General features: G+C 64.2%; 43 protein-coding genes and 1 pseudogene (1 of these 44 cut by a window edge). 14 read left to right on the top strand and 30 right to left on the bottom strand.

Annotation, left to right across the window (positions count from 1 at the left end; translation table 11 throughout):
• Window positions 1–55: 55 nt before the first annotated feature.
• From CPBF1521_RS00680 to CPBF1521_RS00625, 11 genes and pseudogenes are all read right to left on the bottom strand, one after another.
• Window positions 56–256 carry a hypothetical protein gene (locus tag CPBF1521_RS00680; protein WP_057679210.1) on the bottom strand — a complete coding sequence of 67 codons (201 nt, stop codon included), beginning with the start codon at window positions 254–256 and terminating at the stop codon, window positions 56–58.
• A 556-nt stretch (window positions 257–812) separates the two neighbouring features.
• The gene (locus CPBF1521_RS00675; protein WP_115675576.1) at window positions 813–1,139 is read right to left on the bottom strand and encodes a DUF2283 domain-containing protein; all 327 of its coding nucleotides are present in this window, start codon (window positions 1,137–1,139) and stop codon (window positions 813–815) included.
• Window positions 1,140–5,822, bottom strand: coding sequence for an RHS repeat-associated core domain-containing protein (locus CPBF1521_RS00670; RefSeq protein WP_235858372.1), 4,683 nt, complete (start codon window positions 5,820–5,822; stop codon window positions 1,140–1,142).
• A 161-nt stretch (window positions 5,823–5,983) separates the two neighbouring features.
• Window positions 5,984–6,544, bottom strand: coding sequence for an RNA polymerase sigma factor (locus tag CPBF1521_RS00665; protein WP_115676455.1), 561 nt, complete (start codon window positions 6,542–6,544; stop codon window positions 5,984–5,986).
• Window positions 6,545–6,714: 170 nt separating this feature from the next.
• A pseudogene (locus CPBF1521_RS21430) lies at window positions 6,715–6,924 on the bottom strand (SymE family type I addiction module toxin); the annotation flags it as partial.
• A 125-nt stretch (window positions 6,925–7,049) separates the two neighbouring features.
• On the bottom strand, window positions 7,050–7,460 hold the full coding sequence (locus tag CPBF1521_RS00655; protein WP_115675575.1) for a DUF4279 domain-containing protein: 411 nt from the start codon (window positions 7,458–7,460) through the stop codon (window positions 7,050–7,052).
• 743 nt (window positions 7,461–8,203) lie between these two features.
• Window positions 8,204–8,587, bottom strand: a complete 384-nt coding sequence (locus CPBF1521_RS00645; protein WP_115675573.1) for a SymE family type I addiction module toxin — start codon at window positions 8,585–8,587, stop codon at window positions 8,204–8,206.
• 511 nt (window positions 8,588–9,098) lie between these two features.
• Entirely contained in the window at window positions 9,099–9,710 is a 612-nt protein-coding gene (locus CPBF1521_RS00640; protein ID WP_147295403.1) for a hypothetical protein, read from the bottom strand.
• Between the two features lie 65 nt (window positions 9,711–9,775).
• A complete protein-coding gene (locus CPBF1521_RS00635) occupies window positions 9,776–9,976 on the bottom strand; it encodes a hypothetical protein (RefSeq protein ID WP_201798615.1) in 201 nt (66 codons plus the stop codon).
• A 529-nt stretch (window positions 9,977–10,505) separates the two neighbouring features.
• Window positions 10,506–11,321: a hypothetical protein gene (locus tag CPBF1521_RS00630; protein ID WP_115675572.1), complete on the bottom strand. Its 816-nt coding sequence runs from the start codon at window positions 11,319–11,321 to the stop codon at window positions 10,506–10,508.
• A gap of 147 nt (window positions 11,322–11,468) precedes the next feature.
• Entirely contained in the window at window positions 11,469–12,284 is an 816-nt protein-coding gene (locus tag CPBF1521_RS00625; RefSeq protein WP_115676454.1) for a hypothetical protein, read from the bottom strand.
• A gap of 158 nt (window positions 12,285–12,442) precedes the next feature.
• On the opposite strand from CPBF1521_RS00625, the gene CPBF1521_RS00620 reads away from it, so the two are divergent.
• On the top strand, window positions 12,443–12,733 hold the full coding sequence (locus CPBF1521_RS00620) for a hypothetical protein (protein ID WP_147295402.1): 291 nt from the start codon (window positions 12,443–12,445) through the stop codon (window positions 12,731–12,733).
• Here the strand turns inward: CPBF1521_RS00620 and CPBF1521_RS00615 are convergent.
• From CPBF1521_RS00615 to CPBF1521_RS00595, 5 genes are all read right to left on the bottom strand, one after another.
• Window positions 12,723–16,562 carry a LamG-like jellyroll fold domain-containing protein gene (locus tag CPBF1521_RS00615; protein WP_370659368.1) on the bottom strand — a complete coding sequence of 1,280 codons (3,840 nt, stop codon included), beginning with the start codon at window positions 16,560–16,562 and terminating at the stop codon, window positions 12,723–12,725. The two genes, CPBF1521_RS00620 and CPBF1521_RS00615, sit on opposite strands and share 11 nt — an antisense overlap.
• Window positions 16,563–16,650: 88 nt before the next feature.
• Window positions 16,651–17,694, bottom strand: a complete 1,044-nt coding sequence (gene pelA / locus CPBF1521_RS00610) for a pectate lyase (RefSeq protein WP_115675570.1) — start codon at window positions 17,692–17,694, stop codon at window positions 16,651–16,653.
• Window positions 17,694–18,671 (bottom strand): pectinesterase family protein, encoded by a 978-nt coding sequence (locus tag CPBF1521_RS00605; protein WP_115675569.1) that lies wholly within the window; start codon window positions 18,669–18,671, stop codon window positions 17,694–17,696. The genes pelA and CPBF1521_RS00605 overlap by 1 nt, the downstream gene beginning before the upstream one ends.
• 12 nt (window positions 18,672–18,683) lie before the next feature.
• Window positions 18,684–21,881 carry a TonB-dependent receptor gene (locus CPBF1521_RS00600; RefSeq protein WP_115675568.1) on the bottom strand — a complete coding sequence of 1,066 codons (3,198 nt, stop codon included), beginning with the start codon at window positions 21,879–21,881 and terminating at the stop codon, window positions 18,684–18,686.
• Window positions 21,882–22,111: 230 nt separating this feature from the next.
• Window positions 22,112–24,880, bottom strand: a complete 2,769-nt coding sequence (locus tag CPBF1521_RS00595; protein WP_115675567.1) for a TonB-dependent receptor — start codon at window positions 24,878–24,880, stop codon at window positions 22,112–22,114.
• A gap of 285 nt (window positions 24,881–25,165) precedes the next feature.
• Between CPBF1521_RS00595 and CPBF1521_RS00590 the strand changes: the two genes are divergently transcribed.
• Window positions 25,166–26,188, top strand: coding sequence for a sugar kinase (locus tag CPBF1521_RS00590; protein ID WP_115675566.1), 1,023 nt, complete (start codon window positions 25,166–25,168; stop codon window positions 26,186–26,188).
• Window positions 26,189–26,457: 269 nt separating this feature from the next.
• On the opposite strand, the gene fabV is transcribed toward CPBF1521_RS00590, so the two are convergent.
• Window positions 26,458–27,666, bottom strand: coding sequence for an enoyl-ACP reductase FabV (fabV, locus tag CPBF1521_RS00585; RefSeq protein ID WP_115675565.1), 1,209 nt, complete (start codon window positions 27,664–27,666; stop codon window positions 26,458–26,460).
• Between the two features lie 398 nt (window positions 27,667–28,064).
• Between fabV and CPBF1521_RS00580 the strand changes: the two genes are divergently transcribed.
• Window positions 28,065–31,415 (top strand): nSTAND1 domain-containing NTPase, encoded by a 3,351-nt coding sequence (locus CPBF1521_RS00580; RefSeq protein WP_115675564.1) that lies wholly within the window; start codon window positions 28,065–28,067, stop codon window positions 31,413–31,415.
• Window positions 31,412–31,816, top strand: coding sequence for a hypothetical protein (locus tag CPBF1521_RS00575; RefSeq protein WP_115675563.1), 405 nt, complete (start codon window positions 31,412–31,414; stop codon window positions 31,814–31,816). Before CPBF1521_RS00580 ends, CPBF1521_RS00575 begins: the two co-directional genes overlap by 4 nt.
• Window positions 31,817–32,110: 294 nt before the next feature.
• Here the strand turns inward: CPBF1521_RS00575 and CPBF1521_RS00570 are convergent, their stop codons facing one another.
• The 4 genes from CPBF1521_RS00570 to CPBF1521_RS00560 all read right to left on the bottom strand — a co-directional run bounded on the left by CPBF1521_RS00570 (window position 32,111) and on the right by CPBF1521_RS00560 (window position 34,593).
• A complete protein-coding gene (locus tag CPBF1521_RS00570; protein ID WP_235858371.1) occupies window positions 32,111–32,560 on the bottom strand; it encodes a hypothetical protein in 450 nt (149 codons plus the stop codon).
• A gap of 142 nt (window positions 32,561–32,702) precedes the next feature.
• Window positions 32,703–32,807 (bottom strand): hypothetical protein, encoded by a 105-nt coding sequence (locus CPBF1521_RS21810; RefSeq protein ID WP_353961342.1) that lies wholly within the window; start codon window positions 32,805–32,807, stop codon window positions 32,703–32,705.
• Window positions 32,808–32,860: 53 nt separating this feature from the next.
• Window positions 32,861–33,493, bottom strand: a complete 633-nt coding sequence (locus CPBF1521_RS00565; protein WP_115675562.1) for a response regulator transcription factor — start codon at window positions 33,491–33,493, stop codon at window positions 32,861–32,863.
• The gene (locus CPBF1521_RS00560) at window positions 33,490–34,593 is read right to left on the bottom strand and encodes a sensor histidine kinase (RefSeq protein ID WP_235858370.1); all 1,104 of its coding nucleotides are present in this window, start codon (window positions 34,591–34,593) and stop codon (window positions 33,490–33,492) included. Before CPBF1521_RS00560 ends, CPBF1521_RS00565 begins: the two co-directional genes overlap by 4 nt.
• Window positions 34,594–34,837: 244 nt before the next feature.
• Here CPBF1521_RS00560 and lldD point away from each other — a divergent pair, with 244 nt between their 5' ends.
• Window positions 34,838–35,998 (top strand): FMN-dependent L-lactate dehydrogenase LldD, encoded by a 1,161-nt coding sequence (lldD, locus tag CPBF1521_RS00555; protein WP_115675560.1) that lies wholly within the window; start codon window positions 34,838–34,840, stop codon window positions 35,996–35,998.
• Between the two features lie 398 nt (window positions 35,999–36,396).
• Here lldD and ligD read toward each other — a convergent pair whose 3' ends face one another.
• A complete protein-coding gene (ligD, locus tag CPBF1521_RS00550) occupies window positions 36,397–39,171 on the bottom strand; it encodes a DNA ligase D (protein WP_115675559.1) in 2,775 nt (924 codons plus the stop codon).
• A gap of 9 nt (window positions 39,172–39,180) precedes the next feature.
• Entirely contained in the window at window positions 39,181–40,140 is a 960-nt protein-coding gene (ku, locus tag CPBF1521_RS00545) for a non-homologous end joining protein Ku (protein WP_104584473.1), read from the bottom strand.
• 154 nt (window positions 40,141–40,294) lie between these two features.
• On the opposite strand from ku, the gene CPBF1521_RS00540 reads away from it, so the two are divergent.
• A complete protein-coding gene (locus CPBF1521_RS00540) occupies window positions 40,295–40,474 on the top strand; it encodes a hypothetical protein (protein ID WP_104584475.1) in 180 nt (59 codons plus the stop codon).
• A 51-nt stretch (window positions 40,475–40,525) separates the two neighbouring features.
• Here CPBF1521_RS00540 and CPBF1521_RS00535 read toward each other — a convergent pair whose 3' ends face one another.
• From CPBF1521_RS00535 to adh, 3 genes are all read right to left on the bottom strand, one after another.
• Window positions 40,526–40,921, bottom strand: a complete 396-nt coding sequence (locus CPBF1521_RS00535; protein ID WP_104584477.1) for a DUF779 domain-containing protein — start codon at window positions 40,919–40,921, stop codon at window positions 40,526–40,528.
• Window positions 40,922–40,942: 21 nt separating this feature from the next.
• Window positions 40,943–41,971, bottom strand: coding sequence for an alcohol dehydrogenase AdhP (gene adhP / locus CPBF1521_RS00530; protein WP_104584479.1), 1,029 nt, complete (start codon window positions 41,969–41,971; stop codon window positions 40,943–40,945).
• A 135-nt stretch (window positions 41,972–42,106) separates the two neighbouring features.
• Window positions 42,107–43,636 carry an aldehyde dehydrogenase gene (adh, locus tag CPBF1521_RS00525; protein WP_115675558.1) on the bottom strand — a complete coding sequence of 510 codons (1,530 nt, stop codon included), beginning with the start codon at window positions 43,634–43,636 and terminating at the stop codon, window positions 42,107–42,109.
• Window positions 43,637–43,875: 239 nt separating this feature from the next.
• Between adh and CPBF1521_RS00520 the strand changes: the two genes are divergently transcribed.
• Entirely contained in the window at window positions 43,876–45,765 is a 1,890-nt protein-coding gene (locus CPBF1521_RS00520; protein WP_115675557.1) for a sigma-54-dependent Fis family transcriptional regulator, read from the top strand.
• Window positions 45,766–46,127: 362 nt separating this feature from the next.
• Here the strand turns inward: CPBF1521_RS00520 and CPBF1521_RS00515 are convergent, their stop codons facing one another.
• The 3 genes from CPBF1521_RS00515 to CPBF1521_RS00505 all read right to left on the bottom strand — a co-directional run bounded on the left by CPBF1521_RS00515 (window position 46,128) and on the right by CPBF1521_RS00505 (window position 49,681).
• Window positions 46,128–46,622, bottom strand: coding sequence for a hypothetical protein (locus CPBF1521_RS00515; RefSeq protein WP_181901050.1), 495 nt, complete (start codon window positions 46,620–46,622; stop codon window positions 46,128–46,130).
• 197 nt (window positions 46,623–46,819) lie between these two features.
• Window positions 46,820–47,200 carry a cupin domain-containing protein gene (locus tag CPBF1521_RS00510; RefSeq protein WP_115675556.1) on the bottom strand — a complete coding sequence of 127 codons (381 nt, stop codon included), beginning with the start codon at window positions 47,198–47,200 and terminating at the stop codon, window positions 46,820–46,822.
• Between the two features lie 342 nt (window positions 47,201–47,542).
• On the bottom strand, window positions 47,543–49,681 hold the full coding sequence (locus tag CPBF1521_RS00505) for a TonB-dependent receptor family protein (RefSeq protein WP_181901049.1): 2,139 nt from the start codon (window positions 49,679–49,681) through the stop codon (window positions 47,543–47,545).
• A gap of 156 nt (window positions 49,682–49,837) precedes the next feature.
• Here CPBF1521_RS00505 and CPBF1521_RS00500 point away from each other — a divergent pair, with 156 nt between their 5' ends.
• From CPBF1521_RS00500 to CPBF1521_RS00485, 4 genes are all read left to right on the top strand, one after another.
• Complete coding sequence (locus CPBF1521_RS00500) at window positions 49,838–51,040, top strand: amino acid aminotransferase (protein WP_115675554.1); 1,203 nt, start codon at window positions 49,838–49,840, stop codon at window positions 51,038–51,040.
• 291 nt (window positions 51,041–51,331) lie between these two features.
• The gene (locus CPBF1521_RS00495; RefSeq protein WP_104584495.1) at window positions 51,332–52,348 is read left to right on the top strand and encodes a class 1 fructose-bisphosphatase; all 1,017 of its coding nucleotides are present in this window, start codon (window positions 51,332–51,334) and stop codon (window positions 52,346–52,348) included.
• 312 nt (window positions 52,349–52,660) lie between these two features.
• On the top strand, window positions 52,661–53,128 hold the full coding sequence (locus CPBF1521_RS00490; protein WP_115676452.1) for a LuxR family transcriptional regulator: 468 nt from the start codon (window positions 52,661–52,663) through the stop codon (window positions 53,126–53,128).
• A gap of 225 nt (window positions 53,129–53,353) precedes the next feature.
• Window positions 53,354–53,608 carry a DUF2164 domain-containing protein gene (locus tag CPBF1521_RS00485; protein ID WP_115675553.1) on the top strand — a complete coding sequence of 85 codons (255 nt, stop codon included), beginning with the start codon at window positions 53,354–53,356 and terminating at the stop codon, window positions 53,606–53,608.
• 148 nt (window positions 53,609–53,756) lie between these two features.
• Here CPBF1521_RS00485 and CPBF1521_RS00480 read toward each other — a convergent pair whose 3' ends face one another.
• Window positions 53,757–54,398, bottom strand: coding sequence for a TetR/AcrR family transcriptional regulator (locus CPBF1521_RS00480; protein ID WP_115675552.1), 642 nt, complete (start codon window positions 54,396–54,398; stop codon window positions 53,757–53,759).
• A 177-nt stretch (window positions 54,399–54,575) separates the two neighbouring features.
• On the opposite strand from CPBF1521_RS00480, the gene CPBF1521_RS00475 reads away from it, so the two are divergent.
• The 3 genes from CPBF1521_RS00475 to CPBF1521_RS00465 all read left to right on the top strand — a co-directional run.
• Window positions 54,576–55,490 carry an NmrA family NAD(P)-binding protein gene (locus CPBF1521_RS00475; RefSeq protein ID WP_115675551.1) on the top strand — a complete coding sequence of 305 codons (915 nt, stop codon included), beginning with the start codon at window positions 54,576–54,578 and terminating at the stop codon, window positions 55,488–55,490.
• A 1-nt stretch (window position 55,491) separates the two neighbouring features.
• Window positions 55,492–56,646, top strand: a complete 1,155-nt coding sequence (locus CPBF1521_RS00470) for an epoxide hydrolase family protein (RefSeq protein ID WP_115675550.1) — start codon at window positions 55,492–55,494, stop codon at window positions 56,644–56,646.
• A gap of 195 nt (window positions 56,647–56,841) precedes the next feature.
• Window positions 56,842–57,671, top strand: partial view of a TldD/PmbA family protein gene (locus CPBF1521_RS00465; RefSeq protein ID WP_181901048.1) — the 5' portion only. 799 nt of this gene lie beyond the right edge of the window; only the first 830 of its 1,629 coding nucleotides appear in the window; its start codon is at window positions 56,842–56,844; its stop codon lies beyond the right edge, outside the window.

Below are 57,671 nucleotides of genomic sequence, written 5' to 3'. Positions count from 1 at the left end.
CCTGGTAGGCAAACAAGCGGCTTGTAACTTAGGCTCGTGCACAAGCTGTCGGTCATCAGCGAGAAGCCTCGTAGATTGCTGTACTTACGATCATCCCGGCGATGCCGGCGGCCGCCATGAAAAATCCCCTCCGGTCCCAAGTCGAACGAAACGGCCGCTTCTCGGGCGCGACAAGAAACGCGCCCCAGCGTATCAATCCACCGGCGCCGAGCAAGAAACCGGCAATCAGCATGCAAAAAATGTAGACGAATTTCATGGCGAGCAGGCCGAGTGGAGTAATGGATCAGGTTTATAAGCCTGACCCCATTCTTACATGAGCAACGAGCGGGCGTAGCAGGCGGTCGAGGTCGTCTAGCGTGAGATGCGATACGACAGCTGGCTACCCAATCTGTGTGCTCCTCTGCGCGGCGAGAGGTGAGCGAGCCCGGCGTGACAATCGGCGCGTTGGGCTCCGCTGTAGGTTTGTCGGGATATCGATTGCTGGGAAGAGCAGAGCGCTGATATGGATGTGAGAGTGCCGCCGTACCGATGCGTCCCGCGGAAGATACCCTTGAGCCCTTATCTCGAGAAGTAAACCTGACCACGTTTCTACAGCTCCGCTCAGCAGACGTTGGCGGCTGCCACCCTGTGCCGTCACCCCAACCTCGGTCGTCTGGCCTTGCGCGTTGCGGACATAATCGACCGTAGTGCCGTCCGGGTAGACCATTGAGCGCAAGCGGCCACCTACCTACATCACGCCGTAGCACTGCTGTCTTGTAACATCCAAATAATTCTTAACATCTGATTTATTTAATTAAGCTGATTAAATTATTCTAATTGATTGAAATTGCCACCAAATCACCGCGCTCATCAAATCCAAACTTGGCAACCGAAGTCCTTTGCATGCAATTTTCTCCAAATTTCGTTGTTATCGACATGACATCGTCCTCAGGCGAGAAAATAACATCAATCGATTTAGACACCAGCCATTCCATTTCACAATTATTCGGCGGGCGCCCCGCTATATGTGAATATCCGAATATCTCAATACCAATAATTTCACCCCCCTCATTTAGATCCAAAATAACTGACTCATGCTTTTCCGAGCACGCCAGACCTCTAGTGAAATTAAAATTTTCTTTCAAATATGAGCCATTCATTTATTCACCTCGATGGGACGTAATTACACCATTTCTACCCATGATTACCGTGACATCATTAATAGGATCATAATGATTCATTGCCCCACGCTCCGGCCTGCCAGGAACATTATTGGCAATATAATCCACCAAGCTAATTGGAATATTGCGATCCACTCTTTCCGTTGAATAATGACGACTAAGCGGAATCCCGCTCGGAGTAGACCCGTAATTTATTCGCTCTGGACATTGCTGAGATTGCCTTTGTTCGTGCTGCCGCAAGATATCCCTCAAAAAACTCGCATCTTGATTGTTGTACCTGTAACCGACGGGGCCGACCGTTTGATAGCGGAAAGTAGGCTCATAATTCTGTATTTGGCGAACTAAATATGGAACTTCGACACGCGCGAAGATCTCTTGAGTGGTCATGGGGCGAGCTGGGATAGCCCTTCTGCCCTGCAAGCCTTGCGAGTCGGAGACCAGAATTGGCGAGCTGGATGAGTACTCGTATGTAGCTATACCACCACTAAGCCCAATCGGATCACTCTGCCCGTACCGGCCAGTGGCCGCATCGTAATCGCGGAAGTAGTTCTGATTGAACCCGCTCGCTGTATCAAACCGCTGGCCTGGGAAGCGCATGTCGAACACCATCGCGGTGCCGTCTCCATCCGGATCCTGGTTGGGTGCCGTGTTGCCGAAGGCTTCGCCCTTCAGGCTCCAGTTCCACACGGCAACGTCGCGGGCGGCATCCACGACCACACGCGGGCTGCCTAGGTGGTCGGGTTCGATGTAGTGCAGTTGACCGCCGTTGGCCAATAGGCCCACCGGCAGGTCATCCAGCCAGATCGCTTGTTGCTTGGGCGCACCATTGGTGTCGTAGTCGCCGAGCCAATGGCCGGCCTCGTCGTAGAGCGTATAGGTGTTGGTGGTGCCCAGGTAGCGACGTACCTGCTCGCCTCGGCCGTTGTAGCGGTAGTTCATGACTGCGACACCTGCGCGCTTGACCTGGGTCATGCGGCCCGTTGTGTCATAGAGGTACTCGCGTGCCTTGCCGCCGATGGTGAGGGTGTTGCCCATCTTGTCGTAGGTGCGTGCCACGCCTGCGACTGCGCTCAAGCGGTGGTTGGTCGTTGGATAGGTGTAGACCTGCGTGGCGCCGCCGACTTTGGCACTCATGCGGTTACCCGTACCATCGTAGCTATAGCCGTCGATCACGGCACCTGTACTGCCGTCCTTGAGTGCGGTCAGCCGACCAAGCGCGTCGTAGGTCAGCTGAAGCTCTGGCGTCGGGTTACCGGCCGGGGTCAGGTCAGTGAGGTCGCCAACAGGGTCGAAGCCGAAACCAATCTCTAGGCCGCCTGTGCGGCTGTCCTGAATGCTCTGTGGGCGGTAATCCTGATCGTACATGCGTGCCAACAAGCGGCCGTTGCCGTAGGTCCAGCCAGCAGATGGGCCGAACGGATAGTAGGTCGCTCCGCTCAGCAGACGTTGGCGGCTGCCGCCTTGTGCCGTCACCCCAACCTCGGTCGTCTGGCCCTGCGCGTTGCGGACATAATCGACCGTGGTGCCGTCCGGGTAGACCATCGACCGAAGGCGGCCGCCAGACGTGTAGTCGTAGCGCAACACCAACACCTTGCCGTTGACCGTCTGCACCTTGCGCACCACCTCGCCGAAGCGGTTGTAGCAGTATTGGGTGGTACCGCTGCCATCCTGGAGCTTAGCCAGCCGCCCGATGGTGAAGGTCTCACCGCTAGCGCACACGCTCTGCGTGAGGTCATAGGTGTAGCTGACATTGAAGGCGGTGGTTGGGTAGCTGATGCTCAGGACACGGTTGAGCGCGTCGTAGCCATAGGTGGACGTGATGCCGCGTGCATCGGTCTGCGTGGCGCGGTTGCCGGCGCTGTCATAGGTATAGCTAGTGACGCCGGTGTCCGGGCTGGTCAGCTTCAGGGTATCGCCGAAGCCGTTGTACGTGTAACGCGTGTCCAGACGTTTGGGGTCCTTGACCTGCAAGGGGCGATCCTGCGTGTCATAACCCACATTGGTTTCGGCCTTGATGCCATCGACGTCCTGCAAGGTGCGCGCAAGCCGACCGAGCGGATCGTGCTCTTGCAGGGTGCTACGGCCAAATGCGTCGGTGATCAAACGCAGGTTGCCGTTTGCATCGTAGGCGTAGTCGGTGGGATTTGCGGCTGCGTCCGCCTGCGTTTTCAGTTGGCCCAATTGGTTGTAAATACGGCTCAAGCTACGCTTGAGCGTACCTTGCGCATCCTTGGTCTGCTCCTCCAGACGATTGCCGGCATCATCAAGCACGTAATGAAGGGTGTTGCCCAGCGTATCGGTGACATCGGTGAGGCGTTGGGCCTGGTCATAGACAAACGTGGCGTAGCTGCCGTCGGGCTGGGTGATGCGCTTGACCAAGCCGGTGGGCCAATACTCCAACGTGGTGACGCGATTCTGCCCGGAAGTAGCGCCATGCACCGTGGTCGATGCCAACCAACCACGCGGGTGGTAGCTGTAATCGGTCAGCACCCCGTTTTCGTCAACGGCAGAAAGAACGCGGCCTGCCGCGTCATAACTCAGATTCTCGCGGATCTGGCCACGGGCGTTGATGGTCTGCTTGAGGTCACCCTTACGGTACAGGCACGCTCCGGTGCCGGTCTCGCATCCGGCAGCATCGATGGGGTAATAGTTGTAGGTCGTACGGTCGTCGATATCCGTGCGCGGGCCATCGATAGACTTCAAATAGCCAAGGATCGGGCAGCCACCACCACTGGTGGCAATATCAGACGCCTCACAATACGTGTAAGCCAGCTCTCGCTTCTGGCCTTCTTGGCTGGTTATTGTCAAGAGGACAGGCTGAAGCCGAGCGTTGCGCGTGTACGTTGTTTTGCGTCCGTCTAGCTGAATCGACAGAACTTTATTTGAGCCTGTCGCGGTTGCTGTCGTTATGGTGCGTTGCTGAGGATGCCCAAGGGCTTCCTGGACCGTGTGGACACTGACATTTACCCCGTTCTCGGTTGTTTCCGAATAGGTATGCTTTGTCTGTATGCCTCGCCGATCCGTCATTGTGCTCAACCTTCTACGGTAGTCCACAGATTGATCGTAGTAGGTGTAGCTCACGGTTCCCGCGCCATTGGTAATTGCGGAAATCTTCGGTGCCTGACCGCCAGCATTGGTCATAGCGTAGGTAGATTTGCCTCCCAATGCATCAGTCACGATCGTTCCGGCGGAGGAATAAGCGAGAGCTACCCCGTCTGCCCCACCGATGTGCTGACTGGATACCGCCCGCCCTACATCATCGTACGCGTAGGTACTGAAGCGCTGACCATTTTCATTGGTGATTCCTGTCAGATGTCTAGAGAAACGTAAATCCTCGTAGTGATAGACACGCATGCCACCGTCAGCAAACGTAACGCTTTTCAAGCGACCCTGATCGTAGGTGTAGGCAGATAGCAGAACACCTACCGATGAAACGCTAGCTATCAGGTCCTTATTAGCGCCGTCTGCGTAGCGGAGATCGACAGATCTCCCCTGCAACGAAGTGATTTTACTAAGGCGTCCGTCACTGTCATAGGCGTAGAGCAAACCAGCGCCGTCGTCGGTCATGCGCGAGAACAAGCGGCCTTTTGCATCGAACGTGTAGATAGCGTCATCGCGATGCAGCTTCCAGGTGTTGCCATCTGCAGTTATTCTTTCGCCCGAACCATTGGTCGCCTCATAGTTTTCTCCAATCTTCCTAAACGGCACCGCATAGCCGTTCCCCTCTATCAGGCCCAATGAGGAAACTTGAATTGTGAGATATAGACCATGGGAATGTGACCAGCCTGGACCGAAATCGCTGGAAGCAGTTGCAATCCCCGAATGATAATAGCGTGAAAAATCAATCCAACCTAGATCAAAGTCACGCTCGATCTGAAATTTTTCACCCGTCTTTACATCACAAGGATTTCCGACAAGCCCTGAGCTGGAACCAACTTCGGCGTCGCATTGGTTCGCAGCCACTTTAATTGTTGCCATGAAATCTTTGTTGGCGCAGGCCTGCTCGCTTATGAGCCAATCTGTATATTTTTCAGGGCATTGGGTCCTCCTTCTTTTAAGGACCGATGATGAAAATGCGTATGTGCCCTCGCAATTGTCATAAGGCGCGTCCACTCGGTACACCCTTACCTGATGCTCCATTCCTCTATCGTACTCGGGATATGGGCCGGTAGATGCAATCCAGTCTCCCGTTGGCGTTAGAGTTGCCACTGCCCCACACTGTGGCGCCCTTGCATTCACTTGACGAAGTATCTCTTCTATCGCGGCATTCTCTGTAGGTAACCCTGTAACATCCAAAGTGTCGTATGCCCAATCTTCGTCTTTTGCTTTTTCGGCTCCCATCCAATAAGTGACCGCCATCTCGCCACTCTCAGAAACATGCGCTTCTTTGATGGTGTCGACATATTGATAAATATCCTCCGCGCCAACCGGACCAGGAATTGACTTGATTGCAGCCTCAGCCTGGATTTGAGTGGCATAGTCGCCGAAGTATGCCCCTTGTGAGTTATAAACCGAAAATTTAGGCTTGGCCTCTTGAGCCCACGCGCATGCGGAGACAGCAATAAGGACGCATGACAGTGTCAAGCTGTGCCAAAAGGTCAATCGATCAGACTTAGGAGCCACGCCGCCCGGCAGCGAACGGAATCGATGAAGCAGCGCCATATTTTCTTCCTTGAATTAAAGAACCAGATCCTTGGTTTATGCCTGATAACGACGGCTGCGTAGTGGCCGCAGCACTTTCTGTTTTAGGCATCACTATTGCTGAACACACGTTCGCATCCATAGCAGCCTCTGTCAATACGGGGATCGATAGCTGCCTGCTATCAACTGACTATCGCCCGGCACGCAGCCAGTGCGCGGCTGATGTGCTTTTCCACCATCTTGATCGAGATGCCCATGGCTGCGGCCACTTGCGGGTAGGTGAGGCCGTCGATGCGGTTGAGGATGAAGGCCTGGCGGCATCTGGGCGGCAGTGCGGGCAGCGTGTGGGTGTGCAGGTGCTGCAAGATGCGGCTGGCGTCGGCGATCTGGTCGACGTGGGTGCCGTCTGCCGCCAGTGGTGCGATCAGGTCCAGTGCGACGTGGGCGTTGGCGTGGCGGCGGTGGCGCATGCGCCAATGCTCCAGCACCACGTTGTGCGCGATGCGGTACATCAGCAGTGCGTAGTCGCCGATGTCCGGCGCGTCGCGGTAGGCCAGCAGGCGGAGCAGCGTTTCCTGGGTGAGGTCGTTGGCGGTGTCGCGGTCACGCAGGCGCCGGCGCATGTAGGCGAGCAGGTCGGCATGCAACAGGCCGATGGCCTGGTCGAAACGCGCCCTGCCCGCTGCCGGTTCCTCGCGTACGCGCCAACGCGTGGTGTGGCGTACGCGGCTGTAGCCGCGCATAACTGCAACGCGCGGATGTGCAACGTACAGCGTGCGTGTAGTGGCGGTTGTGCCTGAGTCGCTGCGCCGATGCCAGGTAGTGCAGGTATCGGTTGCGCGTTCGACTGGCAGCGGCATCCATGTGTTGCCGAAGCGCGGGGGTATGTCGAAGGTGCCGGCCAGGGTGTCATTCACCATGCGGGTTCTCCAATTGCGGGGGGCACGCGCCGTGCGCAGGATGCGGCGGGTTGGTCACTCTGCAGGTGCCACGCTGACGGCTCGCCGTTGCACATGCGGATGTGGAGTTTACTGCCGTTGGTGAAGCCGAGTTGTTCCGGCCAGCGGCCGCGTAGACGCAGCGCGGGGATGCGTTGGCGGCTGGTGAGGCAATAGCCCTGGCCGACGGTGCAGTGTTACGGGGCACATAAGTGAGTGGGGGCACCCTGGGTCAGATCTGGCGTTTGGAGTTCAGCCGCCCCCAAGGAAGGTTAGCCTTGAAAGAATTTTTTGACGCGGTATTGGATCTCTAGCTGGTTGGGTCATAGATATCCAATTCTAAGGAAATACCTCTTTGTCCAAGCGCCAGCAGGGCTTTAGCGGAAAGTGCTAAACCGTCATTCCTCCCTGCCATGAAAATGCCGCAGAACAGGTCGGGCTCATAGCGATTGCTCAACTGTGCCCACACACTCAAGTCTTGGGTGAGCTGGTCAAGGATTTCGAAGATCTGTGCCTCGAGATCCTCAGGCTCGCGCTGCGTTGAAGTCAGTCTCCAGCTGCCAGTTTTGGCAATGCGCACTGCGCCGTTCTTCAACTTAAGTTCTTGCCCCTTATACCTGGAGGCCGTTGGGCTGCCCAAAAGCAACGCGCTGATCTCGTCGGGCACCAGATCGTCTCCAAAGAATCGGAGTGTTGCTACGGAATACTCTAGTGCTCCCATTGGACTCCAATGTCTGAATTAACCCGCAGCGCGACGCGGCGTCGGCTTGGACGAACTACCAGGCCTACTTCTGCGTTGACGCATGCGCGGCCAGGAACCTGGTGATGCTATCAGGCTCGCGCTTGGATCCAGGCAGCCATTGAGGCTGCCACTCAGTGATCCGTGCGCCGCTTTGGTGCTGATAGACGCCTGGACTAGGTTCATTGATCGATTCCGGCTGCCGCACCAAGACCACGGGTGGCTCGGCACCCTTGTGCGCCTGCGAGAAAGCCAACGCCGACTCGTATTGCGCGAACGCGGCGAAGTAGTCATCGTCTCCAGCCAGTGGCGCCGCTCCCTGCTCGGGATGGAGCCAGACCCTGTACTCAAGGACGTGGTCATGGAAGTAGCCACCGCCAGACTTTGACCGCCCTGAATAAGTTCCGACAAGCGCTGGGTCTGCTGCCAACGGATAGTGACTCTGCTGTGATACAGACTGATCAACGTGCGCAGGTGAGAACGGAGCGACTGGACGAGAGCACGCCGCGACGACAAATGCCAACAATACTGCAATAAAAAAGTTCGCTTGTTTCATCGCTGCTAAAGTAGGATCTAGCCTCTGTGTTAAGCCGAGTCGCGGAGCAACTTTGGCTTGGATAAGTTGTCAGGTGACCCAGTAGTCCAAGCACCACCTCAAGCACAGCGCCACGCATGCTGGTGTGCAGCCGGCATCAGCATGATGCTCGTCGAATCGGTGCCTACCGTCAATTGTTGGCTGCCTTGTCTGCCGCCTTCTCGCCATCATCCGCCACGCTGACGACCAGCTCGCCGTTGCGCATGCGGATATTGAGTTTGCTGCCGATGGTGAAGCCGAGTTGTTCCAGCCAGCGGCCGCGTAGGCGCAGGGTGGGGATGCGTTGGTGGCTGTCGGGGTAGTAGCCGTAGCCGACGGTGCAGTGTTGCGGGGCACGCGGGTGGCCTGGGCGGCGCGGCTTGTTGGGATCGGGGCGGGGCTCGGGGATGGCGGGGCGGTCGAGGTAGGGCCGCGGCGTGATCGTTGGGTCGAGCGAGCGCCAGACGACCTCGGTGGGCGGCGGCTCCGTGGCGCGCTTGCGTGCTGATGTGGGACGGGACGTGGATCGACGCATGGCAAAGCCCTCCTTGACGAACAGGCCCCGCCGCCGGGTGGCGACGGGATGTCGGGAGGTTAGAAACCGCACAGAGCCGGCGGGCGTATTTCCCCGAAGGGTGTTGTATTAGCCGCCCTCCCGACGCAGGCATCGCGTCGGTTGCACCTGCAAGATGCTGCAGGCACAAAAAACCCACCGGTTTGACGGAGGTGGGTACCGCTCTGTGAGGAGTTTCTACGCTCCTTGTGGTAGAGATTGCTGCGGGTTTGTTGGGATGTCAACTGCTTAAGGCTGCAAATTGCTAAATCAAAGCCAACATGATCGTCGCTATTTCCGATCAGGTATGAAGATAGCACTGCCCGCTTATCCTATCCAGATATAACGAATTTTTGGCAACATCCAGTTTGAGACGCATTGCAGTCTGACATCGTATTTTTTATATGGCATGTCGGACATATTCTTTACTATCGCAATTACAATTGTCATATGCGAGCTGATGTTTACCTCACTTTCTCACCAAACTCATACATTAAGTCAGCAAAAGTACATTTGGGGCTGCTCTAAATGCCCAAGAAAAAGCCTCACCCACAGCAAGGAACACAGATCGCGTAACATCTGGCGCAAATGCCGCAGAACCGCACACAGATGTAATAGCACCAGCAAAATACAGTGCCCAGTCTTTGCGCCCCATCCGACGAGCAGCGGACTGTATTTCGTCTAGGCGATGCGAAATTAACTGCAGTTGAGCTTGCGCGAGTCTACCTCCACGCAGAAGTTCTGCTTTTACGCCGGCTATGCTCGCATCAATTCTCCGCAACTCATCTTCATTGAACGGTGAATTCAAAGGATCTTCGTTAACGAACGACGCAGCAAGAACTGGCTGAGCGCCCAACTTGGTGATAAGAAACTCGCCACGGGAGGGTGTAAGCGAAAGTGCCCTGACCTCATAGGTTTCACCTGTCGGAGCTTGGTAGAGAGCGGCATCACCTGTTCGCAACTCGTGCTCCGAATTTGACAAGCCAGGATAGCCGATAACCAAGTCGCACCTACCTGTATACAAGGCACGCGCACTTATGATGATGTTTCCATCATCCGGACTCGCACTTGAGTTGCTGGCCAGGACAAGATTGGTCTGCTGCATAAATTTCCTTAGCGGTTTAATACCTCGTGAAGCTCGCTCCAAGCTGTGTCAGCTTGGACAACCTGTTAGTTGCGAGTGCGACGCTGCACAGAAATTTGTTGTGAGAAGCGACGGTTGATCTTGCGCTTCCACTCGAGCTGCTTATCAGAAAGCTTCCGCTTGAACCGGGTACCAATTAAAAATGCGCACTCAGTATCATAGATATAGCCCATTTTAAAGCCGTTTTCGATGACATCAAGATTAGCGTTAGCATATGAATCTGTCACAATTCGCTTCAACCAAGTACCATTCTGTACTGGCTGCCTCGAAAATTTTCGAATGCTAAAGCGGGAAGATATAATTTTTCAGTTTTTCGAAATTTTGCTCCAAAATACCCCCAAAAAGTTACTAATCAATTTTAAGCCATGCGGGTGTGCGTTACCGAAGCATGAACATCTAGCCGCCTGACTTCGGGCCCACATCTGGCAACGGCTTTATCTCGTGTGCGTCTACCTTCCTGCCGAAAAAAGTGGGGATCAATGACTTTCGAATTTCTTCCTTAACTTTATCCTCCATCAACTCAATGAACGGACCGAGGGAAGCAAGCTCGAGCTCTGTTTGGCGCGCACGATCCGCGTTCGTACGGTGCCTGGCGGACTCACGTGCGGTATAGAAAGCCGGTGCGGCAATCGCTAGTGCATAAAGCAACCGTACGGCAATTGCGAACGTATTAGTGGAGGATACTGGCTCATGATAAAATTTGTAGAAAGTTGCAGCAGCCATACCTAGCCCACACGAAAATAGCCCAACTGTTATCTACCTCCAGAGATTGGCCTGGGTAGATTCCTGAATAGCAATGATGCGGTAATTTCCGGTCACACCTGTGTCACCTACTGCTTGAACTATTCTTTCTGCTTCATGCTTGTTTTTTTCTAGTTGAGCAATGATGCCTCGAGAAATTTCAACAAAACTTTCTTGCGCCTGCTCAAGCTGAATCTTAGCCTCTTTTACCAGGCCCGCGAAAGAGTTATCCCGCTGGAGCTCCGCCTTGTTAAACACCATTTCGAGGTTTGCTAGCGAGGCGGCCATCTCTGCTTTTGACTGCGCTTGCGCCTCCTTTAGCTCTGTTAGACGTGCTTCCTGTTGAAGAAGAGATTGGTTCACTACCGAAACACGCTCTTCGAGTAGCTCGCGCTGGCTGTTCAATTGCTCAATAGTCTGGCGGGAACGTTCTTGAAGAGAATCAATGAGCTCGCCAATATCGGCCTTTGAAAGCTGATTTACCTTTGGCGTGAAGGCCCAGGTATAGTTAAGAACGTTTTGGTCAATCTGCGCGACTGCATTTGCGAGATGCCCTAGGTTGCCATTGGTAACGAAAGCGGTCAGCTCAGAAATTGGCACCTGCAGATTGGCGTCCATTTGATTAAGTGCAGACTCTGACACCAAGGTCGCCGCACTCTGATTAACCAGTGATAGCAGACTCTTCGTAATATTTTGAAGCTTGTCGCGATTGAACTGAGCATTCTCATCTGACGCAATCTCCGGCGACTGTAGCGCCCTATCGTTGAGCAGTTCTTGCAAGCGGATTAGAGAAGCGGTGATTGCGTGGCTTTTGAGTGTCCTGGCTCCCATATATCTCTCCTCTGGCTAACCCCCGTTGAAAATATTTTCAAATTTTATCAACACCTATTTATATTATTGGCCATCACTTCCGCAGCCCAACATATGAGTTGATCATTGTTGCGAGGCGGCGTCAGCTTGGACGGATTTTTCCACGACTTAGAATACCGTCTTCGTCACTTTAGCTACCCCTTCTATAAGATCATTGACTTGGTCTGCCGTTGGTTCCACTTTTTTGTTGTGGTCACACAAATTGCGTATATCACCTAAATGTTGGTGAAAGCGCCACTGAGGAGTCTCTATAACTGCAGAATTTTTCAAAGCGTCGTTGAGATCGGCGATTGTCGGATTTTTCTTCGTCAGCTTAATATTGTGAGCTATACAAACCTCGTGCAAGTGTTTTTCCAGTAATACGCCAGCTATGGCGCCGGCTGCGCGCATGAACTTGTGTTTCAAGAGTTCTTTCGCAGCATCGAGCTCGGAGTCTAGAAGGTCTGCCTGAACGAGCTGGCGGATGTCGTAAAGCGAACTATCGAACCTTCCTTTAATTGAATTGAGAATGGCTACTTGCTGTTCCAAATGGGTTATCGCAGACCTTCGATCTGCAATAACTTCGTCCCCGTAACGAGTAATTCGCAGGCCTTGAAGTGCGTCTTCGATTCTGTAATTTTCGAACCCAATATCCCTACGGCCCTTGGGCTTTTCGTAAAGCCGGATAAAATCATTTAGCCGGTCTGGCAAAAGCTGTTTGATCAGCACTAGAGATTCTGAATACCAGGATTGGTATGCTTTCTTAAAATCAGGAAGCGCATCCATGTACTTCTTTACAGCTTGCTTGTCATTCTCACGCGATATTAGAACCGCGGCCTCGTATTCTTTCCCATAGCAAAGATGAGAAAATGATTGCTGTATTAGAACCGCATCGCGCAATAGGCGTTCGAAGTCCCTCTTGTATCTGTCGATATTTGACGCCATCCGGCCTTCCCCCATCACTGTCTAACGCTTGAGTTAAAGCGAAACACTAGGCAATCTCAGCTTGAAGTAATTAGCAGAAAAGAACTAGTTTGAACTTGAGTGGTGCCTTTACGTCAGCAATCCTTTTTTTCAGCCATCCTCGCCTGTGCAGATTCTTCTTGCACGATCTGCACAAGATGTTTGCGATGCGCTTGATTGGTCTCCAAAATTACCTTACTCAACTCTGGGATGCTACAGGCCTTGCTCAACATTGTTCCTTCCCCCTGAAGAAATGTGTAGCTTTGCGGCTGCATTACATACCGCGTGTTTTGATCCTCGCCGAGTTTTCGGATTGCGTCAATGCGCTTGCGCGATTGATTGTTAGGTTTATCGGGTTTGCCCTCATCCGCCCTACGGGCACCTTCTCCCGCGGGCGGGAGAAGGGATTGGTGTGTTGGATTATTGGCTGATTTTTGCGGTTGCCGGCTTGGCTGGGGTGGGTAGAGCGAGATTATTGTTGAGGTCGGTAATCTCTTCGGCGTTGCCTTCGGTAAGCACACGCAATTGCGCGGCTTTTAGATTTGCCGCGTTGGTTAGTGGCAGGCGTACCTGGGTGGTGATTGGCTGCAGATTGCGTGGTGCGGCAAGCGCCGGGAACGCGGCCCGCGCCAACTCCTTCCCACGCCCATCCTCCAGCACCACAAACCCGGCCGGTGCATCGGCGTGGCCGAGGCTGTGCACGGTCACTTCAATAGCGTCTGCGGTCACGCGTGCGTCGCCATAGCCGATGCCCAGGTCCGGGCGTAGTTCGACAGGGGTGGTGGCTGCGATGCGTTCGAGCTGCAGGACGGTGGTGCGGCCTGCGGGGAAGTCGATGTCGATGGCCGCGCTTTTTTCGAAAGCGTGCTCTTGCGTCTTGGCATTGCTGTCGAGCTTGCCGTCATTGCCTTTGCTCACGCCTTGGGTGATGCGCCATTGGCCCGGGGCGACGTTCCAGCCGGTCATGCTGGCGCGCTGAGTCTTGTTGGAGGTGTTGTAGGCGATGACGGTGAAGCGGTCTTGCTGGGGTGCGGGGATGGCGATGGCCACTTGGGTTGCGGCCTCTGGATCGGCGAAGCGCCAGCTGACGGTGTGGCCGGGGTAGGTCTGGTTGCGCTTGAGGGCCACGCCCCCTAAGCGTGCGCGTTGCAGGTTGACCGTGGGGGATTCCACGCGGTCGCTCCACCAGTGGCCTTCGGTGTTCATGTAGAAGTTCTGCAGTTTCTCGCGCGCCTCGCTGCGGTAAATGGCGGCGAGATACTCAAGGTTGCCGGTCTGCTCCCAGGCCACGTGATGCGGGAAGTCCGGGGCGCTGCCGTCGTCTTTATTTGCGGCATCGATGAGCTTGCCGCTCCAGTCGCTGCGCTTGCCCATGACATCGAGGAAGTTTTCGTTGAGCAGGGACAGGCCGTTGGGGCCGCTGTTGGCGACGCGGTAGTCGATCGGCTTGAGATAGCGCTGCTCACCGGTGAAGCGATAAGCGGCCCAGAAGGTGTGCAAGGTGTCGGCGCCGCCGCTGCCTTCGAACAGTTCGCCGCCGCGGGTTTTGCCGGTTTGCCAGTTGATCTCGTTGGGCAGCGCCCAGTTGCCCTTGGCGTTGGTATAGGCGTGGGCGAGATAGCCATCCGCTAACCCGGTGACGATGCGGCGGCTGTTGGGGTCGGCGTTATAGCCGCCCAGCAGGATGGCTGGGTGCACGATGGGGAAGGAGTACGGCTTTTGCCATTGCCAGTTGGGCTCGCGGTAGACCTTGCGGCCGCCGAACCAGTTGCTGGCAAACAGCAGGTGGCCTTGCGGGTTGACCTGGATGACATTGTCGAACGCCTTGACGGTTGCCATCAGGCGCTCGACGGTGCGCGGGTCGCCCCAGTTGAGGTACAGCAGGGCGCTGTTGAGGTTGATGCCCTCCTCATAGGAATGCAGCTCGTCGGTTTCGATGGTGGACAGGCCGTTGGTGAACATGCCGTTGCGGTAGTTGGCATCGGACAGCGCCAGCATGGAGGCGTTGAGCATGTCCGGGTCCACGCCCATCAGTGCGACGCCGGGCCACTGCTGCACCAGGTCCGAGTCGTCGGAGATGCCGCCGCCGAAATCGCCGTAGGCCACCTGGCGCTGCTCGATCCACCAGCGGATATAGCGGCGGGTGGCGCTGAGGTCTTGCAGCTGCCAGAACGCCCAGGCGGGCACGCCCTTGGGCACGCTGGGCATCTCGACCGGCAACGCGCCCTGGTTGGCGTAGCTGATGTCGTTCCAGTACTGGCGGCCGAGCGCGTGGTCCGGGTCGACGCGCAGCAGGTCGGTGATGTCGGCATCCAGGCGCTTGTAGAGCAGCTGGCGCTTGGAGGTGGTGTGCTCTTCCACCAGAAAGCCCCAGTTGTCCTTGACCTGGTTGAAGCGGTCGGCGACGTGCTCTTTGATGGCCTCGGCGCGCGGCTTGAACACCAGCTGCAGCTGGGTGCCGTCGAGCGCGTTGGCATCGAAGCCGGGTGCGGCGGCGGCGATGCTGAGCATCAGGCTGTCGTTGCTGAGGATTCTGTCGCGCAGGTCCAGCCATAGCGTGCGCGGCTGGCCGGGGGCGACGGCGACCGAGACATCGATCATGTCGCGCGCGGGCCAGATGGGGTCCTTGATGCGGATGTTGAGCGGGATGCTGCCGTTGTGGGTGGCCGGCAGGTTGAGCGCCGGCAGGGTGATGGCGATGCCGTCCAGGCCGTCGTGCATGTTCTCCCAGCCGTAGGACCAGCTGCGCATCAGCGCCTGGTCCGGCGGCGGGTTGCCCAGGCTGGACGGCACCAGGATGTGCACGATGGGCTGCTGCGCGCTTGCTGCGGCCTTGTCACTGGGGCGCTTGCGCGCCGGCGCCTTGGTGGGCAGCGCGATCACGGTCTGGCGCTCGCCCGGCGGGTAGCGGCCGGCGATGACATCGCGCAGCGGGGCGAGGTTGTCGTAGTCGGGCTGGATGTCGCTACGCACGGTGTAGCTGAGTTGCGCGCTGCCTTTGGGCACGGCGCCCGGCTGCACGTTGTAGGCCCAGATTTCCTGGATGGGGGTTTCCTGCGCGGTGTTGGCAAAGCGCAGGGTCCCGCCGCGGCGCTCGGGGAACTGGTCCACGCTGCGCACCACGCCCTGGCTGCGCGCGAACAGCGGCTGCGCCTGTGCATTGGGCGCGGCGTAAGTGGCCTGGCCGTACGCAGCACCGCGCAGCTCGATGCGATTGACCGGCTCGTCCGGCAGGGTGAGGTCCAGCGCCTTGCCGCCTTCGACATAGGTGTTCCAGTCCGGCAGCTGGAAGTAATCGTCGCGCCCGGGCAGGCGCGAGCGGTTGTAGACGCCGGGCCAGGTGGTTTCGGCGATGCCGTCGGTGGCCTTCCACATCCATTGCTTGAGGTCGCGTGCATCGGCGAACTCCACCTTGCGGATGCGGGTGACCGGTGCGGTGAGTGCGGGCGGTGCGTGGCCGTTGTCCCAACCGAAGCGGTGCAGGAAGGCGGCGTGCTGCGCGTTGCCGGTGGGTGCTTCAGCGCTGGCGGGCTCCTGCAGGCGTGCGAGCGCGGCGGCGCCGCTGGCGTCGAGCATGCGGTCGTAGATGCGGATCTCGTCGAAGTCGCTGCCGCGCAGGAAGTTGTAGCGGCTCTGCACCTGGTGCGGCGACATCACGCGGCCGGCCAGGCCGAACTGGTCGAGCGCGGCGTCGAAGTCGAGCGCGCCGCCGTTGGTACAGGGCGCACCGCAGTCCACGCGTGCGGCTTCCTTGCCATCGACATACAGGCGCACGCCGCGGGTTTCGTCCCAGGCAAACGCAATGTGGGTCCAGTCGCTGGCGGACGGAGCCTTGTCGAGCTTGAAGGAGACACGGGTGCGCGCGAGATTGGCGTCGGTGACGAAGGCATCGAAGCCGTGGCCGTTCCAGTCGATGCGCAGCCAGGCCATGTCCCAACTGGTGTGGTCGGCGTAGCCGACGCGGAAGATCACGAACGGCGCTTCGCCCACGGGATAACGCGCGCGCCAGAAGAAGCCGAGCGTGCCGCGCTGGGTGTAGAGGTTGCCGGGCGCATTCCACGACAGCACGCCGTCGTCGGCCCATTCGATGGCGTTGCCGCGTTTGCCGGTGGGCACCAGCGTGATCTTGTCGCGGAAGTTGGGCACGCCGTCACCGCGGGCCACATCGGCCTGCAGGTCGCGGTCGGCCGACACCCGGAACAACAGCTCCGGCGCAGTGGTGGTGGCCGCGCTCACCGGCAGCGCGATCAGGCACAGCATTCCCAACAAGAACTTCGACACGCTCACCTCGTCAATTCCAAAACGTAAAACAGCCACCGCGTGCTTGCACGCGGTGGCGACGACGCACTTACAGACCGTTGGCGGTGCGCCACTTGGGAATGTCGTCCTTCAACAGCTTGTCCGGCCAGGTGCCGTGCCAGGCATACCCGACGCGGCGCTCGTTGGGCACCTGCATGTACTCGGTCAAGGCCTTGCCGTCGCGGTTGGCATACAGCGGGCGTTGATTCTGCAGGTCGTAGAAGCGTGCCCATAGTGACGCACCCGGTTGCGCGATGAGGATCACGTCCTGGCCGGTTTCCTGGGTGGGGTCGTCGATCTTCTTGGTGGCCAGGTCGCGCATGCGGTGGGTGTCGAACCAGCGCGCAGCGGCCTCGACCGCGGTCTTGATCTGCGCGGACGGGGTGGGCTGGCGCATCAGAAAGCGCACGATGCTCACCGACTCGCTGGAGGCCAGCGAGGCCAGCTCATACGCACGCGCCTTGGCCGGCTTGAGCGTGACCTCGTCGTACTGCGCGCCCCAGATGGTGAGCGTGCCGCCGATCTTGACCTGGGTGGCGAGCACGCATTCCAGCCCCTTGGTCACCGCCTGGCGCGCGCGTGCACCATGGCTGGCACGCAGCAGCGCGCCGGTGTCGCCCTTGCCCTCGCTGATGTCCTGCAGCAGGTTGAGCACGCGCACCATGGCGTCGTCGTTGTAGGTGATCTGGTGATGGTAGGACGACAGGTCCGGGTAGAACTGCGGCCAGCCGCCGTTGGCGTATTGCGCGGTGAGCAGATAGTCCACGCCGCGCTTGGCGGCGGCCACGTACTTGGCGTTCTTCTCGGTCTTGTAAATGGTGGAGAGGTAGCCGATCTCGTAGGTGGTGGCCTTGTTGTCGATGGTGGCGTCGTCCTTGCGCCCGGGTTGCTGCAGCTCGGCGATTTCCGCAGCGGTGAAGGTGCGGTTGTAGTCGACGGCAACGCCCTTGTACTGCTTGGACCAGCCGCCGGAGGCAGTCTGCAGCAGCAACATGTTGTCGGCGATCTTGTCGGCCAGTGCGGACAGCGGGGCCAGCAGCAAGGCGCCAGCGAAGGCGAGCGTGTGGAAACGGAGCAGGTGCGAACGGATCATCAGAACGGCCTCCAGGTGCCGAGGATGGTGTTGCGATCCAGCGCGGCGGCCTGCGCGGCGCTGAGCTGACGCGACCACTTCACGCGGCGCGACGGGTTGGCGCCGGCGCCGCTGCTCTGGTATTCGCTGTAGCGGGCGGTGGCCTCGTTGGCAGTGTTGCCCCAGTTGTTCCAGCCCTCGGGCACGATGTGCGCGCCGAGCTGGCTGCTGATGAAGCTGACGCTGGCATACGGCCGCCATGGGCGCCCCAGGTGCACGCGCGAGACACCGCTGGCAGCGGTGACGCGTGCATTGCGGAACACGAAGCCGCGCGCACTTTCCTGCGGGGTGGAGGCGGCGGTGAGATAGCCATCGCCCAGCGAATGCAGCTGTGCGTTTTCGAACAGTGCAGTGCCGCCGCCGAAGATGAAATCGACGGTGCCTTCCATATAGCAATCCAGAAAGTAGGACAGCTTGGGATTGCGCAGATATAGCGTGTCTTGATAGCCGAGAAAGCGCACGTTGCGGAACGCGGCGCGATCGCCATCCACGCGCACTGCCACCGCCTGCCCGACGGGGCCGGCGTGATTGCCGAAGGCGAGTTTTTCCGCAGTGAAGTCGTTGCCGGCGATGATGACGCTGGACGAGCCGGAGGTGCCGTATTCGGTGCCGGTGGCCGGATTGATGCGCGAGGCGTAATTGTCGTAGGTGATGATGGTCTGGGTGGCGCCGGCGCCGATGAGCCTGAGTGCCGGGGCGTTGGCCGGCACCACGATCAGTTCCTGGTAGGTGCCGGCGCCGATGTTGATCTGCGCGCGTTTGCCGCCCTGCACGGCCGCGTCGATAGCCGCCTGCACGGTGCGGTAGCCGGCGCTGCCCTGCTTGGCCACGGTGTAGACCGGGTCGGCGGCGATGGCAGCGGTGCTGCCGAGCGACAGCCCGGCCAGCAAGGCGGTGGCGGCGAGAGTACGTAACACGATCCTGCGATGCAGTTGCATGCGTTGCTCCTGTCAGAACTTGTAGCGCGCGCCGATGTAGTACTGGCGCCCGGTGACGGTGTACTTGTCGGGCAGCTCCAGCGTGGAATCGACGTAGCGGCGGTCGGGTGTGTCGAGCAGGTTGATGGCCTCAAACGTCAGCGACAGCTGGTCGTTGAGCTTGTAGGACATGTTGAAATCCACGTTTTCCACGCTGTATTTGCCGGTCACGTCGGCGGTGACCAGGCGCTTGCCATCCAGGTCGTAGACGTCTTCCTGGGCCAGGATGTTGTTGATGTAGCCATCGCGATAACTGGTGGACACGCGCGCACTGAAGCGGCCGTCGTCGTAGTAGACGGTAGCGTTGTAGGACTGCGGCGAGAGGTTGAGCAGGTCGCGCTCGGTGGCGGTGGTGGTGATGCTGGTATTGCTGCTGCCGGCGGTACTGAACAGGTAATTGATCTTGGAATCGACCTGGGTGTAGTTGAGCTGGATGCCGAAGTTGCGCCAGAAGCCGGGCAAGAAGTCGAAGGCCTGCTGGTAGGTCAGCTCGAAGCCCTTGAGCGGGCCGCCGGGCGTGTTGAAGTAGCTCTGCACGTTGAAGATGGTGTCCGGCGTGAAGCCTGCGGGGAGCAGGTCCAGCGAGTAGCCCATCGCTTCCCAGGTGCTGAGCACGCGGGTGCGCTGCACGTAGCTGTCGATGTCCTTGTAGAACACCGCTGCCGACAGCAGCGAACCCTCGCGGAAATACCACTCGGCGCTGAGGTCGTAGTTGGTGGAACGGAACGGGTCGAGCTTGGGGTTGCCCAGGTTGATCGAGAAAAACCGCCCGTCGTCGAAATACTGCGTAGGGCCGCCGCTGACGCTGGGCGACAGATACGCCAGCGTGGGGCGCGCCATGGTCTTGGCCGCGCCGAAGCGCAGCACCACCTCGTCGCTGACATCCCACGAGAGATTCAACGAGGGCAGGATGTCGCGGTAGTTGTGGTTGACCGTGGTGGGCACCAGCAGGCGCTCGCCGGCCGCGGCGGTGGCGCTGGCCACACCGAAGAACGATTCGCAGTTGGGCGAGATGGCGCCGGCCGCGGTGGCCGTGCACGGCGCATAGCCGCTGGCGGCGATCTGCGTCTGCACATAGCGCACGCCCAGGTTGCCACGCAGCGCGCGGCCCCACAGGTCGGTGTTGAAGTCCAGCTGCAGGTAGGTGCCCAGGCTCTTTTCGTTGACGGCGAAGTTGTTGTTGGACGAGCCGAAGTGGCCGACATCGGCCAGGCGGTAGTCGCCGCCGGGCACGCCGGTGTCGCAGTCGCAATTGATGTTGAGCAGGTCGGCGACCTTCTGGAAATCCGGAATCACCCAGGTGGTGGGGAAGCTGCCGTTCAAGCTGCGGCCGAAGCCGTCCAGGTTGGTGCTCAAATCGCCCACGCCCACGCCGGCCGGCAAGGCCTGCGCCAGGCGCCCGTAGGAGATGTTGCGCGACTCCGACGTGTCCATGTCGTAGTTCTTGTAGGCCAGCCCGGTGCGGAAGGTGAAGGTGGGGCTGATGTTGAATTCCAGATCCACCTTGGCGGTATCGAAGGTGTTGTTCACCGACTGCGGGTTGAGCCGCACCTCGCTGATGTTGGTGCCGCGCGCGGTGCCGTTGCTGTTGACCGGCACTGCGCCATAGCCCAGCCACTGCCAGTTGTTGGGGTTACCCGCATCGAACGGGAAGCTCATGCTCGGGTAATCGCCACCATTGCGACGATCGAGCACAAAGCCATCGAGATTGGTGTTGTCGAAGCTCACCATCGAAAACTCGGGGCGTTCGTAGTCCGAGGTCGAGTGGCCGACCAATGCATTGACGCGCACCTGGTCGTTGAAGCGGTGCTGCAGGTCCAGGCTGAATTGCTTGAACTCGGTGGATTCTTCGATGTTGCTGGATTCGGTGCGGAAGTCGACGTTGTCGAACACGCCGTAGGTGAGGCGGTTCTGGTCGTCCACCTGCGCTTCGCGCACCGCGATCTGGGTCTTGCCGCCGAAGTTGGCGGTGCGGTGCAGGTTGGCACCGACCGAGTCTTCGCGCTGGTCCTTGTCCAGCTTGGAATACAGCATGTCGAAGTTCAGCAGGGTGTCGTCGCTGACCTTGAATTGCAGCGCGCCGGTGACGCCCAGGCGCTTGATCTCGTGATCGGTGCGGATGTAGCGCGGGTAGCGCGGAATCCAGGCGTTGGTGGCGGTTTCGTAGGCCTGGATGTTCTCCGGCGTGTTGGCCGGGCGCGGGATGCCGGTGCCGCAGTTGGTGGCGCTGATGCCGTAGCTGCCCCAGCCGTTGTTGCGGTCCTGGTTGGCCTGCGAGCCGACCCCGGCAGGGGTTTCGTTGGCCAGCGGGTTGCGCGGGGTCTGCGGGTTGTAGCCCACCGGCGAACAGAAGCCATAGGTGCCGTTGTTGGTGGCGGTGCTCTGGTTGGAGTTGCGGTAGTTGCCGTGCTCCCAGCGCACCGGGTTGTAGCCTTCCTCGCGCAGGTGGCGCTCGCTGTAGGACACCGACATCAGCGCGCCGACGCGGCCATCGGCCCAGATGTTGCTGATCAGGCCGGAGAAACGCGGGTCCTTTTCGCGCGAGAGGTCGTTGTAGCCGTATTGCGTGGAGGCGGCCGCTTCGAAGCCGTCGAAGTCGAACGGGCGCGAGCCGCGCAGGTCGACGGTGGCGCCCAGTGAGCCTTCGTCCATCTGCGCCGACTGGGTCTTGCTGATGGTGACGCGGCTGAACAGCTCGGAAGCGAAGGTGTTGAAGTCGAAACCGCGGCTGCGGTTGACGCCATCGCTGCCGCTGCCGGCAGTGGCCAGCGCTTCCAGCCCGTTGATGCGCACGCGGGTGAAGTCCGAGCCCAGGCCGCGCACGGAGATCTGCTTGCCCTCGCCGCCTTCGCGGTCGATGGAGACGCCGGCGATGCGCTGCATCGATTCGGCCAGGTTCAGATCGGGAAACTTGCCGATGTCTTCGGCATAGATGGCATCCACCTGCTCCACGCTGTAGCGCTTGGCATCGAGCGATTGCTGCAGACTTTCGCGGTAGGTGGCCTTGACCTGCACGCGGTCCAGGTCCACCGCATCGGTGGGCGGTGTGGCCGGTGTGGTCTGCGCGACGGCAGCGGCCGCATGCAGTGCCAGGACGATGGCCACCGACAGACGCGCGGTGGGCAGGCGAGCGGCCGCCACGGAGGCGGAACGACGCGAACGGACATGCATGATGCGGCTCTCTCCATGGCACTGGCTGCAATGACGCGCTCAGCCCCCCAAGGCCATGGCGTCGCAATGGGCGACCAGCAACACCGCTGCGCAAGCGCGCTGCGTTCTTGCTGGACGTTTCGAACATCACGCCCACCGCGTTGCATGCGTGCGCCAGGGCACCGCATCCACGACGATCAAGCGTTGGAATAAGGGCCCGCTGCGCGTGTGCGCAGCGGGGAGGCAGCGGGTCAGAACTTGTAGCGCAGGCCCAGCAGGTACTGGCGGCCGGTTTCGGCGTACTGCAGCGGCAGCTGGCCGGTGCGTGGCGAGGACACCCACTCGTCGGAGGCCTCGTTGGTGAGGTTGATGCCTTCCAGGCTCAGCTCCAGCTGCTTGCTGATCTTGTAGCGCAGCGAGGCGTCGAGGATGGTGGTGCCGGTCATGCCGTGCACGCCGTCGACGTTGAAGCCGGTTTCCGCACCCGGTGCCTGGGTGAGGTAGTCGTCGCGGTTGGTGGCCGACACGCGCCCGGCGAAGGACTCACCTTCGTAGAACAACGTGGCATTCCACGACGAGCGCGACAGCCCGAGCAGGTCGTTCTTCATCACCGGCGCGCCGCTGCTGGCCAGGTACTGGATCTTCGAATCGACCCAGGTGTAGTTGAGCTGCACGCCCAGGTTGGCCCACTTGCCCGGCAGGAAGGTGAAGGGCTGGGTGTAGTTGGCTTCCACGCCCTTCAATTCGCCGCCCGGGGTGTTGAGCGGGATGCTGAAGGCGAAGTCGTCGTTGACGGTGGCACCGGTGCCTTCCAGCAGGGAAGCCGGCAGGCCGCTGCTGGAATACGGGCGCACTTCGCGCGCGGTCTGGATGAAGCTCTCGATGTCCTTGTAGAACAGGCCGACACCGAGCATGGCGCCTTCGTTGAAGTACCACTCCAGGCCGAGGTCGACGTTGGTGGCCTCGATCGGGTCCAGGTCCGGATTGCCGCCGGCCACGGTACGCGCACCGCCGGCCACCGCCACGGTCACGCCGGGGGTGAGGCTGCCCAGGCCGGGACGGCTCATGACCTTGGCCGCGCCAAGACGCAGCAGCAGGTCAGGCGCCAGCTCGGCGACCAGGTTGAACGAGGGCAGCGTGTTGCTGTACTTGCGGCCCACGGTGGTCAGCGCCGGTGCGTTGTTGATCAAGGCATAGCCGGTGGATTCCTGCTCGGTCTCCACATAGCGCACGCCGAAGTTACCGGAGAACGGAATCGACCCCAGGTCGGTGGAGAACTCGCCCATCAACCACACGCCGCGGTCCTTTTCCTCGACGCTGCGGCTGTTGTTGACGCGCGGGGCCACGGCGAAGCTGCCGCTGTTGCTGTAGATGCCGAACAGGTCGGCCACCGCATCCAGGTTGGGCACCACCCAGTTGGAGGGGCTGCCGTTGATGCCCTTGAGCCCGGCTTGTTCGGTGAGATCGGCCGGCACGATGCGCGTGCCATTGGCGAAGGTGGGCACGGCCAGTTCGTTGGCGCGGCGCAGCTCCACGGTGCTGAAGGTGTAGTTCTTGGCCAGCACGCCGCCCTTGAGGCGGAAGCCGGGGCTGATGTTCCAGTTGAAGTCGATCTGGCCGGTGTCGAAGTCGTTGTCCACCGTCTGCGGACGCAGGCGGATTTCGGCCAGTTCCCAGCCGGTGGGATCGGTCGGGTTGATGCCGTAGTTCAGCACCGGCGCGCGGCTGTTGCCACGGTAGTCGTAGCTGTAGCCGTCGACGTCGTACTTGTCCATGATGATGGTGGTCTGCACCGGGTTCTCGTGCGCCGAGCGCGAGGTACCGACCCGGGCATTGATGCTGAAGTCGTCGTTGAAACGATGCTCCAGGTCCAGGCTGACCTGCCTGAACTCGGTGTTCCACTCGTCGTGGCGGTTTTCGGTACGGATATCGACATTGTCGAATTCGCCGTACACCAGGGCGTTGTTGCGGACCTCGCCATTACGCACGACCGTGGCCGGCTTGCCGACCAGCACCGGGCGTGCATTGCCGCCGCGGCTGAAGGAGATCGCTTCGATGTAACGCTCGTCGCGCTTGGCGTCGATCTTGGAATACAGCATGTCCAGCGACAGCGTGGTGCGGTCGGTCGGCTTCCACTGCAACGCGCCGGTGACGCCCAGGCGCTGCTGGTCGTGGATCTGCTGGGTATAGCGCGGGAAGCGCGGGTGGTAGACATCGGCCGAGCGCGCCGCGGCGAACGGCGAGGTGGCGCTGAAGCCGCCGTTGCTCGGACCATTGGCCCAGCGGCCGGTGTTGGAGCCCTCTTCCAGCACCTCGCGCTCGGTGTAGGCCACCGACAGCAGGGCGCCGAAGGTGTTGTCGGCCCAGGTGTTGGCGATCAGCGCGGCCACGCGCGGGTTGGCCTTCTCGGCCATGGCGTTGTAGGCGGCCTGGCCGCTGGCGGCGAAGGTGAAGCCGTTGTAATCGAACGGACGCGCGGTGCGCAGGTCGACGGTGGCGCCGAGCGAGCCTTCTTCCACATCGGCCGAGGCCGTCTTGCGGGCGATCAGCTGCGAGAACAGGTCCGAGGCGAACACGTTGAAGTCGAAGCCGCGGCCGCGGTTGGTGCCGCCGCTCTGGTCGCCGGCACCGACGGTGGTGAGCGCTTCCATGCCGTTGATGCGCACGCGGGTGAACTCCGGGCCCAGGCCACGCACCGAGATGGCGCGGCCCTCGCCGGCCTCACGGGTGATCACCACGCCGGGGATGCGCTGCAGCGATTCGGCCAGGTTGAGGTCGGGGAACTTGCCGATGTCCTCGGCGACAATCGCATCGACCACGCCGGCTTCGCCGCGCTTGATGTCCAGGGCCTTTTCCACCGAGGCGCGATAGCCGGTCACCGTGACGGTGTCCAGGTCGACGGCCGGTTCTGCAGGCGCTTGGGTGGTGTCTTGTGCTGCCAGGTGGCCGCTCAGCGCAAGGCCGATCGACAACGCCAGCAAGGTAACCGGTGTCTTCCGGCTGGTGGTCCGAAATTGCATGTCCTCCCCTCCCAAGGGTCCATGAACAACATGAAAGTCTGGTTGTGAGCGGTAATGACACCGCTGGTCAAAACGACGTTACCAGCTGAATCCTCCCGTAACATCTTGCAGCGCAGCAGAAAACGTCACCGAATTTGCCCAAAAGGGGTGCAAGCGGTCACTGCGCGTCGCATCATGGGCCTCGCCCGGCGCGTTTGGCGCCGGCTAGAATGACACCGATGGTCATCCTGACGCGCAGCGGTTCCCCCACACCGTGACGCACCACACAGCCGAGGTAATTGCCGCATGAGTCGTGCCCGTATCCTGTGCTTTGGAGAGTTGTTGCTGCGCCTGGGGGCGCCTGGTCACGAGCTGCTGCTGCAGCAGCCGCGGCTGGACGTGCATTGCGGCGGGGCCGAGGCCAATGTCGGCGTGTCGCTGGCGCATTTCGGCCATGACGTGGCCATGGTCAGCACCGTGGCGGACAACCCGCTGGGCGCGGCGGTGCTGGGGGAACTGCGCCGCCACGACGTGGACACGCGGCATGTGCGGCGGGTGGACGGCCGCATGGGGCTGTACTTCCTGACCACCGGTGCGATCCACCGCCCCAGCGAGGTGGTCTACGACCGCGCCGATTCGGCGTTTGCGCTGGCCCCGGCCGATGCCTACGACTGGCCGGCCCTGCTGGAGGGCGTGCAGTGGCTGCACCTGTCCGGGGTCAGCCCGGCGCTGGGCGCGGACGTGGCGCAGGCCACGCTGGCGGCGGCACGCGCGGCGCGGGCGGCCGGGGTCAAGGTCTCGTTCGACGGCAACTACCGGCCCAAACTATGGCAACGCTGGCAGGGCGATGCGCGCGGCATCCTGCACCAGCTGTTCGCCTGTGCGGATGTGGTGTTTGCCGACTACCGCGACATCGGCGTGGTGCTGGGCGGCGAGTTTCCTCAGGACACGCTGGAAGCGCGGGTGGAAGCGGCGGCGCAGCAGGCGTTTGCCGCATTCCCGCAGCTGCAGTTGATGGCCTGCACCCAGCGCGTGACGCACAACGTGGACCACCACAGCCTGGGCGCGCTGCTGGTGCCGCGCAGTGGTGCGGTGGCGCGCGCGCCGAGTGAGGAACTGAGCCCGATCATCGACCGCATCGGCGGCGGCGATGCGTTCGCCGCCGGCGTGCTGCACGGCCTGATCGCAGGCTGGTCACTGGACGATACGGTGCGCTTCGGCCTGGCAGCAGGCTGCCTGAAGCACTCGATCCCCGGCGATTTCAATCCGCTCTCGGTGGCCGATGTGCAGGCCTGCGTGGGGGATGCACGGTTTGATGTGAGGCGGTGAATCGGGAGTGGGGAATCGGGAATCGTAGGAGCTCAAGAGCGCTGACTTTCCGCGTTACTTTCCGGATTGGTTGCCCACCGAGCGCGGCGCGTCGGGTCTGACGCGCTCACGGGCCGGCGGGCTGGTGCTTGCAGTGGGGATTCGTCACAGCAAGGGTAACCGGCATCGCGTGCCCGTTGCCCTTGCCGTAATCGATCCGGGTGCGCCTAGGATCTCAGCGATGCAGCAACCTGCGGCTTTTCCGATTCCCCAATCCCGATTCCCGCGCCTCACCCCAACTCGATGCAGTCGAACTTCACGTCCGTCTCCACATCGGCGTCGTAATCCACATCGTCACGCTCGAAGCCGAACAGCTTGAGGAACTCGTGCTTGTAGCCGGCGTAGTCGGTGAGCTGGAACAGGTTCTCGGTGGTGACCTGCGGCCAGAGCGCCTTGCAGGCGTCCTGCACGTCGTCGCGCAGTTCCCAGTCGTCCAGGCGCAGGCGGTTTTCGTCGTCCACCTCGGCGGGCTGGCCGTCGTCGCGGTACAGGCGCTCGCGGAACAGGCGGTCGAGCTGCTCGATGGTGCCTTCGTGCAGGCCCTTTTCCTTCATGATCTTGTAGACCATGGAGATGTACAGCGGCATCACCGGGATCGCGGCGCTGGCCTGGGTCACCACCGACTTGAGCACCGCCACGTTGGCGCTGCCGCCGCGCTTGGCCAGGCGCGCGTTCAAGCGCTGCGCGGTGTGGTCCAGGTCGACCTTGGCCTTGCCCAGCGCGCCGTGCCAGTAGATCGGCCAGGTGATCTCGGTGCCGATATAGCTGAAGGCCACGCTACGTGCGCCATCGGCAAGCACGCCGGCGCCGTCCAGCGCATCGATCCACAGCTCCCAGTCCTGCCCGCCCATCACGGTGACGGTGTCGTCGATCTCCTGCGCGCTGGCCGGCTCGATCGAGGCCTGGATGATGGTGTCCTTGTTGGTGTCGATGGCGGTGGCGGTATAGGTCTGGCCGATCGGCTTGAGCGCCGAGCGCTTCACTTCGCCGCTGCCGGGCAGCTTGCGCACCGGCGAGGCCAGCGAATACACCACCAGGTCGACCTGGCCGCCCATCTCGGTCTTGATCAGTTCGATGACCTTCTCGCGCGCGGCATCGGAAAACGCATCGCCGTTGATCGACTTGCTGTACAGGCCCGCGGCCTTGGCATGCTTGTCGAACGCAGCGGAGTTGTACCAGCCGGCGGTGCCGGCCTTGCTGGCGCTGCCGGGTTTTTCGAAGAACACGCCCAGCGTGTCGGCGCCGAAGCCGAACGCAGCGGTGATGCGCGAGGCCAGGCCGTAACCGCTGGATGCGCCGATCACCAGCACCTTCTTCGGGCCGTCATTGCGCACGCCGCGCGCACGCGTGGCGGCGATCTGCTCGAGCACATTGCGCTCGCAGCCAAGCGGATGCGTGGTGGTGCAGATGAAGCCGCGCACTTTGGGATGGATGATCAACGTGGACTCCTGGTCAGCAAGATGCTGGCGGCATTTTAGTGCGTGTGACGGACTTTGGGGCGAGCGGCGTTGGCCACCGGCGGTGCGGAGCGGGTGCTGCGTGGCACCGGCATGGTGAGGCCAAGGCACCGAACACGCGCACATCGTCGGCTTGCCGGCGAGACAGCCCGCGGCGCGCCACACGCGGCTGCATCGCCATGCGTGAAGACGCCCGTCATCGCCCGGCACGCCGCGTTGCCGCGGCCGGCATCGTCCATACACGGGCGCGAACGAACGCCGATCACCCTCGATTTCCTGCCCGAGCGCCTGTGCTACGTTTGCGCTTGCCGTGCCGTGCCTGGCCGCGCCTGATGGCGATCGTCGAGGCTCCTCCCACCGTGCGACCGGTATCCGAGCGAATGTCTCTTCGAAGCGAGCGCGTCACGCAGCTGGGCTCGGTCCCGCGATTTCGGCTTGGGCCTTTGCTGGTCGAGCCGGAGCGGCTTGCCCTGATCGACGACGGCCAGACCATCGCGCTGGAACCGCGCATGATGGAAGTGCTGATCGCGCTGGCCGAGCGCGCCGGCGAGGTGGTCAGCGCCGAGCAGTTGCTGATCGAGGTCTGGCACGGCAGCTTCTACGGCGACAATCCGGTGCACAAGACCATCGCGCAACTGCGCCGCAAGCTGGGCGACGACAGCCGCCAACCGCGCTACATCGAAACCATCCGCAAGCGCGGATACCGGCTGCTGCCCAAGGTGGTGTTTCCCGACGATTATCGCGGTGCGGTGATGGGCACGCAGGTGTGGGGACACGGCAGCCCTTACGTGGGGCTGCAGGCGTTCGATCCCGCACACGCCGAGGTCTTCTTCGGCCGCAGCCATGCGATTGCGCAGGTGCTGGGCGCGATGCGCGCGCAATTGCACAGCCAGCGCGGGCTGGTGCTGGTGAGCGGTGCCAGCGGCTGCGGCAAGACCTCGTTGCTGCGCGCCGGCGTGGTGCCGTTGCTGGCGCAGCCCGGCGGGCTGGATGGCCTGGAAGCCAGTGCGGTGGCGTACTGCAACCTGGCGCAATGCCGTGGCGGCGATGTGCTCGACACGCTGGCGCGCGCACTCGGCGACTGGGAAGCGGGTGGGCGCGCGGTGTTTTCGCCGGCGCAGATGGCGGCGTTGCCCGAGTGGCTGCAGCGCCCTGCACCGCTGCATGCGGCCATTGGCGAGGCGGTGCGTCAACGCCCACCAGCGCGCGACAGCGCACAGACCCAGCGCCATCTGCTGCTGGTGATCGATCACGCAGAAGCGCTGGTGGCCACGCCGGGAATCACCGATGCCGACCGCGCCGCACTGGCCGCCGCCTTGCAGGCGCTGTGCGACAGCGCGCAGGTGGCGGTGCTGATGCTCACCCGCAGCGATTTCTACCCGCGCCTGATCGACGCCTTGCCGCAGATCGTGGAGCTCAAGCGCGGCGACGGACACGTGGATCTGCTGCCGCCACGCGACGGCGAGATCGGCCAGATCATCCGCGTGCCGGCGGCCATGGCCGGGCTGCGCTTCGAAGAAGAGCGCGACAGCGCCAGCCGGCTGGACGATGTGCTGCGCGATGCCACCGCGCGCCAGCCCGATGCCCTGCCGTTGCTGCAGCATCTGCTGCATGCCTTGCACGCGCAACGCAGCGACGACGGCCTGCTGACCTTCGCCGCCTACCGCGCATTGGGCGGGCTGGAAGGCGCCTTGGCGCACCATGCCGAGCACACCTTCCGTGCCTTGCCGGCTGCCGCGCAGGCGGCATTGGGCAAGGTGCTGACCGTGCTGAGCGTGATCCACCCCGACAGCGATGCGGTGACCGCGCGGCGGGCGCTGTGGTCGGCCCTGCCGGCGCACGGCGCAGCGCGCGTGCTGGTGGAGGCCTTCGTGCATGCGCGCCTGTTCGTCAGCGAGCTGGTGGCGGGCGAGCCCGGCTTTGCGGTGGCGCACGAGGCCTTGCTGCGGCAATGGCCGCGCGCGGCCGAGTGGATCCACGAAAACCGCCGCCTGCTGCAGGCACGCAAGCGGCTGCAACTGGCTGCGCAACGCTGGGCCGCCGAAGGCCGGCGCAGCGATCACCTGCTCAACAGCGGGCGCCCGTTGAGCGAGGCGCGCGAGGCGGCGCGGCGCATGCCGCAGGACCTGGACGCGCTGGATCACGCGTTCCTGCATGCCTGCGAGCGCTCGCAGCGACGCCGCCGCGGCCTGTATGCGGCAGCGGCAAGCTTGCTGGTGGTGCTGGCAAGTGCCTCGCTGCTGCTGGGCTGGCAGGCGCGGCAGGCGCAGCAGGTGGCTGAAGAACGGCGCGACCAGGCCCAGCAACTGGTGAGCTACATGCTGGGCGACCTGGCCGAGCAATTGCGCACGGTGGGCAATCTGAAACTGCTCGACAGCGTGGGCAGCCGCGCGCTGCGCTACCTGGAAGACCTGCCCAACGCGAGCATGCAGCCAGGCGATCTGATCAACCACGCCCGCGCGCTGCGCACCACCGGCGAGGTGCTGATGAACCAGGGCAAGCTGGACCAGGCGCAGGCGGCATTCACGCGTGCGGCCGCCACTGCCGAGCAGGCACGCATGCGAGCGCCAGATACCTTGGAGGCGCGCGCGGAAATGGGCCAGGCGGCGTATTGGCTGGGAAACATGGCCTACCGCAGCAAGCAGTTCCCGTTGGCGCAGACTTACTGGTCGCAGTATCTGACGGCCAGTGAATGGCTGGTGCGCACGGCGCCGGATGACCAACGCTGGCAGCTGGAGCTGTCGTACGCGCTCAACAATCTCGGCACGCTGGCCACCACACGCGGCGATACCACGACGGCGATCGGTTTTTTCGCGCGCGACATCTCGCTCAAGCGCATGCTGATCGCGCGTGCTCCGGACAACCCGTCGTTGCGCTACGAGTTGATCGACAGTTTGTCATGGCTCAGCTTGGCACAGGAGAACCAGGGCCTGCTGGCGCCTGCCGAGCAGGGCTACCGCGATCAAATCGCGATGTTGCGCGTGCTGGTCGAGAACGACCCCGATGCCAATGCCTGGCGACGGCGTCTGGCGGGTTCGTTGATCCGCACCTCCAACCTGGCGGTGGCGCGGGGTCACCTGGCACAGGCGCAGACCGATGCGCAGGACAGCGTGCGGATGTTGCAACCGCTGGTGGCGCTGCAGCCGGACAACAACACATGGCAACGCGATCTGGCGCATGCCTACGCGCAGGCTGGCTGGGTGGCCGCGTTGGATGGGCGCCCCGGTCAGGCCGAACAGCAACTTGGCCAGGCCCGTCAGACCATGGCTGGCCTGCTGCAACAGGCCCAGCCGCTGCCCGAATGGCAATGGCTGGATGCCATCATTGCGCTGCGCCTGCACCGCGTACAGACCGGACGCGCAGGCGCACACGCAGGCGACCTTGATCAGATCGTTGCGCGGCTGGATGCCCTGCATCGCGCCAGACCCGACGATCCGCTTGGCATCTCCGCCTTGTCGCAAGCGCTGGTGTGGCATGGCGAACAACGCGCCGCTGCCGGCGACGACGACGGTGCACGCGCGGCATGGCAGCGCGCGGTGGCGGTGCTGGGCAACGACATCGGCAACAGCCGCGACAAGACCCTGCTGGACCCCTGGATTCGCGCGCAGGTGCATCTGGGCCAGCGCAGTGCCGTTACGCAACAGCTCGGATGGCTGTATCAGGCGGGCTACCGCCACCCGGGGTTCGTCTCCCTCTATGCCCCGCTTTTCAAGGAACAGGACAGCTCATGACAGATTTCAAGATCAAACTCACCGTGGCACGGGTGGGATTCGGCGGCAACACCGGTGCCGGCGAATATTTCTACAGCTTCGCCCCGGACCTGCTGATCGTGGATAAGCACGACAAGGCATCGACCCTGCTGTATTACTTCGATGAAGACGTCGTCCCCAGGCATTTCAAGATCAAGAGCCTGTTGAGTTCCGATGCCTTGAAACAGATCGGAGAACCCAAGATCAGCCCCGACGGCCGCAGCGTGCAGGTCAGCAATGCCAATAGCGTGCCGACACTGATCTTCCTGACCATCATCGTCGAAGACGAAAGCCGCAAGGACAAGAAGACCTGGTTCAGCTGCGATCCCCAGGTTGGCAACGATCCGCAGATCAACCCGCAGGAAACCCCGCCCCTGCAGTAAGCCCTGCTGGCCACCGGCCTGGCGGTTCGCCACCAGGCGGTGTGTTGCCGCAATGCGTGGGCAGGGCACAGCGTGCGCATGCCCAAGGGCTCGGCCGGTGGTGGATACACCACGGCCGCTGGCTCCTGATGTCGACATGCGCACACACCCGTTGCCACGGGAGGAACCTGCTGGCGGTCCCGATGGAGCTCGCTGCGCCCTGGCTGGCGGGCGTGTTGCCGGGTGCTCCGGCCAGCCGTGGATGGCGACAGCTAGCCTGCCGCGTTGAAGCCAACAGCGCCTGGCGAGGCCGTCTCATCCCACGCAGTCCCGCGGGCGCGATTGGGTGCCGGCCGGGACGTCCGCCAGGCGCGCGGCGCAGTGGCTCGCCACCGCCTGCTGCCGGTCATCCCGCTCGGCTCCGTTGCTGAAGGCCACCTTGAGCTGGCCGCGGGTGGACCACGCGCCGGGCATGCCCGCGCGGAGGTCGCCAGCACCACGCCCTGCCCATGGCCGACAGCCCAGCCCCGGGCCGCACCCGTGCGCATCGATGCGGGCGGACCAGCCGTCGCAGGTGCGGGCCACGGCGCCCCGCACCGCCCCGGCGCAGGCCGCCACGCTGACCCGCAGGTCGCGCTCGGTTTGCGGCTGGACATGCAGCGCGGCCTGGGCCCAGGCGACCGGCAAGTCGGCCTGGGTGGGCGCCGCCCAGGCGCTGGTGGACAGCACGACGCTCAACACCCACAGGTACCGGACCAGGCGCATGACGGACTCCGCAGCGGACCGGAGCGCGGCGCGTCCCCGGGCGACCTCGGTGGCCGCCAGACAACCTTCCTGCCCGGCCGCCCACGCGACCTGACGGCAACCTTACGGTTGCTGCCCCATCCTGCCGGAACCCGGAAATTCCCTATAAAACAACGCCATGCAACCTGGCGAGACAGCGTCGTGCGGCGGGTGGCGATGTGCCCGCGCGTCGAGCCAGTTCCCGCGCGCGGCGGCGGCAGCGCTGCAGAGCCCGCTCTTACGATTCCCCAATCCCCATTCCCGATTCCCGATTCCCCGCCCTCAAATCACCCGCAACGTGATCGCCTTCAACACCGCGCGCGTGCGGTCGCGGGTGCCGAGCTTTTCCAGGATGGTGGAGACGTAGTTCTTCACCGTGCCCTCGGCCAGGAACAGGGTGCGGGCGATCTCCTTGTTGGAATAGCCGCCGGCGAGCAGGCGCAGGATCGCCACCTCGCGCTCGCTGAAGGTCTCGCGCGGGGGCTGCTGGTCGCGGAACTGGTAACGCGCGCGCACCGGGTCGGTGCTGACCGGCTGCAGCAGGGTCTCGCCGTTGGCGACCCGCTCGATCGCCTCGCGCAGGTCTTCCGGGGCGGCGTCCTTGAGCAGGAAGCCCTGCGCGCCGGCCTCGGTGGCGCGCAGCAGCAGGTCGCTGTCGTCGAAGGTGGTCAGCAGCAGCACCGGGGTGCGGTCGCCACGGGCGCGCAGTTGCTGCAGCGCCTGGATGCCGTCCACGCCGGGCATGCGGATGTCGCTGAGCACCACGTCCACGGTGGTGCTGACCAGCGCGTCCAGCAGGCCCTGGCCGTCGTCGGCCTCGCAGACCACCTCCACGCCCTGTTGCTGCAACAGGGCGCGCAGGCCGGCGCGGACCAGGACCTGGTCATCTGCCAGCGCGATGCGACGTGGACTCATGCCGGCAGCCTCGCCATCAGGTGCATGCCGCCCTGGGCGGTGCGGCCGAGCTCGAGCCGCCCGTGCAGGGCGGCCAGGCGTTCGCGCATGCCGGTGATGCCGTTGCCTTCGCGGATGCGCTCGGCGCGGCGGCCATCGTCGCGGATGTCCACGTGCAGCTGCGCGCCCTCGCAGTGCAGGTGCACGGCCACCTCGTTGGCGTCGGCATGCCGCACGGCGTTGGTCAGCGCCTCCTGCACCAGCCGCAACAGCAGCTCGGCCACGCGGGCATCGGTGATGCGCACCGCCGGGTCGATCTGCAGGCGCAGCGCCGGGCGCGGGAACGGTGCGGCCAGCGCGCGCAAGGCGGTCTGCAGATCCAGGCCCTGGTCGTCGCGCAGCGACTGCACCACGTTGCGGATGTCCGACAGCAGTTCGGCCGACAACCGCTCCACCACCGCGATCTCCTCGCGCCGTGCCAGTGCCGGGTCGGCGCCGAGCAGGCGCAGATTGATGCGCATGGCGGTGAGCTTGTGCCCGGCCACGTCGTGCAGCTCGCGCGCCAGGCGCAGGCGCTCGGCATCGCGCGCGCTGTCGGCCAGCAGCGCGCGGGTGGCCAGCAGGTCGGCATTGACGTAGGCCAGCGCGTCGCGGGTGCGCTCGGCAGTACGCGCGTAATGCGCGGTCAGCGCGGCGAAGGCCTGGAAACCGGCATAGATGCCGACGATCAACCACGGGCGCTCGAACCCGGCCTGCACCAGCAGCGCATACATGCCCGCGTTCAACGCCAGCGCCAGCAGCAGCACGCGCGCCGGCGGCCAGGTCATGCCCGCCTGCGCCACCAGCATGACCAGCAACACCGGGGCGGTGCCGGCACGCGGCTCCATCCAGACCAGCAGCAGGGCCATGGCCGCCTGCAGCAGCGTGGCGACAGTGCGCAACGCATGCAGCGGCGGCAACACGGTATGCAGCAGAAACAAGGCGGTGAAGCCGGCCAGCACGCCCCAGCGCCAGGCGCCCTGCGGTGAGGCGTCGGGCACGAACGACAAGGCCACCGCGGCAATGGTGAACGCGCCGGCCAGACGCAGCGGTTGCAAGCAATGAAACAGGGACGAGGTCATGCGGCGATGCTGACGGCCGCGCGGCCGCGCGGCAATGGCACGGAGGCAGAAAGTGACTTCCGGCAGGTGGGCGCGCGGCCCTGTCGTCGCTGTCGTCGCTGCGGCGCGGCCGCACCTTGCCACGCCGCCCCATCGTCACGGAAGCACGCCCTGCCCGCTTGCAGCCGGCCGGGCGCGCAGCCGTCCACCCGCCCCACCGATGGTCTTACACTCAGCGGCTACCCGCAGCTGCCGTGCGTCTTCGATGATCATTTCCGCCGCTTCCGACTACCGTGCCGCTGCGCAGGCGCGCCTGCCGCCCTTCCTGTTCCACTACATCGATGGCGGCGCGTATGCCGAGCACACCTTGCGGCGCAATGTCGCGGACCTGGCCGATATCGCGCTGCGCCAGCGGGTGCTGCGCAACATGTCGGACCTGAGCCTGGGCACCGAGTTGTTCGGGGAGACACTGGCGATGCCGGTGGCACTGGCACCAGTCGGGCTGACCGGCATGTACGCGCGCCGTGGCGAAGTGCAGGCCGCACGCGCGGCGGCGGCGCGCGGGATCCCGTTCACGCTGTCCACGGTGTCGGTGTGCCCGATCGAGGAAGTGGCGCCGGCGATTACGCGCCCGATGTGGTTCCAGCTGTACGTGCTCAAGGACCGCGGCTTCATGCGCAACGCGCTGGAGCGCGCCAAGGCCGCCGGGGTGACCACGCTGGTGTTCACCGTGGACATGCCCACGCCCGGCGCGCGCTACCGCGATGCGCACTCGGGCATGAGCGGGCCCAACGCGGGGCTGCGGCGCATGCTGCAGGCCGTCACCCATCCGCGCTGGGCCTGGGACGTGGGCCTGCTCGGCAAGCCGCATGATCTGGGCAACATCTCGGCGTACCGCGGCAGCCCGACCGGCCTGCAGGACTACATCGGCTGGCTGGGCGCCAACTTCGACCCGTCCATCGCATGGAAGGACCTGGAATGGATCCGCGAGTTCTGGACCGGGCCGATGGTGATCAAGGGCATCCTGGACCCGGACGACGCGCGCGATGCGGTGCGCTTCGGCGCCGACGGCATCGTGGTGTCCAATCACGGCGGGCGCCAGCTCGACGGCGTGCTGTCCAGCGCGCGTGCGTTGCCGGCCATTGCCGATGCGGTGAAGGGACAGCTGAAGATCCTGGCCGATTCGGGCATCCGCAGCGGGCTGGACGTGGTGCGCATGCTGGCGCTGGGCGCCGATGCGGTGCTGCTGGGGCGGGCGTTCGTCTACGCGCTGGCCGCTGGCGGGCAGGCCGGCGTGGAGAACCTGCTGAGCCTGATCGAAAAGGAAATGCGCGTGGCGATGACCTTGACCGGCACCCATTCGATTGCCGAGATCAGCAGCGATGCGTTGAGCAGGGTGACGCGGGAGCGTGCGGTTTCGCCTTGACGGGAATTGGGAATCGGGAATTGGGAATCGAGATGCGTAGCAGAGCGGATGATCTGCGGCTTGGCTGCAGGGCCCTTTACCTGGCTGCAGGGCCCTTGCCCGCCCACCATCGCGGGACACGCCGTGAATCCGTCCATGGAGGCTCTTACGCGGCATCCATGCCGCGTAAGGTCCCGCGACGGTGGGCGGGCAAGGACCAATCGAGATGGTCGGTACGCATGGTCAAGCGCTGGGTGTGATGCGCACCTATTGGATAATTCGAATAACGACGCGTTGCAAGCGATCGTCATGCACGCGTGGACGCCGCACTCAGAATCTGAAGCTGCGAGTACTCCATGCCGATTCCGAGCACAGGCCGCGCCCGCCTCGCGGCTAGGCAGCAGGTTTGTTAGACACGCTTAGTTCTCATCGCCGCCGGTGGGCAAGGATTGCCGCAACGCCAGCACCGAGGCCCAGGGATCTGCACGTTGGCGCCTGGCGCGTTCCAGCGCCTTGTCCATCGGGAAGGCGTCCGGGCCGCTGATCTTGCCGAGTTCTTCCCAGCGTAGCGGGACGGCGACGGTGGCTTTTTCGCGCGCGCGCAGCGACCACGAACAAACGCTGGTGTTGCCGCGCCCGTTGCGCAGCCAGTCGACGAAGATCACGCCGTGGCGCTTGGCCTTGCTCATGGTGGCCACGTAGCGGTCAGGCGCATGCGTTGCCAGCGCCTGGGCGAATGCCTCGCAGAAATCGCGCGCCTGCTCCCAGTCCGCTTCCGGCACGATCGGCACCACCACATGCAGGCCCTTGCCGCCGGACAGGCGCACCGCGCTTTCCAGCCCCGCGCTGCGCAGCTTGGCGCGGATATCGCGCGCGGCAGCCACCACGTCGGCCCAGGACACGCCGTCACCGGGGTCCAGGTCGAACACCAGCCGATCCGGATGCTCCGGATCGTCGACCTGCGCGCCCCAGGGATGCAGCTCCAGCGTGTTCATCTGCACCAGCTCGAGCAGGCCGGCGGCATCTTCGACGTAGATGTAATCCTCGGTGCCGCTTTTTTGCTGCAGCGGAATCGCCTTGATGTGCGTGCCCAGGTGGCGGCCTTCGTGCTTCTGGAAGAAGCAATCGCCACCGGCGCCATCGGGGCAGCGCAGCAGCGACAGCGGCCGGCGTGCGATCTCCGCCAGCACCAGCGGCGCCACTGCCCGGTAGTAGTCGGCCACCTCGCCCTTGCTGATGCCCGCTGCGGGGAACACCACCCGCTCGGGATGGGTGATGGTGATGCCGTCTGTCGACGTGGACGTGGACGTAGATTTGGATTTGGATGTTGTGGACTTGGACGCCGCGGATTTGGACGCCGTGGACGTGGCCGCCGCCGCCTTTTTGGATGTCGTGGTCGCGGTCGTCTTCGACGCCGTTGAACGCGTGCGTTTGCTGGTGGTGCTGGTGGATGCGTCGACTGTCGTTCTGGATGTTTTCGTGGTCGCCGTCTTGCGCGCCGGCGCAGCGGCCGTTGCCGCACCACGTTGGCCCGCAGCACGCGCCTTGCCCGGCGCGGCGCGGTCGCCGCCCAACTCGCTCATGGGTTTGTCCTCGCGTAGACGCTTGAACGCGGCCTGCCGCAACAGGCCTTCCTTCGCCCAGCCGCGGAAGGCGACCTCGGCGATCAGCACCGGCCGGACCCAATGCACATCGCGTGGCCGCCCCGGGATGTGCGTGGGCAATTCCAGCGTGGCGGTGTCGCTGTGCAGCGCCTGCAGCAGCGCGGTGATCTTGCCGAGCAAGGCATCGTCGAATCCGGTGCCCACACGCCCGACATAACGCAGCGTCTTGCCGTCGCGCTGCGCCATCAGCAAGGCGCCAAAGCCGCTGCGTGCGCCCTTGGGATCGGTGTACCCCACCACCACGAACTCGTCGCTGTCCTCGTGCTTGGTCTTGGCCCAATCGGCGCTGCGTCCTGCACGGTAGGGCGCATCGGCGAGCTTGCTGACGATGCCTTCCCAGCCGGTGCCGGCGCTGGCCGCGAAGACCTGCGGGCCATGGCCGATCACATGGTCGCTGAACGCCAGCGTGCCCGGCGTATCGCCCAGCAACTCGCGCAGCAACTGCTTGCGTTGCAGCAACGGGGTATCGCGCAGGTCCACTCCGGCCACGCCCAGCAGGTCGAACACGATGTAGCGCAGCGGCTGCACGGCGCTGCCATCGAGCGCACGCTGCAGCGCCGAGAAATCGGTGCGCCCCTTGGCATCCAGCACCACCAGCTCGCCATCCAGGCGCGCATCGCGCACCGGCAGTGCTTGCACTGCGCGCACCACCTCCGGGAAGCGCTGCGTCCAGGCCTGGTCGTTGCGCGAGCGCAGCTGCACCTGGCCATCGACCAGGTCGGCCAGCAGGCGGTAGCCGTCCCACTTGATCTCGTGCAACCAGCGCTCACCATCGGGCGCCTGCTCGCGCAGCAAGGTCAGTTGCGCGCGCAGCTCGGTGGGGCATGGCGCATCGCGGGCGCCGTCCAGCGCCAGGGCACGGGTATGCCATTGCGCGGAACGTGCACGCGCTGGGCGTGCACGTTTGCTGGCCGCAGGCGACGTTGCGGCGCTCGTTTTTGCCGCTGGTGCACGCCGGGCCCGGCTGGCCTTGGCACGCGTCGCCGGGGCGGCCGCTGCCGATGCGCCGGCCGCCTGCTGCGCCACCAGCGCATCGGCATCCAGATCGGCCGCAGACGCATCACTGCGCTTGAACAACAGCCACTGCGGTTTGCCGCCACGCATCTGCGTGCGCACCAAGGCGAAGCCACCGCGCAGCAATGAGCCCTGCAGTTCGAATTCCAGCTTGCCGGCGTCCAGCGCCGCCAACGCGTCGCCCTCGCACTGCCAATGCCCGTGGTCGAACACCTCCACATGCCCGGCGCCGTAATGGCCTTGCGGGATATCGCCCGCGAAGCTGGCGTACGACAGCGGGTGGTCTTCCACCTCCACCGCCAGGCGTTTTTCGCCCACGCGCAACGAGGGCCCCTTGGGCACGGCCCAGCTCTTGAGCACGCCGTCGAGTTCCAGACGGAAGTCGTAATGACGCGAGCTGGCGTGATGCAGCTGCACCACGAAGATCGGCTGCTTGCTGGCGCGTGCGGGCGTGTCGCCGGCCGGCTCCGGGGTCTGGTCGAAGCGGCGTTTGGCGGTGTAGTCGCGCAGTGACATGGACTGGGCCTACCCGGCCTTGCGGCGCGGCGCTGCCTTGCTGGCCGTGGCCTTGGTGGCCTTGCCTGCGGCCTTCTTGGTGGCCTTCTTGGCCACTTTCTTGGCGGCGGTCTTGGCGGTCTTCTTGGCTGGCGCGGTTGCCGGCGCGCTGCTCTTCTTGGCCGGCGTGCGCGTGTTGGCCTGCAGGCTCTTTTGCAGCAGCGACATGAAATCGACCACGTTGGTGGTGGCGTCCTCGTGCTGCGGCGGCTCGACATCCACGGTGGTGGTGCCACCCTTGGCCTGGATGCGCTTGCGCAGGATCTGCTCGAGCTTGCCGCGGAATTCGTCGTGGTAGTCCTCCGGCTGCCAGGTGCCGGACATCGACTCGATCAGCTGTTTGGCCATCTCCTGTTCCTTGGGCGTGATGCGGTACTCGCCCACCGCGCCGGCCGGCAACTTGAAGTCCTGCGGGTCCACCACTTCCTGCTGGTAGCGCAGCAGCAGCAGGATCAAGGCATCGCCCTGCGGCATCACCGCCGCCAGGTATTCGCGCGTGCGGATCACCACCTTGGCAATGCCCACCTTGCCGGTGTCGCGCAGCGTCTCGCGCAGCAGCACATAGCCCTTTTCGGCCTTCTTGCCGGGCACCAGGATGTAGGGCTTCTCGAAATAGCGCGGGTCGATGTCGGCGGCATCGACGAAGGTTTCCACCTCCACCGTCTCGTGGCTCTCCGGGGAGGCCGAGCGGATGTCCTGCTCCTCGACGATGACATAGCTGCCCTTGTCGTACTCGAAGGCCTTGACGATCTCCTTCCACGGCACTTCATCGCCGGTATCGGCGTTGACGCGCTCGAAGCGGATCGGCTTCTTGTCGCGCGAATCGAGCATGCGGAAATGCAGGTCCACCTTGCGCTCGCCCGACATCAACGACACCGGCACATTGAGCAAGCCGAACGACAGGGTTCCGGTCCAGATCGGTCGTGCCATCGGCGTGTGACTCCGGGTGCTGTTTGGGGTAGCCCATAGCTGTAGCGCGGCCACCGTGATCCATGCGTGAGCCATGTGTCTGCCGCTGCCACTGCGCCCCCTTCACCCGGTACGCGGTGAACTGCGCATCCCTCTCGACTTCCAGGAGAACCGCATGTCCCGTGACCCGCTACGCGAGCAACCGGCCCAGCCGGGCGAACAGCACGGCAAGCGCGATGCCGAGCACTACGAAGACCGCGGGGCCGGCGATGCGCCCGACACGCTGATTCCGGCCAATGGCGACACCCCGGCCAAGAAGCCGGGCACCGCGCCGTCGACCGTGGCAGACCGCTGACGACCGCCGGCTGAAACACCCGCCCGGCCGCAGCAGCCGGGCGGGTGCGGCTTACGCCCGCCCTGCCTGCTGCAGCCGGGCAAATTCCTCATCGGCAAACAGGCGCGAGCGCACCAGAAAGCGCACGCCCTCGCCGTTTTCCAGCGAGAACATGCCGCCGCGCCCCGGCACCACGTCGATGATCAGCTGGGTGTGCTTCCAGTAGTCGAACTGTGAGGGGCTGATGTAGAACGGCGCGCCGCCGATCTCGCCCAGCAGCACGTCGCGGTCGCCAACGATGAAATCGCCCACCGGAAAACACATCGGCGAGGAGCCATCGCAGCAGCCGCCGGATTGATGGAACAGCACATCGCCGTGGCGCGCGCGCAGCGTGTCGATCAGCTGCAACGCCGCCAGCGTGGCCATTACCTGCAACGGTGGGTCTGTCTGCGTGGTGGTGCCCTGCATCGTCTGCCTCCTGCGCCGCGGTCAGGCCGCCATGTCGAGCACGATACGCCCTTCGATCGTTCCGGCGTGCATGCGCGCGAACACCTCGTTGATGTTGTCCAGGGTGTCGGTGGCCACGGTCGCCGCGACCTTGCCCTGCTCGGCGAAGGCAAGCGACTCCTGCAGGTCCAGCCGGGTTCCGACGATCGAGCCGCGCACGGTCACGCCATTGAGCACCATGCCGAAGATGTCCAGCGGGAACTGGCCCGGTGGCAGGCCGTTGAGCGACACCGTGCCGCCACGCCGCACCATGCCGATCGCCTGCTCGAACGCCTTGGGCGATACCGCGGTGACCAACGCGCCGTGTGCGCCGCCGATTTCCTTCTTGAGGTACGCCACCGGATCGGTGGTGCGCGCATTGACCGTCACCGTTGCGCCCAGGCGCCTGGCCAGTGCCAGCTTGGTGTCGTCCACATCCACTGCGGCCACGTTCATTCCCATCGCCTTGGCATATTGCACTGCCATGTGGCCGAGCCCGCCGATGCCGGAAATCACGACCCACTGACCCGGCTTGGTCTCGGTGACCTTCAGGCCCTTGTAGACGGTGACGCCCGCGCAAAGGATCGGCGCGACCTCGACGAAGCCGATGCCCTTGGGCAGGAGGCCAACGTAGTCGGCATTGGCCAGCGCGTACTGCGCGAAGCCGCCGTTGACCGAGTAGCCGCTGTTCTGCTGCGCCTCGCACAGGGTTTCCCAGCCACCCAGGCAGTGCTCGCAATGCCCGCAAGCCGAGTACAGCCACGGGATGCCGACGCGGTCGCCTTCCTTGATGTGCTTGACGCCTTCGCCGACCGCCACCACGTTGCCAACACCTTCGTGGCCGGGAATGAAGGGAGGGTTCGGCTTGACCGGCCAGTCGCCTTCGGCGGCGTGCAGGTCAGTGTGGCAGACGCCACAGGCTTCGATCTTGACCAGGATGTCGCCGGCGGCCGGACGCGGCACCTGCACCTCCTCGATCACCAGAGGCTTGCCGAACTCGCGTACCACTGCAGCTTTCATCGTCTTGTCCACATTGCACTCCTGTCGCTGTCGTTGAGGAACCTTAGCCCCGGGCCGCAACCGGGGCCTTGATCGAGGTCAACGCCGCGGTGCGGACGCGCGGCGCCAGCCGATCGTCGCCGCGCACAAGCGCGACCGGCATGGGTGTCAGAAGAAGCCCAGCGCCTTGGGCGAATAGCTCACCAGCAGGTTCTTGGTCTGCTGGTAATGGTCGAGCATCATCTTGTGATTCTCGCGGCCGATGCCCGACTGCTTGTAACCGCCGAACGCAGCATGCGCCGGATAGGCGTGGTAGCAGTTGGTCCACACGCGCCCGGCCTGGATCGCGCGGCCCATGCGGTACAGCCGGGAGGCATCGCGGCTCCATACGCCGGCACCCAGGCCGTACAGCGTGTCGTTGGCGATCGCCAGCGCTTCGGCCTCGTCCTTGAAGGTGGTCACCGACACCACCGGCCCGAAGATCTCTTCCTGGAACACGCGCATCTTGTTGTGGCCCTTGAACACCGTCGGCTTGACGTAGAAGCCGCCGGACAGCTCGCCGTCGAGCGTGTTGCGCTCGCCACCGATCAGCACCTGCGCGCCCTCCTGCTTGCCGATGTCGATGTAGGACAGGATCTTTTCCAGCTGCTCGCTGGAGGCCTGCGCGCCGACCATGGTGTTGGGATCCAGCGGGTTGCCCTGCTTGATCGCGGCCACACGCGCCAGCGCCTTTTCCATGAATTTGTCGTAGATCGATTCCTGGATCAGCGCACGCGAGGGGCAGGTGCACACCTCGCCCTGGTTGAAGGCGAACAGCACGAAGCCTTCCACCGCCTTGTCGAGGAAGTCGTCGTCTTCGGCCATGACATCGGCAAAGAAGATGTTCGGCGATTTGCCGCCCAGCTCCAGCGTCACCGGGATCAGGTTCTGGCTGGCGTACTGCATGATCAGCCGGCCGGTGGTGGTTTCGCCGGTGAAGGCGATCTTGGCGATGCGCGGGTTGCTGGCCAGCGGCTTGCCCGCCTCCAGGCCGAAACCGTTGACCACGTTGAGCACGCCCGGCGGCAGCAGGTCGCCGATGACCTCCATCAGCACCAGGATCGAGGCCGGGGTCTGCTCGGCCGGCTTCATCACCACGCAGTTGCCGGCGGCCAGCGCCGGTGCGAGTTTCCAGCACGCCATCAGCAGCGGAAAGTTCCACGGGATGATCTGCCCGACCACGCCGAGCGGTTCGTGGAAGTGATAGGCGATGGTGTCGCTGTCGATCTCGGAGATGCCGCCTTCCTGCGCGCGGATGGCGCCGGCGAAATAGCGGAAGTGATCCACGCACAACGGCACGTCCGCATTGAGCGTCTCGCGCACCGGCTTGCCGTTGTCCCAGGTCTCGGCATGGGCGAGCAGTTCCAGATTCTGCTCGATGCGATCGGCGATCCTGAGCAGCACGTTGGCGCGGTCGGTGGTGGAGGTCTTGCCCCAGGCGTCCCTGGCCGCATGCGCCGCATCCAGCGCCGCTTCGATGTCCTGCGCGTTGGAGCGCGCGATCGAGGTGAACACCTTGCCGTTGATCGGCGTGGTGTTGTCGAAGTACTGGCCACTGTGCGGCGCCACCCACTTGCCGCCGATGAAGTTGTCGTAGCGCGGCTTGAAGATGGACTGCGGGTCGGTGTTCAGCGGCTTGGCGGATGTGACGGCGTTCATCGGTGTCTCCTGCGGTACATGGGAAGAAGCCCGTGACGGGCGTCCCCGCTGTCACGCAAGGGTGATGCCAGGTTTTTCCTGCTGCATTGCGTCACGCCCGATCGCGCCGCGGGTGCGGCCGATAGTGGAGGTCTTCGCTGCGGCGCATCACGCGCGGCGCTTGCGCTGTGTCCGCAAACATGGTGTTTATCGCGACAGTGATCTTCTGGACTGTCGCAAATTGCGACACGAGGTGGCGGATGGCGATGTCGACGGAGCAGCAGCTGGGCCGCGCGCGGCGCTCGTTCTTCGAGCACGGCGCGATGCCGGCCGGGCAGGTACCGGACGCGATCCTGCAGTCGTGGCGACGCTGCCAGCGCCAGGGCCTGGCCGCCGAGGCGACCCCGGCGATCGAACCGGTCAGCGCCGCACGCCTGCGCGAGATGCGCGAACGCCACGAGACCCTGTGGCGGCGCGCGCGCGCCGAGCTGGAAGGGCTGTCGGCCGACGCAGCGGCCACCGGCAGCGTCGTGCTGCTCACCGACGAGGCTGGCTGGATACTCGATGCCGAGGGCAGCACCGGCTTCCTTGAGCGCGCCGGGCGGGTGGCGCTGATGCCCGGCGCCTGTTGGAGCGAGAGCGTGCTCGGCACCAATGCCATCGGCACCGCGATCGTGGAAAGCCGCTCGATCGAGGTCCGCGGCGGCGAGCACTATCTCGCCCCGCACGGCATCCTCAGCTGTGCCGCGGCGCCGATCTTCGACCCTTACGGGCAGTTGGTGGGCGTGCTCGACATCTCCGGCGACGCGCGTCTGCAGCACATCCACGCGCTGGGACTGGCACGGCGCGCGGTCGCCAGCATCGAGCACCGCTACTTCGACGACGGCATCGCCGATTGCGAACTGCTGCGCGTACACCACGACCCGGCCCTGCTCGGCACCGCGCACGAGGGCCTGCTGGCATTCCGCGGCGGGCGCCTGGTGGCAGCCAACCGCGCCGGCCTGCAGCTGTTCGGGCTGGAGCGCCACGAACTGGGGCGCGCGCGCTACGACGCGCTGTTCGAGGAGCCGCTGACCCGGCTGCGCCACGACGGCGCCCTGTTCGATCGCCAGGGCCGCGCCCTGTACGGGCGCGTGGACGAGCGCGGCGACGCGCGGCCGCGCCGGCGCGCCACGCAGCCACCGATCACGGTCTCGGCCGCCCGCCAGGACGGTGACCGCGACGCACCGCTGTTCGAGGCCGAGATCGAGCGCCTGCTCGGGCGCGCCTGCCGGGTGCTGGATGCCGAGCTCCCAGTGCTGGTGCAGGGCGAGACCGGCACCGGCAAGGAGGTGTTCGCGCGCGAGCTGCACCGCCGCTGCACGCGCGCCGCCCGCCCGTTCGTCGCGGTGAACTGCGCCGCGCTGCCCGAGGGTCTGATCGAGGCCGAGCTGTTCGGCTACGAGGACGGCGCCTTCACCGGAGCGCGCAAGCACGGCAGCCCGGGGCTGCTGCGCCAGGCCGAGGGCGGGGTGCTGTTTCTCGACGAAATCGGCGACATGCCGCTGGCGCTGCAACCGCGGCTGCTGCGCGTGCTGCAGGAGCGCGAACTGTCGCCGCTGGGTGGCGGCAAGCCGGTGCGGCTGGATTTCGCGCTGGTCTGCGCCACCCACCAGGACCTGCAAGCGGCAATTGCCGACGGCCGCTTCCGCGCCGACCTGTACTACCGCATCGCCCATCATGTCGTGGCGCTGCCGGCGCTGCGCGCGCACGCCGACCGCCCGCTGCTGGTGCAAGAGCTGTGGCAGCGCCTGGGCCAGGGCCGCCGGCTCAGCAGCGACGCCCTGCGGGTCCTGGCCGACTACGACTGGCCCGGCAACCTGCGCCAGCTCTCGGCCTGCCTGCGCACGCTGGTGGCGCTGAGCGAACCCGGCGAGCGCATCGACCGCGACGCGCTGCCGGGCTACCTCGCCACCCGGACCGCAGGGTCGGCGGTCGCCGCTGCCGCACCGACACCGGCACCGGCACCGGCCGATAGCCTGGAGCAGCTGGCACAGGCAGCGATGCGGCAGGCGCTGGACGCCTGCGGCGGCAATGTCGCGCAGGCGGCACGCCGGCTCGGCATCAGCCGCAGCACGCTGTATCGCCGGCTCGGCCCGCAACGGGCCTGACACCGGGCGCGCAAATGCATCGCCCGCCGACGCGGCCCGGGAACGCGCGGATGCGCATGCCCACCACCAAGCCCCCCCTCGCGGCCGCCATCAATGCCGGCGTGCGTCATGCTGTATTCCTCGACGCAAACGGCGGCGTGCGGGCAACGGGAAACGCCGACGCGAGCCAGCTCGGCGCATTATCGCCGCTGACCAACGCCCTCTCACGTTGCGCATCAAGGGGGAGTCTGCGGGTACGAAACCTTACCCGCCATGCCTCTCAACGTGCCTGAACTTCCGCCCGCCATCGCGATCGCCGCAGGCCGCGACTACAGTGCCGCCGTGGATCGCCACGGGTGACTTGCACGCCGTGCGCACGCACCTCAACCGCGCGGTGCAGTCGGCTTGAAGACGTCGGGATCGGCCATGGCAGCAGCGCAGTCCTGCACCTTCCTCAGGTGATAGGACTGCAACTGCCAACCCGCCGCTGTGGCCGATGCCGCCGTCCACCGATACGTCCAGTGATAGCGCATCCCCGCGCCACATGCGTCGATGGCGACCGTATCCCCAGGCTGACCATGTTCCGGGAAGGCCACCTCGCTATTGGTCAGGTCTGCACGCCCGCCGGCAGCTGGCGCGTGCGTGCGGTAACTGGTGCGTAGCTGGCCTAGCTCGGCGGCGCTTGCCGGCCGCTGTTGCCTGGACGGCTGCGCCAGCAACCAGCGATGCACCTGCGCCACGGCTGGGCTATCGGCCGGAAAGGTCCGCGTTACCTGCAGCGTGCCTGGTTCCGAGGGTGCAGCGGCACTGGCGATGGTGCCGCTCAACAGACTGGTCGCGCCGAGCGCCGCAACCGACACCACTTGCAGGAATGTCATCCCATGCTCCATGCGCTGTGTGCGGAACACCGAGCCTAGCACGCACCCCACGACCGGCTGGCCGCAGGGGCTGCAGCGATGCTGTGCAGGACCAGGTGCGCCATATGCAGTTCAGCGACTGAAATAACCTGCCACGCAGGGGGTGGCTGCGTGGATGCAAACCGATGCCGCCGGCACCCGCGCACCGAGCGCAGCGATCAGATCCAGACGTCGTTGTCTGCGGTATAGGCGCCGCCCGCATCGCCGGTATTGACCACGCCGCGCGGCTCGACCAGCAGCACGCTGCATTCGTGCTCCGCCGCCGGCCGGTGTTCGACACCCTTGGGCACCACGTGCATCTGCCCGGCCGACAGCGCCACCACGCCATCGCGAAATTCGATGGTCATGCTGCCGTCCAGCACGATGAACACCTCGTCCGTGTCCGCATGCCGGTGCCACACGAACGCACCCTGCAGCTTGACCAGTTTGAACTGGTAGTCGTTCATTTCCGCAACGACACGCGGGGACCAGTGCTGCGACAGCAGGGCGAGCTTGTCGCTGAAATCGATCGGGGCGTAGCGCGTGTTCAACGGAAACATCCTTGTGGCGGGAATGCGCCTGCAAGCTTAGTGCATCGCATTGCGCGCAGTCACTGCTGCAGAAACGCGGCGCCCTGCCGTGACGCCCGGCAAGCAATGCGAGCGGCTTGCCGAACGCAGTGCGCGCTTAGGTACCAGCGGTGCGGGTGTCTGCCGCACGCCACGCTTGCACGGCTGCGCTCACCTGCGCCCCGTGGCTGGCGCTGACATCGCGCGCGGCGAAGGCGTGCGGCCGCCATTGCACCTATGGCAAACCAAGGGTTAGCGGGACGGCTCCGTCGCGCCCGGGTGCGCTCCTACGGTGACGGGCGCGTTGTTGAACGCGCGCCGGCTGCGGGTGGCTCAGCCGCCGAAATCCCACTGCAGGCCGACCGTGTAGGTGCGGTCCGGGCCCGGTTCGTAATAGCGCCCGTTGCCGTCGTTGACGATGACCGAGCCGACGTAGTGCCGGTCCAGCGCATTGTCGATGCGGGCGAAGGTGCGCAGCCCGCCCAGCGTGGTGGTCCAGCGCCGGGAGGCTTCCAGGTTGACCAGCGCGTAGCCGGGCGCGCGCTCGGTCGCCAGGTCGTTGACCACGGTGGCGTCGGAGGCCACCGTTTCGGCGGCGAACTGCCATTGCAATGGCTGCCACTGCCAGCGCGCGAACAGTTGCTGGCGCGGCACGCCCGGCAGGCGCGCGCCGCTGGCCACCGGCGCAGTGGGCGTGGCGCAGCCGCTGCTGGCGCAGGTGAGGTAGCCATCGCGCACGGTGGCATCGACAAAGGTGTAGGCCAGCTGCAGTTGCTGGGTGTCGCCCACCGGTTGATTCCAGCTCAGTTCCGCGCCCTGGCGGCGGGTGGCGCCGATGTTGCGGTAGGTGCTGCGGCCATTGGTGTTGCTGGCCACGGCCAGTTCGTCGTCGGTGTCGGCGCGGAACAGCGCCACTTCCACCGCTGCGCCGCTTTGCGCGCGCCACTTGCTGCCGATCTCGTAATTGCGGCTGGTCGCCGCGCCCAGATCCAGCGCCAGCCCGGCGCCGCCATCGCTGCGATAGCCCAGCTCGTTGAAGGTGGGCGTTTCGAACCCGCGCCCGACCGAGGCGTAGAAACGCAGGTCCTCGGCGGCACGGAACACGATGCCGGCCACCGGCGTGGTTGCCGAATACTCGCGCTGGCCGCTGTCGTCGGGATTGCGCCCGAGGATGTAGTGGTCGTCCGAGTCGAAGCGCACCTGGCTATGCCGCACGCCCAGCAAGGCCGACCAGCGGTCGCTCCACTGCCACCACGCCTGCGCAAACTGGTCCACGTTCTCGACCTGGTCGCGCTGGTTGCGGCGCAGCGCGCCCTGCACGCCCAGCGTGTCGCCGACAAAGTTTTCATAGCCGGTGCGGTGCTGACGCTGGCGATCCACGTTCGCGCCCACGGTCAGCTGCAGGGGCCGGCCCAGGGCCTGCCCCTGCCAGGCCCAACGCGCGTCGGCGCCTTCGTAATTGCTGTCCAGATCGATCACCCCGCCCGAGTGCAGCGGATTGCGCTGCACCGCCACCGGGATCGCCAGGAACTGCTCCACGCTGCGCTGCCCGCCGTAGGCCATCAGCCGCAGCGTCTGGCTGTCCAACTGCTGGGTGAAGATGGCCCCCGCTTGCGACTGCCGCACCGATTTGCGGGTGTTGAACTGGGTGGCCACCGCCGTGGCCTGCGCCGGGTCGGCGTTGAACTGCGCGCGGGTCAGGCCGAGCGGGTCCTGCGCGTCGGGTGCGTCCAGGTAGTTGAGCACCAGGTCCAGCCGGCGGCCCTCGGCCAGATCGAAGCCGAGCTTGGCGTTGACCGACTCGCGCCTGGCGCGGCTATGGGCGCGGAAGCCGTCGGTTTCGAAATGATTGGCGGCCAGGTTGTAGTGCACCGCGCCCTGCTGGCCGAGCAACTGCGCACCCACGTTGACGGTGGCGTTGCTGCCGTAGGTGGCGCGCAGCCGCCAGGGGTCGTTTGGGGCGCCGTCGGCGCTCCACAGCTGCAGCACGCCGCCGGAGGAGTTGCCGTACAGCGCCGAGAACGGCCCGCGCAGCACTTCCACCCGCTGCGCGCCCAGCACGTTGAAGTGCGACAGCTGGCCCTGGCCGTCGGGCATGCTGGCCGGGATGCCGTCCACCAGCAGCCGTACGCCGCGCACGCCGAAGGTGGAGCGCGCACCGAAGCCGCGGATCGACAGCTGGGTGTCCTGCGCGTAGTTCTGGCGATCGCGCGCCACCAGCCCGGGGATGCCGTCCAGCAGCTCGGACACCTGCGCGCCGCGACGGTTGTCGTCGTCGGCCGCCACCACGGTGAACGAGGCCGGCAGGTCGAAGTCGTCCACGCCGTGCACGCGCGCGGCGTCCACCTGCACGGTGGGCAAGCGCTGGATCGGTGGGGAGGCGGGCGGCGCCGGATCGGCAGCCAGGACGGGCGACGCGGCGCCCGTGGCGAACAGGCCGCAGGCGGCGGCCAACAAGGTCAGTCTGGGCATGGGCGTAGTGTCCCTCATCCGTACTGTGGGCGCATCGTTGCGTACGGAACGAAGCATGCTACGCCGGCCATGGGCTGCTACGATGAAGTGGTTTGGCCCAGCCGCGGCCGAGCATCCGGAAGTCCCTCACTCTTTCGTCCTTCAGCGAGTCATGCCGTGTCCTTCTTTGCAAACGTGGAACAGGTTCCAGGCGACCCCATCCTGGGCTTGACCGAGGCCTACAACGCCGACAGCCGCCCCAACAAGGTCAACCTGGGCGTGGGCATCTATTACGACGAGAACGGGCGCATCCCGCTGTTGCGCGCCGTGCACAAGATCGAGCAGCAGCTTGCGCTGGACGCCAAACCGCGCGGCTACCTGCCCATCGACGGCCTGGCCGCCTACGACAAGGCCACCCAGGAGCTGCTGTTCGGCACCGAGTCGGCGCTGCTGGCCTCCGGCCGCGTGGCGACCTCGCAGACCGTCGGCGGCAGCGGCGCCCTGCGCGTGGGCGCGGACCTGCTCAAGAAGCTGCTGCCCACGGCCACCATCGCCATCAGCAACCCGAGCTGGGAAAACCATCGCGCCGTGTTCGGCGCGGCCGGCTTCGAGGTCGTGGACTACACCTATTTCGATGCCGCCAGCCATGGGCTGAACTTCGACGGCATGCTCGCCGACCTGGCAAAGCTGGAGCCGGGCACCGTGGTGCTGCTGCACGCCTGCTGCCACAACCCGACCGGCGCGGACCTGAGCAAGGAGCAGTGGAAGCAGGTTGCCGGGCTGTTGAAGGAACGCAAGCTGTTCCCGTTCGTCGACATCGCCTACCAGGGCTTCGACAAGGGCATCGAGGCCGATGCGTACGCGGTGCGCCTGCTCGCTGCCGAAGGCATCGACAGCTACGTGGTCGCCAGCTCGTACTCCAAGTCGTTCTCGCTGTACGGCGAGCGCGTGGGCGCGTTGTCGGTGGTCTCGGCCACAGCGGCCGAAGCCAAGGCCGTGCAGTCGCAGGTCAAGCGCATCATCCGCACCATCTACTCCAGCCCGTCCACGCACGGCGCCGCCCTGGTGGCCGGCGTGCTGACCAGCCCGGAGCTGCGCGATCTGTGGGAGCAGGAACTGACCGAAATGCGCGAGCGCATCCACGCCCTGCGCGCGGGCCTGGTGGCCAAGCTGGCCACGCTGGGCGCGCCGGAGTTCGACTTCATCCAGCGCCAGGCCGGCATGTTCTCGTACTCGGGCCTGACCCGGACCCAGGTCGACCGCCTGCGCGAGGAGTTCGCGATCTATGCCGTCGGCACCGGCCGCATCTGCGTGGCCGCGCTGAGCCAGCGCAACCTGGACTACGTGGCGCAGGCCGTGGCCACGGTCAGCCGCATGTAAGCGACGCAGCGTGGTCGGCCACAGCGGCCAACGCCTGCACACCGGGAGCGCGCCAGCCTCCCGGTTTTTTTGTGCCCGCAAACGCTCCCCTTCCCAGCCCTCGCCGCGTCCCTCCCCCGCCGGCGGGCGAAGGTGCCCGAAGGGCGGATGGGGGCAATCGCAGCGCGACCATCGCTCCCCCATTCGCGCATGTTCGATCAACAACGCGGCAAAACGCGCATGCAGTGATCGAAATCTAACGGCGCAATGGCGACAATGGCGGACCACTTCCTACACAGGCTGCCCGCCCCCATGTCGCGTCCCTCGCTGACCCGCTTCCTGATCGAAGAGCAACACGCCGGCCGTATCGACCCGGAGTTGCGCCAGCTGATCACCATCGTCTCGCGCGCCTGCAAGCGCATTTCCATCGCCGTGAGCAAGGGCGCCCTGGGTGGCGTGCTCGGCGATGCCGGCACCGGCAACGTGCAGGGCGAGGCGCAGAAGAAGCTCGACGTGCTCAGCAACGACATTCTGCTCGAAGCCAACGCCTGGGGCGGCCACCTGGCCGCGTGCGCGTCGGAAGAAATGGATCACAGCCAGCCGGTGCCCGACCAGTACCCCAGCGGCGATTTCCTGCTGCTGTTCGATCCGCTGGACGGCAGCTCCAACATCGACGTCAACGTCTCGGTCGGCACCATCTTCTCGGTGCTGCGCGCGCCCAAGGGCACCGAAAAGCCCGGCGATGAGCACTTCCTGCAGCCGGGCACGCAACAGGTGGCCGCCGGCTACTGCATCTACGGCCCCAGCACGATGCTGGTGCTCACGCTCGGCCATGGCACCCACGCCTTCACCCTGGAGCGCGAGGAAGGCAGCTTCCTGCTGACCCAGGCCAACATGCGCGTACCCGACGACACCGCCGAGTACGCCATCAACATGTCCAACCAGCGCCACTGGGAGCCGGCCATGCAGTCCTATGTCAGCGACCTGCTGGCCGGCAAGGACGGCAGCCGCGGCAAGGACTTCAACATGCGCTGGATCGCCAGCATGGTCGCCGACGTGCACCGCATCCTCACCCGCGGCGGCATCTTCATCTACCCCTGGGACAAGAAGGACGCGTCCAAGCCGGGCAAGCTGCGCCTGATGTACGAAGCCAACCCGATGAGCATGCTGGTGGAACAGGCCGGCGGCGCGGCCACCACCGGGCGCGAGCGCATCCTGGACCTCCAGCCGACGCAGCTGCATCAGCGCGTGCCGGTGTTCCTGGGTTCGAAGAACGAAGTGAATGAGGCCACGCGCTATCACGTGGAGTTCGACAAGGCGCAGGGCTGAACTTTCGGCGCGAGCCACACGCCGCGCTGACGCCTGCCAGACACCCGCCCCGTGCGGGTGTCTTTGTGTGTGACGACGGCTGATGACGCAGTCAATGATGGTCTGCAGAGCGACGAGAACTGCGCCAGCAGCCACATCCTGCCGTCGGTTGACTCACCACCGGGCAGCGGTGAGTATCGCCCTCGGGCCGGAGTGGGGCGGTCTACGGGAAGTCGATCTCTACGCGCAATGCCTTGCAAGCAGTCGCCTGACTGCCCGCAGGGATCACATAACGATCAGGGAGTTCACATGAAGACCGCATGTGTTGCACTGGTGGCTGCCGTCATGTTGCAGGCCACACCCGCCTTCTCCGCATCAACCGCGCCATCGCCACTGGTCGGCACCTGGCTGCTGGATACCAGCAGCCTCCCGATGCCGGCAGCGGTACGACCCAAACGTGTCGTCCTGGAGTTCAAACAGGTTCCAGGCAACAAGTGGGCAACCAGCGCCGAGATCATCGAACACGACAACAAGACGCTGCAGGCGCAATCCACGCTGTTGCTGGACGGCACGCCGGGCAAGGCCTCGGGCACCTACCTGGTCGATCGCGCCGCAGTCAAAATGCCCGAGCCCGGCGTGCTGGTGATGCAGTTGATGTATCAAGGTGTCCCGGCATCCACGCGCACCTATACGGTCAGTGCCGACGGCAAGGTCATGACCGAGATTGAAGCGTACTTCAAGGACGGCAACCCGGTGATGCGCACGGCGTATTTCAAACGCGCGGCAAGTCAGTCCAGGTGAACCCTGGCAAGCCGACGCCGCATCGCGGCGCGGCTCGATGTATTTGAGGAGCGGCGGCAGCTTGAAGGCAGGGAGCCTGTATGCGACATCTTCTACCGATCGATATTCCAGCCACATTACGGCGCAGCACGTCGGTCGCGTAGTTCTCGGAAAAATATCGCCCCAAGCTGCCTGTGTCGCAACGCACATCGCCCCGATACCGTAGTTGAGCCGACCAGAGCATCCATGACCGCGATCAAATTCACCGAAGGCGAGCGGGCGGCGATCACCCGCAAGATCCAGCTGTATTTCAGCGAGGAACTGAAGCAGCAGATCAGCCGCTTCGATGCGGAGTTTCTGCTGGATTTCTTCGCCGACGAGGTGGGGGCCTATTTCTACAATCGGGGCGTCTACGATGCGCAGGCCATCGTTGCCAGCAAGCTCGATGACCTGGGTGAGGCGATCTATCAGCTGGAACGTCCTACCGACTTCAAAAAGTGATCCGTCACCTCACATGCCGCAGCATTGAGAAGTTCCATTTCTCTGCTGCGAGCAGGGCAACATGCGCGTGCCCGAGGACACCGCCGAATACGCCATCAAGTCGCGTCGTTCCGCCACGTTGTTCAGTGATTCCTGCAACGCAAGGGCGTCACTGCGCCATTCCGGTCTTCAGCTGGCCAGCATCCTTGAGAAGTGCAAGCGCCCACTCCACACGGTCCGATGCGGTGGCGACCAGGCTGCCTGGATCCTCGCCCAGCAGGGCGCGCAGTTGATGCGGGGCAAAAACCAGGTCGACGAAGTGGCTTGCCAGCGCAGCCGGATTGGCCGGTTGATCCGGGCCGTCCTGGATCGCCACCTGCACGCGCCGCAGCCCGCCCTCCCAGCCGATGCGGTTGACTTCAGCGGCAAGCGCGGGCGCGCGAATGGAGGTGCCGACGACCAGGCGCATCATCGCCACCGTCTGGGGCTGCAGCGCATGCGCAAGCATCCCTTGCCCTGCGTGTCTCAGGCGCCCCTCCAGATCCATGGGGACGCTGGCTGCGGCAGGCAGGGGCTGGGTGTCGACATCGCGACGGACCACCGCTTCGAAAATGGCGTCTTTATTGGCGTAGCGCGCGTAAAAGCTTGCCTTGCCTGCACCGGCCAGCCGCGCGATGTCCTCACACGAGGTGTCCTCGAATCCGCGCTCCAGGAAGAGGTGCAGTGCCGCATCGAGTAAGCGCCGTTCCACATCGCCCGCTTTATCGAGTGGCGGCCTTCCGCCTTTTGACTTTTGCTTGACTGCTTTCATCGACGAAAAGTTACACGTCGCTTGCATTCCCATCAACTGAACGATATCGTTCAGTTGTTCGCTGCATGGTCTTCCAGGCCGGCGAATGGCGGAGCTGCTGAGTGACGCAGAGCTTGCTGCGCTGTCGCAGTTCTCATTGCCATTGTTGGCGCAAAAAGACCCAGGCACGAGGCAATTGTGGAGACAGATGCGACATCCCGAATCGTTGTTGCAGGCGCCACCGGCGACCTGGGTGGCCGAATCGCCTTTGCGCTGAAGGACCAGGGAGCCGCTGTCGTTGCCCTTGTTCGCCAAGGTGCCGGGAAGGACCGTGTTGCGGCCCTGCAACGCAGGAACGTCGAGGTCCACTACGTCGAGATGGAAGACGCCAAATCGTTGCGTGAAGCGGTCGGGAATGCGGCCTGTGTCGTGTCCGCGCTCAACGGTTTGGAAGACGTCATGCTGGATCAGCAGGGAAAGCTGTTGCATGCAGCGGTCAGCACCGGCGTGCCTCGATTCATCCCGTCTGATTTCTCGCTGGACTATACGAAGACACGGCCGGGCGACAATCGAAACCTGGATCTGCGGCGCCGGTTCAGAGACCGGCTGGATGCCGCGCCGATCGCGGCCACCTCGGTGTTGTGCGGCGGCTTTCTGGAGCTGCTCGAGGGCAGCGCGCGCCTGGTGGTCCCCGGCCGTCGTGTCATGCATTTTGGCGACGCACACCAGCAGCTCGATTTCACCGCCAAAGATGACGTCGCCAGCTACACGGCCGCGGCCGCACAGGATGCCACTGCACCACGGGACCTGCGCATTGCCGGCAACAGCATTTCGCCCAACGACATCGCGCAACTGCTCACCGAACTCACCGGGCAGCGCTATCGCACGCTCAGGCCCGGCGGGCTCGGCACGATGTCGGCAATCATCCGTGCGGTGCGTGCACTCACACCCGCCAGCGATGATCCCTTCCCTCCCTGGCAGGGCATGCAATATCTGCGCGACATGATGAGCGGGCGCGGCAAGTTGGTCCCGCTGGATAACGATCGCTACGGTGCGCGCTCCTGGCAAACAGCCCGCCAGACACTGGCCAACACCTATGTACGGGAGTCTTGAGATGCGCGATGGCATTGCAGCGTTCCACATCCAGGTTGCACAAGCGGAGCTGGATGATCTTGCACACCGGCTGAGGCAAACACGTTGGCCAAGCAGGGAGACCGTGGAGGACCACAGCCAGGGCCCGCAGAGCGAGCGCATCCGGCGCCTGGTGGACCGCTGGCAGTCCGGTTACGACTGGCGTGCGACAGAGCAGTTGTTGAACGGCTGGAACAGCAGTCGTACGACGATCGATGGACTGGAGATCCAGTTCCTGCATGTACGCTCGCCCGAGCCCGATGCGCTTGCTTTACTGCTGACGCACGGGTGGCCCGGTTCGGTGCTCGAATTCCGCGAGGTGATCGGCCCCTTGAGTGACCCGGTGGCCCATGGCGGGCAGGCGTCGGACGCCTTTCATCTCATCATTCCATCCTTGCCTGGCTTTGGGTTCTCTGCAAAGCCGACCGCCCGTGGCTGGGGAATCGGGCGCACGGCTGCGGCATGGGTCGAACTGATGCGCCGCTTGGGGTATGGCGAGCGCTGGGCCGCACAGGGCGGCGATTGGGGCAGTGCGATCACCACCGCGCTTGGATTCATGCAGCCACCGGGCCTGGTGGGCATCCATCTGAACATGGTGATGTTCGAACCCAGCACGCAGGAAATCGCCGAAGCCACACCGGCCGAGCAGAAGATGCTGGAGGACGCCCAACGCTACTACACAGAATTTTCCGGCTACATGAAGCTGCAAAGCAGCCGGCCGCAATCGGTGGGCTTCAGCTTGGCGGACTCTCCGGTGGGCCTGGCTGCATGGATCTATGCACTCTTCCAGGACGTCTCCCAGAGCGGCTTTGAACCGGAGAAAGTGATCGCGTTGGACCACCTCATCGATGACATCATGCTGTATTGGCTCCCGAACGCAGGGCCCAGCTCGGTGCGTCTGTATTGGGAAGCCGCGCAGGAAGCCAGGGCGCAGATGCCTTCGCATCCAATGCCCACGCCAACTGGCATCAGCATGTTTCCCGGCGAGCAGGTGCGCCTTTCCCGGCGCTGGGCAGAGCGCCGCTTTGCGGATCTCCGCTTTTTTGGGCAAGCGCAGCGGGGTGGACATTTTGCGGCGATGGAGAATCCGCCGGTCTTTGTCGATCATCTGCGAACGACCTTCCAGTCCCTTCGGTGACGGCGACCGCGCCTTGCGTGCCGGCACTGCCTTCGGGCCACGGCCATGCTGACGGCGCCAACGTCTCCGCATTGCAGGTGGAGCTGCCGGGGGCCATGCCGGCATTGCCCCCTTGACCGCCAGCGCCCACACCGGCCAGTCTCGGGGGCTGGCACGGCGGGGAGTCGTGCCGCTGGCCTTCAACGGAGAACCGCCGTGGACCGTCGTACCTTCCTCACCTTGTCCGGCATCGGTGCTGCCGGGCTGCTGCTGCCGCACACGCGCCTGATCGCGGCCGAGCAGTTGCTCGCTCCCAACGATGCCGCGCGCAGCCGTCGCTTGTCCGATACCGCGCTGAGCACGGCCAAGAGGGCCGGTGCCAGTTATTGCGATGTGCGCGTGGGCCGTTATCTGCGCCAGTTCGTGATCACCCGCGAGGCGCAGGTGGAGAACGTGGTCAATGCCGAATCCAGTGGCGTTGGCGTGCGCGTGCTGGCCGATGGCGCCTGGGGGTTTGCGGCCACCAATACGCTGACCAGCGATGGCGTGGCCACCGCCACGCGCCAGGCGGTGGCGATCGCCAAGGCCAACGCGCGGCTGGGCGGTGCGCCGGTGCAGCTGGCGCCGGTGACGCCGGCCGGGCAGGTGCAATGGCGCACGCCGATCAAGAAGAACGCGATGGAAGTGCCGCTGGGCGACAAGGTGGCGCTGCTGATGGACGTCAACGCGGCGGCGTTGAATGCCGGTGCGACCTTCGTGGCCTCGCGCATGTTCGCGATCAACGAGCAAAAGTATTTCGCCAGCAGCGACGGCTCCTACATCGACCAGGACGTGCACCGGTTGTGGCTGCCGTTCACCGTTACCGCGGTGGACAAGGCCAGCGGCAAGTTCCGCACCCGCGACGGGCTGTCGGCGCCGATGGGCATGGGCTACGAATATCTCGACGGCGATGCCAGCCAGAAGCACCAGCTGCCAGGCGGGCTGATCGGCTACGGCCACAGCTACGATGCGCGCGAGGATGCGATCGCCGCCGCCAAGCAGGCGCG

Origin of the sequence: Xanthomonas euroxanthea (assembly GCF_900476395.1) — a bacterium.
GTDB classification, from domain to species: Bacteria; Pseudomonadota; Gammaproteobacteria; order Xanthomonadales; family Xanthomonadaceae; genus Xanthomonas; species Xanthomonas euroxanthea.
Note: the sequence above shows the minus strand (reverse complement) of the source record. Positions and strands in the feature narration are given on the sequence as shown.

Coding starts and splice junctions, on each gene's coding strand:
- CPBF1521_RS00680 (WP_057679210.1), bottom strand. CDS start 256: ATGAAATTCGTCTACATTTTTTGCATGCTGATTGCCGGTTTCTTGCTC.
- CPBF1521_RS00675 (WP_115675576.1), bottom strand. CDS start 1,139: ATGAATGGCTCATATTTGAAAGAAAATTTTAATTTCACTAGAGGTCTG.
- CPBF1521_RS00670 (WP_235858372.1), bottom strand. CDS start 5,822: ATGGCGCTGCTTCATCGATTCCGTTCGCTGCCGGGCGGCGTGGCTCCT.
- CPBF1521_RS00665 (WP_115676455.1), bottom strand. CDS start 6,544: ATGCGCGGCTACAGCCGCGTACGCCACACCACGCGTTGGCGCGTACGC.
- CPBF1521_RS00655 (WP_115675575.1), bottom strand. CDS start 7,460: ATGGGAGCACTAGAGTATTCCGTAGCAACACTCCGATTCTTTGGAGAC.
- CPBF1521_RS00645 (WP_115675573.1), bottom strand. CDS start 8,587: ATGCGTCGATCCACGTCCCGTCCCACATCAGCACGCAAGCGCGCCACG.
- CPBF1521_RS00640 (WP_147295403.1), bottom strand. CDS start 9,710: ATGCAGCAGACCAATCTTGTCCTGGCCAGCAACTCAAGTGCGAGTCCG.
- CPBF1521_RS00630 (WP_115675572.1), bottom strand. CDS start 11,321: ATGGGAGCCAGGACACTCAAAAGCCACGCAATCACCGCTTCTCTAATC.
- CPBF1521_RS00625 (WP_115676454.1), bottom strand. CDS start 12,284: ATGGCGTCAAATATCGACAGATACAAGAGGGACTTCGAACGCCTATTG.
- CPBF1521_RS00615 (WP_370659368.1), bottom strand. CDS start 16,562: ATGCTGTGCCTGATCGCGCTGCCGGTGAGCGCGGCCACCACCACTGCG.
- pelA (WP_115675570.1), bottom strand. CDS start 17,694: ATGATCCGTTCGCACCTGCTCCGTTTCCACACGCTCGCCTTCGCTGGC.
- CPBF1521_RS00605 (WP_115675569.1), bottom strand. CDS start 18,671: ATGCAACTGCATCGCAGGATCGTGTTACGTACTCTCGCCGCCACCGCC.
- CPBF1521_RS00600 (WP_115675568.1), bottom strand. CDS start 21,881: ATGCATGTCCGTTCGCGTCGTTCCGCCTCCGTGGCGGCCGCTCGCCTG.
- CPBF1521_RS00595 (WP_115675567.1), bottom strand. CDS start 24,880: ATGCAATTTCGGACCACCAGCCGGAAGACACCGGTTACCTTGCTGGCG.
- CPBF1521_RS00590 (WP_115675566.1), top strand. CDS start 25,166: ATGAGTCGTGCCCGTATCCTGTGCTTTGGAGAGTTGTTGCTGCGCCTG.
- CPBF1521_RS00580 (WP_115675564.1), top strand. CDS start 28,065: ATGTCTCTTCGAAGCGAGCGCGTCACGCAGCTGGGCTCGGTCCCGCGA.
- CPBF1521_RS00575 (WP_115675563.1), top strand. CDS start 31,412: ATGACAGATTTCAAGATCAAACTCACCGTGGCACGGGTGGGATTCGGC.
- CPBF1521_RS00570 (WP_235858371.1), bottom strand. CDS start 32,560: ATGCGCCTGGTCCGGTACCTGTGGGTGTTGAGCGTCGTGCTGTCCACC.
- CPBF1521_RS00565 (WP_115675562.1), bottom strand. CDS start 33,493: ATGAGTCCACGTCGCATCGCGCTGGCAGATGACCAGGTCCTGGTCCGC.
- CPBF1521_RS00560 (WP_235858370.1), bottom strand. CDS start 34,593: ATGACCTCGTCCCTGTTTCATTGCTTGCAACCGCTGCGTCTGGCCGGC.
- lldD (WP_115675560.1), top strand. CDS start 34,838: ATGATCATTTCCGCCGCTTCCGACTACCGTGCCGCTGCGCAGGCGCGC.
- ligD (WP_115675559.1), bottom strand. CDS start 39,171: ATGTCACTGCGCGACTACACCGCCAAACGCCGCTTCGACCAGACCCCG.
- ku (WP_104584473.1), bottom strand. CDS start 40,140: ATGGCACGACCGATCTGGACCGGAACCCTGTCGTTCGGCTTGCTCAAT.
- CPBF1521_RS00540 (WP_104584475.1), top strand. CDS start 40,295: ATGTCCCGTGACCCGCTACGCGAGCAACCGGCCCAGCCGGGCGAACAG.
- CPBF1521_RS00535 (WP_104584477.1), bottom strand. CDS start 40,921: ATGCAGGGCACCACCACGCAGACAGACCCACCGTTGCAGGTAATGGCC.
- adh (WP_115675558.1), bottom strand. CDS start 43,636: ATGAACGCCGTCACATCCGCCAAGCCGCTGAACACCGACCCGCAGTCC.
- CPBF1521_RS00520 (WP_115675557.1), top strand. CDS start 43,876: ATGGCGATGTCGACGGAGCAGCAGCTGGGCCGCGCGCGGCGCTCGTTC.
- CPBF1521_RS00515 (WP_181901050.1), bottom strand. CDS start 46,622: ATGACATTCCTGCAAGTGGTGTCGGTTGCGGCGCTCGGCGCGACCAGT.
- CPBF1521_RS00510 (WP_115675556.1), bottom strand. CDS start 47,200: ATGTTTCCGTTGAACACGCGCTACGCCCCGATCGATTTCAGCGACAAG.
- CPBF1521_RS00505 (WP_181901049.1), bottom strand. CDS start 49,681: ATGCCCAGACTGACCTTGTTGGCCGCCGCCTGCGGCCTGTTCGCCACG.
- CPBF1521_RS00495 (WP_104584495.1), top strand. CDS start 51,332: ATGTCGCGTCCCTCGCTGACCCGCTTCCTGATCGAAGAGCAACACGCC.
- CPBF1521_RS00485 (WP_115675553.1), top strand. CDS start 53,354: ATGACCGCGATCAAATTCACCGAAGGCGAGCGGGCGGCGATCACCCGC.
- CPBF1521_RS00480 (WP_115675552.1), bottom strand. CDS start 54,398: ATGAAAGCAGTCAAGCAAAAGTCAAAAGGCGGAAGGCCGCCACTCGAT.
- CPBF1521_RS00470 (WP_115675550.1), top strand. CDS start 55,492: ATGCGCGATGGCATTGCAGCGTTCCACATCCAGGTTGCACAAGCGGAG.